Below are 57,671 nucleotides of genomic sequence, written 5' to 3'. Positions count from 1 at the left end.
GAGACGGTACCCCAGACTATTTGGATAACGACTCAGATGGTGATGGTATTTTGGACGGTGATGAAGGTGGTCCTGGTACAGACAGTGACAGTGATGGCACGCCAGATTATTTGGATTTGGATTCAGATAATGATGGTATTCCTGATTTATTAGAACACATGTTCCATGTCTATGACAGCGATGGCAATGGCCTATTAAGTACTGCAGAAATTGCGGCCAGTGGTTTGGATAGCAATATGGATGGGGCTATCAGCGTTACGGAACTGCCAGGCGGAGCGTTTGACGACGTTGATGGCGATGGCATGGCCAATTATCTAGACCTAGATGCTGATGGAGACGGTATTCCAGATTTGGATGAATCGGGTTTAACGGTTTATGATGACAATGCGGACAACTTGATCACAACAGCTGAAGGAAATGATATTGACGATGGCGCCGGAGATGACGTCAGCGGTGGAGCCAATGACGACAACAGTGTTTTAAACTTTGATGAAATCCCAGACAGCGATGGCGATGGTCTGCTCAATTTCTTAGACAGAGACTCAGATAACGACGGAGTCTATGACTTTGTTGAGAATGGCCGTTATGTGTGTGATAGCGATGACAATGGCTTTATCACTTCAACAGAAGTTACAGCTTGTGGTGCATTGACCGACGGTGATGGCGATGGTTTATTGCAATTGGATGAAGCAGCAGCGCCAAACAGTGACGCAGCAGCGCCAGGAGCGCACACCAGCGATACAGATCCAGACTACATTGACATAGACAGCGATGGTGATGGTATTGCCGATTGGATAGAAGCTTACAACAGTGACATTGATACCGATGTCAATGGCAGCATCAGCGACGCTGAGTACAGCGCAGCCAACGGTGGCGGTGATCTCTTGTTCAGTGAATTGGCAGACTCTGAAGATACGCCTGATGGCACGCCGGATATCTTTGATTTAGACAGTGATGGTGACACCATCTATGACATGCATGAAAGCGATGCTTCAGAAATGTATCCAAGCTATGACACCAGCTCTGTTGTTATTCTTTACAGTAATTTGTTTGACAGTGAAGCTGTGCCCGATGGGATTCCAGACTTTAGAGACCTTGACTCCGATGGCGACAGTTTCCTTGACGCTGATGAAGCCGGCGATGCTGATCTTAACACCATACCCGTGGCCATAGACGATCCTGCTCAGCCAGACTTTCAAAACTTCAACCGCCCAGAGTTGGTGCTTAGCAAATGTGCAATTGCCGGGACCCAAGACCCGGTGACTTTGGCTGGCAATGTCAATTATGCGGTGCACATTGAAAATATTGGCGATCGCACTGCCTATGACGTGGACAATTTGGTTGATGTGCTTCCACAAGGCCTTCAATATTCAGCCACAAGTGCCAGCGTCTTTTATTGTTCACAAGGTGCGGATACCGACAGCTGTGGCCATGATGTCAGTTCTGATCCTGACTGTGTGAATATCTCAGCAGCCATCACAGCCAGCGAAATCATAGAAAGCTCACCTTTTGGCGCTGATTCACGGCAAAACCTAGAGTTTGTGGTCCGCAACACCATGGGCATGAATGAAATTGCGCCTGATGCTTATTATGCCATAAGCATCCCCACGGCGGTCAGCTGTGAAAGCGCAGCAGACAATTCTGGTTTGGACTTCCCCATTGGCGTCCACCCAGATAATGATGGTATTGTCAATGGCTGCAGCGATCCTGTGATGCCTGGCGTGGCCAGCATCAGCAATTTGATTGCAGGCTTGGATTATTCAACCTACGCCGGCCTTGATCCCAACGAAACAGTCTACAGCAGTGCTGATTCCAACAGCGTGGCCTTGGATACTGATCACGATGGCGATGGCCAACTCACTGGAGATGAAGGTACGGCCGATGCTGACAGTGATGGTGTCCCCAATTATTTGGACACCGACTCAGATGACAACGGCGTCAGTGACAGTTTGGATAGCACCGGCGACGCCGACAGTGATGGTACGCCAGATTACATTGATGCCGATGATGACAACGATGGTCTGAGTGACAGTGAAGAACTCACCATTGGTGGCTCTGGTACAGACACGGATGGTGACGGTATGGATGATAGCATGGACCCAGACTCTGACGGTGACGGTTTCATTGACGGTGAAGATGGCGGCAACGGCGTTGATACCGATGGCGATGGCCAAGAAGACAGTCTGGACAATGACTCGGATAACGATGGCATCTTGGACATGATTGAAATTGGCTTGGGTGTATGTGACACCAACATGGACGGGCAACTCAGTGACATGGAAATCAGAGATGATATGAACTGTTTTGATACAAATGATGACGGCGCCATCAGTGAATCTGAATTACCAGGCGGTGTCTTGCCGGATGCTGACGGTGATGGAACTCCAGATTATCAAGATACGGATTCTGACAACGATGGCATCAGTGACCTAGAAGACAACTTCTTTGGTCAGTTGACGCCGGCGCAATTGGCCACGGTGGATGCCAATGATAACGGTCAAATTGAAAGTCCTGAACAAGCTGCGCTCTATGCATTGCTAGGCGATGGCGATGGTGTCTTAGAAGACAGCGACTTGTCAGATACAGACAACGACGGCACGCCCAACCACTTGGACATTGATTCAGATGGCGACGGGATTCCAGACTTGATTGAAGGCGCACGTTTTGTCTGTGATGCCAATGAAGATGCTAATTTGACCACAACTGAAGTTATGGCCTGTGTTGCAGCAAGCGATACCAACATGGATGGCCTCTTGCAAAACAATGAGTTGCCTCTGGGTGATCAAGACAATGATACCTTCTTCAACTATGTTGATATTGACGCTGATGGCGATGGCATTGGTGATATCATTGAGGGGCATGTATCTGACATTGATGGTAATGCCAATGGCAGCATCAGTCTAGCAGAATATCAAGCTGCTTATCCAAGCGGCATGATCATCAGTGATCTAGCGGATAGTGAAACCGTGCCAGACGCTACGCCAGATTACTTTGATCTGGATTCGGATAACGACAACATTTTGGATCTGCATGAGAGTGATGCCACAGAAACCTATCCCATGTACAATGCCGGTACGTTGGTTACGCTCTACGCCAACTTGTTTGACTCTGAGACGGTGCCGGACGGCATTCCAGACTTTAGAGACACAGACTCAGACAATGATACCATTCTTGATAGCAATGAAGCAGGCGATGCTATGAGCAACACCATACCTGTTGACACCGATATGGATGGTATTCCTAACTTCCAAGATACCGATGCCGATGATGATGGCTTGCTTGACATGGATGAAGCCACATTGATGTCTGACCCAACCTTGGCAGACACGGATATGGATGGCTGTACCGACAGCTGCGAGGTTTTTGGGACCAACCCACCAGCAGAAGCCAGCTGTCCGTTTATTGGTCATCCTAGTGCGCCGGGTACGGTGATGAGCCCTATTTCTGATCCAACCGATGCCGACACCGATGATGGTGGAACCAACGACTGCGATGAAGCTAATGAGCCCAGTGATCCAAGAAATCCAAACGATGATCCGTTTTTGGATGAAGATGCAGATAATGATGGTGTGACCAACGGTGATGAAGCCACAGCTGGAACCGATCCCAATGATCCAGACAGCGATGGCGATGGTTGTACCGATGGCTGTGAAATTTTTGGAACCACGGCCATGTGTCCATACGATGATCCAGAAAACAGTGCCTGGTTCCCAGGTATGGGCACCATCATGAGCCCAGTGACCAATCCTTTGGTGACCGACAGTGATGGCGATGGCTGCAACGATTGTTTGGAAGCCACTACCCTGTTTACCAATCCCAATGTAGCGGATACCGACAGTGATGGCGCCAACGATTGTCAAGAATACAATGCCGGCAGTGACCCCAATAACCCAGACACCGACGGCGATGGTTTGTTGGATGGAGCTGAGCTCAATACCTTCAACACCGATCCAACCAGCAATGATACTGATATGGACGGTTGTTTGGATGGTGTAGAGGTCAATACTTACGGCAGCAATCCTTTGGCGGACCCAGATTCAGATAACGATGGTTTAACGGATTGTGAAGAGGATGGTACCTACGGCACCGATAGAAATGATGCTGATACCGATAACGGCGGCATCAACGATGGCGATGAGGTTAATATTTTTAACAGCAATCCATTGGACCCAACAGATGATTGCCCAACAGTGCGTGATACTGATGGTGATGGTTTGACCGACTGTGAAGAAATTGATCTTGGTTTGGACCCCAGTGACCCCAATGACGCTACACCAAGAGGTTCAGGAACAGTGGGTTTCTTGGATTGGGGGCTCTGTAACTCGGGGGCTTCTAACCCAAGTATTGTCTTGTTGATGTTGCTAGCAGTATTGATGGCTTTATTGAGAAAAGTAGATAGAGCAAAGATGAGAAAAAATTTATTTTTGCTGATTGGACTTTGTATCTTTCTTGTGAGTCAACCGGCACAGGCCATCAACATTCATTATGTTACGCCCAAGATTCTTAATCCGGATGGTCATCAGGCTCTAAGCTCAACCACACTTGAACCGGGTAAATATGCGGTGGGGGCTTATTTTACTTGGACCAAAAATCCATTGGAATTTGGTCCAAGTGGAGATGGCGAACGTCTTGATGATATTGTTAAATGGATTTTCACGCAGGATGTATTGATGGGCTTTGGGGTGAGTGATCGTTTTAGCTTTCAAGTGCATGCACCCTTTCATGTTTACAACAATGTAGAAAACTTTTCTCAATTTACCAGTACAAAAGAATTTAATGTTGGAGATATTACTTTGCAAGGCTTGCTGCAGCTGCAAGGAAAAAACTGGAATGCTGTTGGCGGTACTTGGGGTTTTGGTTTTGTCCCTTTTGTCACCTTTCCGGTTGGAGAAGAAAATCGTTTTTTTGGTAATCAGGATATCACTGGCGGGGGTTATTTTGTTTTAGACCGTTGGGGAGGCATGAAACGTCACTATATTACCATGAACCTTGGCGGGCGCTACCGTCCCAACATAGAAAATATTGGAGCTTTAGAAATTGGCAGTGAAGTCATGGGTAAATTGGGTTACGTTTATCGCTTTTTAAATTCTGATGGCTGGCAAGTCTTTGCTGAGTTGTCTGGGTCTATGTCTCTTCATGAACCCAAAGAAGTCAATTCACCGGGTGAAATGTATTTGGGTCTACAAAAAATTTCAAAAAATCAACGCTGGAAGTGGACCATGGGAACATCACGAGGAGGCAACAATGGTTATGGTGCACCAGAAGTAAGATTGTATACCGGAATCAGTTACACCAACAAAAGTATTCCTAAAAAACCAACACCTCCAAAACCAAAACCCAAGCCAATACCTACCCCTACGCCTAAACCAACACCCAAACCCATTCAAAGGCAAACGGGTATGCTTAACTTGAAAATTGTTGATAAATACGGTGAAAAAATCAATACCCAGATTAAAGTGATGTCAGACAGTCAAAGCCAGCCATTGTTTGAAGGTGAAATCAGTGAATTGAATAAAACCGTAAACGAAGGTGTGGTCATGGTGATGGTGGGTGATGGTGAAAAACCTTTGCGTAAAATTTTTCAAATTAAACCCAATCAAGACAATAATTACAGCATCGTTTATGACCAAGGCAAAGGTGAAAAGTTAGATTTGAATGGAAAAATTTATTTTGCATCTGGACAATACCAGCTTAATGTCCAAGCCAAAGCGATTTTGCTGGATGCCTATGAGAAAATTCAAAAAGCCAAAGTCAATAAACTGTATGTTGAAGCACATACAGACAGCTTGGGCGATGCTGAGAAAAACCTTGAACTCTCAACAGAGCGCGCCAATGCAGTAAGACAATACTTGATTGAATTGGGTATGGACCCAAGAGCGGTGTCAGCCAAAGGCAAAGGTGAAACAGATCCTATTGCCAGCAACACAACAGCAGATGGCAGAGCCCTCAACCGAAGAGTTGAGTTTTTTGTACAGTAAAAGTACCCAAAGGTAGCCGGTACCTTTGGGTACTTTAATGAGAAGATTTATTGCGCAATAATGTGCGCTTAGCGTAACATTTTGTTATAAGACTAAGCATGAAACAGGTACAAAAACTTGAACGCTTTTTAGGTATTTGTGTTGAAGGCTTTCCGTTTATTGGTCTTAGCGTATTATTAACGGCCATTGTAAGCAACATCAGCTGTATCTTAACCTATATTATGTTTGCATTAACCGTGTGGGTTATCTGGTTTTTTAGAGATCCAACGCGAGTTGCTGCAATAAAAGACAATGAAAAAGAATCTACATTGCTGTGTCCGGCCGATGGTACCGTGATTAAAATAGAACCAGCGCAAGACTTGTTTGCTGGAGAAGAAATGCAAAAAATTTCTATTTTTATGTCGGTGTTCAATGTCCATGTTAATCGCAGTCCCATTGAAGGCACAATCCATAAAATGCAATACAGGCCAGGCAAATTTTTTGCCGCTAATTTGGATAAAAGTTCCACAGATAATGAACGTTTGGCCTTTGAAATGCAGACAAAACAATTTGGCCGTATTGTTTTTGCCCAAATTGCAGGCCTTGTGGCCAGAAGAATTGTTTGTGCTGTTAAAGAAGGTCAAAGTATGCAGCAAGGCGAACGCTTTGGCATGATTCGTTTTGGTTCACGCATGGATATCTACATCAAGCATGAAGCCAAAATCAAAGTCAAACTCGGTGATAAAGTCAAAGCTGGGCAAAGTATCTTGGCTAAAATTGATTAAAAAGGCAGATCAAAACTAAGCTGTGCGTTTAATAAAGGGGACAGCTACCTTTTTAATAAAAAGGTAGCTGTCCCTGTTTTATTTGACCCAGAAGATTCAATAAAAACGCTGGTCAAAAAAGAGTACTTGGTGTTTGATAAAGCTGATTATGAGAAAAGGCATTTACATTCTTCCCAATTTGTTCACCACAGGCAATTTGTTTTTTGGATTTTTATCCATTCTAAACAGTTGGCATTACAGTTTAGGCTATCAGCACAGCCTATTAAAAAGTGGTTTGTTCATCATGGTGGCCGGTGTTTTGGATATGCTCGATGGACAAGTGGCCCGTAAAACCAACACCGGATCGCGCTTTGGTGAAGAGTATGATTCTTTGTGTGATGTCGTTTCTTTTGGCGTAGCTCCTATGGCCATGGTTTTTGCTTGGGGCCATTACTTTGCAGAAGAATTGGCTGTTGTGGCCTGCTTTTTTCATCTGGCTTGTGGTGCCATTCGTTTAGCACGCTTTAATGTGCAAAATAAAAGTACAGAAAAAAGTTATTTTCAGGGTATCCCCATACCCATGGGCGGTATGTTTTTTGTGCTCAGTGCTCTGGTGTTTAAGCCCACGCAAGATATTTGGTTCATGCAAGGTCAAGGCTTTATGATTATGTGTATGTTTACCGTACCATTTTTGATGGTCAGTCAAATTCCTTATTTATCCAGTAAGTCTTTGAGTTTAAACCGCAGGCAGCCATTGTTTGTCTTAATCCCCTTTGTTTTTATTGCCATGGCTTTATGGCTTAAACCCATACTTACTTTGTATGTTCTAGTCCTAACCTATATTGCCTCAGGTCCTTTGGGGGTTGTTTTGCGCGCAAGCAAAAAACTGTTGAAGAGAAAACCAATAGTGAAAGATTAAAGTGAGGGTGAGATCTACTTTGAACATAGTTTGATCAAAACAAAATAGCTTTAATTTATGTCAACTACTCAGATAATCTAGAGCACTTGGATTTTATAAAATTTGTCAAAAGCAAAAAGAATGATTAAGCTTTTAAGCCTAATGAAAAAAGATATTACATTCATGTTTGTTTTGGTTTCGCTTATTCTCAACGCAGTTCATGCGCAAAGTAAAAGCTTTTCCACAGAGGGATTAAAAGAGTTGCACGTCAACAATCTATCGGGTGACTTAGTTATTACAGCAGGTAAAGTTAGTGAACTGGCGGTTGACTATGAAAAACTTAAATTTTCTGAGCATTGTCAACTGACCATGGAAAAAAAATCTGAGCGTCTGGTGATTGAAGTTAAAAAAATTAAAAAACGCTGGCGAGACGGCTGTAAAGTTAAATTCAATATCCAAGTCCCAAAAAAGTTGGATTTAAAACTAAACGTTGGTTCCGGCAACATAAGGGCTGATGGCGTACACGGAGAAGCCAAGATCAATGTGGGCAGTGGGGATTTAAACTATACGTCGTCTTGGATTGATGAACTGGATGTTCAATCAGGTAGCGGTGATATTGAGGTTAAAGGTATATCAGGACAAGCAAAGCTTATGACCGGCAGCGGTGAAATAAAGCTTGATTACGCTGAGCATGCAGTGCCGGAAATGCTTACTGTCCGCAGTGGCAGTGGGAGCATACAGGCCACTGGCTTAAAAAGCAGCGTTGATATTATTACCGGTAGCGGTAGTGTTGATTTATCCTTTAATCAAAGAATGCAAAACAAGGGTGAAGTATCCATAAAATCTGGTAGCGGCGATGCTCATGTTCATTTTCCAAAAAATGTATCAGAAATAAATATAGATCATAAAGCCGCCAGTGGCCGGGTTAAAACCAATATTGCACAAAAGACTACCGCTGCATGGACCATATACATGCGCAGCGCCAGTGGTGATTTAAATATTACGCAATAGAGTAAAACAATTAGATAGCGTTTGATATCAGTTTAAAGCCTAGAGTCACCCTAACGTATGGTGACAAGAGAGTTTTGTTTAAAAACAACAGGATCTTTTTTTGGCTTTAATAACTTGGCATAACCCACAGGGCCTAAAGTATAGCGCCCATTTTCAACTTTTAAATAAGCGCCTTCAGCCATGGCTAAGACGGGTGTGTCATTTTCTTCATGGTATTCACGCAAGCGGTCATCACGGCTTTCACCGCCGTAAGCTTGCAAGTTGTCTTGGTCTGGGCCGTAATACAGTTTGCCTTCAGTATAATGGGCATTGATTTGAAATGGAATTAAGCTTAATGCTCCAAAACCATTGGGGGGACACATGATAGGCATATCATTGGTGTTGGCAATGGTGGGACAGGCTACGTTAGTTCCAGCACTGATGCCTATGTATGGCATGCCGGACAATACTTTTTCACGTATGACTTCAATCAATTTATATTCCTGCAAACGGTACAGCAGTCTAAAAGTGTTTCCGCCACCGATATAAATGGCTTCGGCTTTCTCAATGGCTTTGCTTGGTGAGTCAAATTGATGAATCCCTACAAGTTCACAATCAAGATCATCATGGTACTGCTGCATTTTTTGTTCATAAAGATCATGATCAGCCAGGGCATAAGGAATAAAAACAACTTGTTTAGCTTTTTGACTGTGTTGCTTAACAGCCTCTTTCCAGGCATTCACTCGCTCTGGAATTTTGTTGGTGCCACCACTGCCTAATAGTAATGATTGATTCATACGATAGAAACTGCATTTTTTTTTTAAAGAGGTCAAGAATCATATTTGTATTTTATGAAAAACAACAAATGCATTAAAAAAAGCTATGATTTCAATAACAAAAACTAAAAAATAGTAAAAAAGCTTGCTTTTACTAGGTTTTTTTAAGAGACTTTCAAGACGTTATGCAAGGCTTGTTTTTGTTGTGCAGTACGACTTAAATAAATCAAGCTAAATGTTTAATAAAAAGAAGGAGTATACAAACAATGTCAAAATTGAAACTATTAATTGCGTCCTTCTTGTTAGCCGGCGCGAGCTTTGCTGACCAAGTAGATACGCATTTATTTAATTTTTCTAACACACTGGAAACAGTGAGTGTTCACGGTGCACTTAATCCAAACAGTGAGCTTGCCGAGCATGGTTCACGTTTTATTTTTCGTGTTGCTTATGATTATCAAAATGATCCACTGGCCATTTCATCAGGCGGTACCCAAGTAGATCAATTGATTGATGATATTCAAACCATCAATGCTGGCTTTGGTATCTTAATAAACCCAAGAATTTTACTAGGTGTTGATGTACCTGTTCACCATGTTAATCTAACTTCAGTTGGTGCAACAGCAACAGGAGCTTCTGACCAAGACAGTTGGACAGTAGGTGATGTTACAGTTCATGCCAAAGTAAGGTTAAGCGGTGATGATTCAAAAGTGGCTTTTGCTGTTATGCCTTATGCTACTTTACCAACAGGTGACATAGAGTACTTTGTGTCAGATGACAGTTATGCTTTTGGTGGTAGATTTTTGGTTGATACCAGAGTTGCGGACCGTGTTGGTTTATACGCTAATGCTGGTTACACTCATGCCAGTAACGCAAACTTTCAAAACATTGATAGAGATAACCGTATTGAGTGGGGTGCTGCAGCTAGCATAGACTTGGTACAAGACAAAGGTTCTTTAGATGTTTTAGGTTTAAACTTAGAAGGTTTAGGATCTGTCAATGTCATTGATTATGAAGATGATCAAAATCCAATTGTTGTTCGTGGTGGTTTGAGAGCTAAATTAGGCAAAGCTGTTCTATTTGGTGGTGCATCATGGGATGGTATTGGCGAGTCTGAAAGTCAAGACTTCAGTTACTATGGTGGTCTTAAGCTTGCTTTAGGTGGCGCAGCTCCAGTTGCAGCCCCAGAGCCAGCTCCTGCTCCAGAGCCAACACCTGAGCCAACTCCAGAGCCAAAGGTAATGAAAGAAGTTATCAAAGAAAAGCTTGAAGTGGTTAAAAAAGAGTTGAGTGTTGTTCGTGAGATCAACTTTGCCAGTGGTAGTGCTCAAATTAAACCAGAAAGTCATGCAATCTTAGACAGTGCTGCTGAGAAACTAACACCATTTATGGATCAGATTTCTACCATTACTGTTCATGGACACACTGACACCACTGGTGGAGCAGCCTTGAACAAATCTTTAAGTCAAAAACGTGCTGAAGCGGTAGCAGCATACCTTGCTGGAAAAGGTATTGAGGCTTCTAAACTAAAAGCCGTTGGTCATGGTGAAGAAAATCCAAAAGTCTTCCCTGAAAAAACTGCTGAAGACAGACGTTTAAACAGACGTGTTGAGTTTGTTGTTAAAGATACAGTGACTGTAGAGAAAAATTTGGATGTACAAAAAGAAGTCATGCCTGCTGATGAAGAAGGTAAATAAGCTCATTTTTTATCCAAAGAAAGCTTAAAAAAGGGACCCTGCGGGGTCCCTTTTTTATTGGGTTCTTTCAATGATTCAGACTTAAGTAATTTTGAGTTCATCCTACAAAAGGTAAAAGCTTGTTTTTAACAGTAGCAATTGACATAATAAATCATAAGTATTACCGATGAAGTTGTTTTAGGATGGTGTGTTTATTTTTAAGGAAAGGTTGTTCATGTCTAAAGTGGCTCAGTGTTTGAGTATTGTTATGGTTTCATTTTTGTTTAATGAAGTCTATGCTAAACCAATGGTTATTGCGCATCGAGGTGCAAAAAAAATATGGCCCGAGAATACCATTTACGCTTTTAAACAAGCTAAGAATGCAGGAGCAGAAGCTTTAGAGCTGGATGTACAAGTCAGTAAAGATCAAGTTCCAGTTGTCTATCACGCAAGAAATGTATCCAAGTGGACCAATGGGAATGGAAAAATTAGCGATCTTACGGTAAGTGAAATTAAAGCGCTAAATGCAGCGTACAAATTTGAAAAAAATAATGAGTTCCCTTTCCGATCAATGAATCTCAAAATTCCAACTTTGCAAGAGGTTTTAGAAGAGTTTCCAGATGATACAATGATTGTAGATATGAAATCTCTACCAGAAGAAGTGTTAGTGAATGCTTTGATTAAAACAATATCAGATACAGATTGGTCTCGTTTGGTTTTTTACTCAACCAATGCAAAACATTTGCAGCTACTCAAAGAAAAAAAGCCAGAAGCCATTACGTTTGAAAGCAGAGATGAAACAAGGGCTCGCCTTCTTAATCATGAAAACTCTAATCAATGTATAGACGAAGGCAAAGAGTCTTGGGTTGGGTTTGAGCTAGCCAGAAAAATGACGGTGCTCGAAAAATTTGCTCTAGGTTCCTCACAAACAGACCTTTGGTTCAAGCTTTGGGACAGAGGTGCAGTAAAGTGTACAAAAAAAATGACCCAAGGAGCAAAAGTTGTTTTGTTTGGTATTAATACACGTGAACAATACAAGCAAGCCATCAAGTTGAAAGTTGATGCTGTTTTTACCGATGACCCTAGTGCAATTTTAAGTCAATAAAAATAAAGTTTAATCTGACATACGGCCGATTTGCAAAATATGGCAAAAAAGGTGGAGGCACATTGAACTTGAACAGTTGTGCAGATGCAGGTAGGTTTGGCAAGGCATGATTCGTATTGAGAAAGTGAAATTGGAAAACGCGCGTCCTTATGATTTGTGTCAAATTCAGCCCCAGTCGCATTTGAATGTTATTGTTGGCCAAAATGGTACCGGCAAAACTACCGTTTTAGAAGCCATTTACATTGCTTTGACGGGAAAATCTTTTAAGACCAGTCGTTTAAAAGAGTTTATTCAAAAAGATAAAGACTACTGTAAAATACAGATCCATCTTAGTGAAGATGAGAGCCGTCAAGTCTTAATTAAAGCGCGCAGCAAAGAATTGTTAAAAAACGCCAACAAAGTTAGAAGTTTAAGTGATTTTTGCAAAGACATTGCCTGTATTTCTCTAATTCCAGAAGACATTGCTATGATTAACGGCTCATCACAATACAGAAGAAGTTACTTAGACCATATGCTGTTTTACCAAGATGCAGCTCACGCAAGTTGCTTACAAAACTATAAAAAAGCGCTCAGTCAAAAAAACAGTTTGCTCAAAGCTCAATTAAGTCTAAAAAATTATCTGGATCAAGTGGCCCCATGGCATCAACAAATGATTGAGTTGAATGATCAGATCAGGAAACACCGTTTGGCATTATTGGCGGACATTAAACCCTGGATAGAAGATTATTATACAAGTATCAGTGATGGTAAAGGTTTGTTGACGTTGCATTATCAAGCCAATGAAGATAACTTTGCTCAGAGTCTAGAGCAAAAAGCAGGTTTGGAGCATGCTTTAACCAGAACTTTATTGGGTTGTCACAAAGATGATGTTCATTTAATGTTAAATGAAAAAATTTTGTCCAGTTATGCCTCTCAAGGAGAAAAGTCCTCTGCTCTATTAGCACTTAAATTTGCAGAGCTTAGCTTTATCCAAAACATCCAACACAATATTATTCTATTGTTGGATGATATTGGCGGCACCTTGGATGAGCAGCGACGTAAAATTTTGTTGGATCGTTTAAATGAGCAAAAGTATCAAACCTTTATCACGACAGCGGATAAAAATATTGAAAGCTTAAGCCAAGCTTTGGGGGCAACGATCTATAAACAAGCGTCTGTTGAGTCCAGCTTTCCTGAATATTCAGTAAAATCACAGCTTTGGAAAAGTGAAAAATAAAATCAAGCGAAACAATATAACCTGTTGATTTCATAGTGTTTTTTGTGATAATTTTGATAAATTTATGCTGGCCATTGTTTACTAAGACGTGTATAACAAAAAAGTTTTGCAAAAATGGAAAGAGTTAAAAAGAACTCTTTTAAAGAAGAAAAAGGATTGATTTTGGCTAAAGATACATCAAGTTATTCAGCGTCTAGCATTAAAGTTTTAGAAGGTTTAGAAGCCGTAAGAAAAAGACCGGGCATGTACATTGGGGATACACACACCCGTGGTTTGCATCACTTGGTCTATGAAGTTGTTGATAACTCTATTGATGAGGCTTTGGCTGGATACTGTACAGAAGTTAATTTAACCATTCATGAAGATAATTCTATTACGGTCAAAGATAACGGCCGGGGTATTCCTGTGGGAATTCATGAAAAAGAGAAAATTCCTGCCGCTCAATTGGTACTGACCAAACTCCACGCTGGGGGTAAGTTTGATCACGGAACCTATAAAGTCTCCGGTGGTTTGCACGGTGTGGGGGTATCTTGTGTTAATGCTTTATCGGAAACTTTGGAGCTTGAAATTCACCGTGAAGGCAAAAAACATTTACAAAGTTACGAGCGCGGAATTCCCAAAACCAAATTAAAAGTAGCCGGGGATTCTAAAAAAACCGGAACCACCATAACATTTAAACCAGACGCAAAAATCTTTGAGGTCACCAAATACTCTTACGAGACTTTGGCCAGCCGTATGCGTGAATTGGCCTTTTTGAATTCCGGTATCACCATTACCATTGAGGATGAGCGCAGCGATAAAAAGCAAAAGTTTAAGTATGATGGCGGGGTTGAAGAGTTTGTTAAGCATTTGAACAAAAACAAAGAAACCTTTCATAAGCCAGTCAGCCTAAAAGGTAGCAAAGATAACATAGAGGTTGAGTTATCCATTCAGTACAACAATGGCTATGCAGAAAACGTTTTTACCTTTGTGAACAATGTGAACACCATTGAAGGCGGCACACATTTGGTGGGCTTTCGTTCAGCCTTAACACGCAGTATCAACAACTATGCAGCGGAAAACAATTTGCTCAAAGGTATAAAAGACAAACCTTCTGGAGATGATGTAAGAGAAGGTTTAACCGCGGTTATCTCAACCAAAGTGCCCGATCCTCAGTTTGAAGGTCAAACCAAAACCAAACTAGGGAACTCAGAAGTTAAAGGTATTGTAGAAACCATTGTCAATGAAGGCTTGACCAACTATTTGGCTGAACACCCAAGAGAAGCTAAAAAGATTATTTTAAAAGTTGTGGAAGCGGCGCGTGCACGTGAAGCTGCCCGTAAAGCAAGGGATTTGACCCGCCGTAAGAGCGCTTTAGAATTTTCATCTTTACCAGGAAAATTGGCTGACTGTCAGGAAAAAGATCCAGCTTTAAGTGAACTGTACATTGTTGAGGGTGATTCTGCGGGTGGTTCAGCCAAGCAAGGCCGTGAACGTAAAAGCCAAGCCATATTGCCGTTAAGAGGTAAAATTCTTAACGTAGAAAAAGCCCGCTTTGATAAAATGATTCAGTCCAATGAGATTCAAATTCTGATTCAAGTTTTGGGTACGGGTATTGGTAAAACAGACTTCAATATGGAAAAGCTGCGCTATCACAAAATTATTCTTATGACTGATGCGGATGTTGATGGTGCGCATATTCGAACCTTATTGTTAACCTTCTTTTATAGACAGATGCCGGATATTGTTGAACGCGGTTACTTGTATATTGCGCAACCTCCCCTTTTTAAAGTCAAAAAGAAAAACACAGAAAAATACCTTAAGGATGAAGCTGAGTTAAATCGGTATTTATTAGACTTGGTGGTTGAGGATGTAGAGCTGCATTTAACCACAAAAAAACAAAAGCTGACCAAGAAAAAACTGCAGGAATTTGTAACGCAATACCTAGAGTATCAAGACTTACTATTAAGAGTGAGTGCAAGAAACGAGTGGCGTGTAATTGATGCTTTGTTGATGCTAGGTTTGGCCAATACAGAAGCCTACAGCAATAAAAGTAATTTTGAAAAGCTGCAAAAAAACGTCAGCGCATATGTGCAGGAAAACTATCCACACATTATGCCAGTTGTCTATCAGCTTGAAGAAAAAGACGGTGAACAGATTTGTACGATTAGCAGTAAAGATAAAGGCAGCAAGCGAGATACGGTCCTTAGCACAGCATTTTTGAACAGTGAGCGTATGCAAAACCTGATTAAAAAAGCAAAGATTATAGAAGCCTATGTCGATGAAAGTTACGAACTCGTCACTAAAGACAAAACAGTAGAAAAATACAGTTTGTTTGACGTGGTAAAGTTCATTCTTGGTTTTGCCAGAAAAGGCTTGAACATTCAGCGTTACAAAGGTTTGGGTGAAATGAACCCTGATCAGTTGTGGGAAACCACCATGGACCCAGAAAAGCGTAACTTGCTTAAAGTGACCATTGAAGATGCGGTTGAAGCCGATGAAATTTTTACTGTACTGATGGGAGATGCTGTAGACCCACGTAGAAAATTCATTGAGCAAAATGCCTTAGCGGTTAGAAACCTGGATGTATAAAAGCAGGGCCTTGATTGGAAATTACAATTAACAATGAATACAGCAAAGAAAAAACAGTTTCTACCAGCTCAAACAACCCAAGGCTTGGGTTTGAAAAGGATCTCACGAAACTTATTTTTTGTTTCGAGCTTAAATTTTGAAAATAAAATGAAGGAAGGGCAATCGTCATGTCTTTAATTGCAGTTGATAGAGAAACACCAAAATCCATTGTGGAGGAAATGAAAGCCGCTTATTTGGATTATTCCATGAGCGTCATTGTGGGCCGGGCCTTGCCAGATATTCGTGATGGGCTTAAGCCAGTTCACAGACGTGTTTTGTATGGCATGTATGAAATGTCCAACTACCATAATAAGCCCTATAAAAAGTCGGCTCGTATTGTTGGGGATGTGATGGGTAAATACCACCCGCACGGTGATTCTGCTATTTATGATACCATTGTGCGTTTGGCGCAAGATTTTTCCATGCGTCATCCTTTGGTGGATGGACAAGGTAACTTTGGATCTGTCGATGGTGATGCCGCAGCAGCCATGCGTTACACTGAAATTCGTTTGGATAAAATTGCTGAAGAGTTTTTAGGAGATATAGATAAAGATACCGTTGAATTTGCACGCAACTACGATGATACCTTAAATGAGCCAAGAGTACTGCCGGCAAAAATCCCCAACCTTTTAGTGAATGGCGCCAGTGGTATTGCTGTGGGGATGGCCACCAATATTCCCCCGCATAACTTGGGAGAAATTTGTGATGCCCTCAATGCTTTGATTGCCAATCCAAAAATGGAGGATAAAGACTTATTTAAAATTGTCAAAGGCCCAGATTTTCCAACAGCTGGCTTAGTCTACGGTAAAGGTGGGATCAAAAAAGCCTATGAAACCGGCCGCGGTAAATTTAAAATCAGAGCAAAAACCACAATAGAAGCCATCAATAAAAAAGGCGATAAACAAGCCATTATTGTCAATGAGCTGCCTTACCAAGTCAACAAAGCTAAATTGCTTGAAGCCATAGCCCAGCAGGTGCGGGATAAAAAAATAGAAGGCATATCTGATTTAAGAGATGAGTCTGATCGTGATGGCATGCGTGTGGTGATTGAACTTAAACGTGATGCAACGCCGGCGGTGGTTTTAAACAAACTATACGCCAATACTCAAATGCAAACCTCTTTTGGTGTCATCATGTTGGCCTTGGTCAACAATAAGCCCAAAGTGGTGAGTTTGCGTGAAGCCTTAAGCTTGTTTATTGCGCATCGCAAACAAGTGGTAACACGAAGAACCTTATTTGAATTAAAAAAAGCTCAAGCCAAAGCTCATATTTTAGAAGGTTTAAAAATTGCTTTGGACAACTTAGATGCTGTCATTGCTTTGATCAGAAAATCTAAAGATCCAGTCATAGCCAAAGCGGGCTTATGTAAAAATTTTAAACTCAGTGAAAAACAAGCTACAGCTATTTTGGAAATGCGCTTGCAACGCTTGACCAACCTAGAGCGTGATAAGATCATTCAAGACTATAAAGATATTTTAAAGTTGATTGAAAAGCTTAAAACTATTTTAGCCGATGAACGTTTGGTTTATGAAATTGTGGGCAATGAGTTGGGTGAAATCAAAGAACAGTTTGCCAATCCCAGACGCAGTCAAATCAAAGCTGAGATTCAAGAGTTTGATGAAGAAGACTTGATTGAAGAAGAAGAAATGGTGGTCACCTTAACCCATGCTGGCTACATCAAGCGCAATCCGGTCAGTTTGTACAAAAGTCAGGGTCGAGGTGGTAAAGGTAAAGTGGGTACCGGCGTTAAAGATGAAGATTTTGTCACCGATGTCTTTGTGGCCAGTACGCATTCTTACATCATGGTCTTTTCTGACCGTGGTCGAGCTTACTGGTTAAAAGTACATGAGATTCCTCAAGCTGGAAGAACGGCAAAAGGAAGGCCTATTGTTAACTTGGTTCAACTTAAAGGCAGTGAAAAAATTACAGCCATTTTACCGGTCAGAGAGTTTACAGAAAATAAATTTATCATGATGGCCACGCGAAAGGGTAGCATTAAAAAAACGGACCTTATGCAATTTGCCAATCCCCGTTCAAGCGGTATCATTGCCTGCAATATCAGTGATGGAGATCGTTTGATTGGTGCAGAAATTACCGATGGTAAAAATGATGTCTTCTTGGCCACTAAAAATGGTTTGGCTATTCGCTTTGGTGAAAAAGATGTGCGTAGTATGGGCCGCCAAGCTGGAGGTGTTAGAGGGATAACGCTTAAGGGTGATGATGAAGTTGTAGGTATGAATGTTCTTACTGAAGAAAGTACCATTTTAACCACAACAGAAAAAGGTTATGGTAAGCGTACCGATACAAAAGAGTATAGATCACAGAGCAGATCAGGCAAAGGTATTATCACCATTAAGGTAACCGATAAAAATGGACCGGTTATTGGTATTTCACAAGTAAGTGATGAGGATGATGTCATGTTGATCAGCAACCAAGGTCAAATTATTAGAACCAAAGCCAGCGGTATCTCTGTGATGGGAAGGTCTACGCAGGGTGTACGTTTGATGAAAGTGAAAGCCGGTGAAAGCCTGGTCTCACAAGCAAAAATCATCAATGAGGAAGCTGCACAAGAAGACTTGCCTTTGGATGAGTAAGTTTTTACGTATGCTTGGATACAATAGATAAGTCTTACCAGTTACAGCAGTCTTTTTAGCAAAAGGTTCTTGCAGGAACAAATTCTTATCGATGGTCAAAACAAGGTTTTATGTCTTGAGTTATTGAGTTGAGTAATACTTTTTACCTAGCAGAGTACCCAAGGGATACTGGGCAATTAAGTGAGCAATTTAATATAAGCCTTGATGTTTCATGACCACTATGGTGGACATGACATGTATGGATAAAAGTCAAATTCTAGATCAAAGTTTCACAAGAGATGGCTCTGGATAATGATAAAGAGCCATCAAGTTGTTGAAAGGGAAATGAACTTATGTCTAGAAATCTTGTTGAATGACAGGTTAAAAAGATAGGCAAATTGCATTATTGAATTTGCTGGTTTTTTTATGGGCAGTGCAATTAATTTTTGTTATTCACGCTTTATAGATGAAAAAAACAATGTCCATACTATCCTTGATTGGTTTGCTTATATTAACGGGTTGCGCAGAGTATGCCTTTTATCAAGCAGAAAAACAGCGTCACAATAAGCGCTATTATCAGAGTGTGGCATCCTATTTAAAATTTGCTCATAAACATGCAGATCATAGAAAAGCAGCACAAGCAGTGTATAGAGCTGCAAAAATTCAACAAGATATTTTATTGGATATCAAACAAGCCCATGAAAACTTTAGTATGTTGGTGGATAAATTTCCGGTAGGCAACTATACCCTGTTGGCTCAAGAAGAAATTGCCCACATACAAAAAGATATTTTCAGACAATATGACCAAGCCATCATCGAATATGAAAAGTTACTGGATATTTCACCAGATTATCCCAACAAGTATCAGGTAAAAAAAGCTATGGCAGAATGCTACACCAAGCTAAACCAATATGAACAAGCAGATATAGAGTACATGGAGTTGATTAAAAACTTTCCCAACCAGGCCCAGAGCCAAGAAGTCTTCTTTGCAATTGCTAACAATGCTTATATTGGCAACAAGCCAAAAAAAGCCATTGAATATTATCATAAAGTCTTAGAGCAAACTCCTAAAGATCATAAAAAGGGTGAAGCATTATTCAACATTGCAGCCGCCTATGAAGACATGGATAATTTTGCCAAAGCCAAAAGCTTTTATTTGCAAGCCAAAAACTTTTATCCCAACCCAGAGATTATTGATATTCGCCTCAAAGCATTAAGAAAAAGACAAAGTAAAAAATTTAGAGCAAAATAAGCATTCAGGTGCACCTTAGTGCATGAATCATGATGAGCGTTAATAGAGTCGTTTAAAATAGAATTAGGACGCAAGAAAAAAATACTACTTTATCAGCTCAAACAGTTGACAGATAAAGCCTACCAAAAACTCCCGTAAGGTGCACTTTATAAGTCGCTATGCTCCTATGAAAGGTCTGTCGCTGTACATGGAGTATTTTTTCTTGCTTAAAGGTATTGTCCTAATTTTTACTGAAACATCCATAATAAAGTAAAAAAAGCAGATAGCCAAAGTTGTCTGCTTATAAGATTAAACTAAAAAGCAATAATCGTTTTTTTTGGATGGAGAATGTTTTGCTCCTGCAAGCAGTGGACACACATTAAAAATCAACAAAATAGTCAACAAACTTCTTTACATAGGCATACACTAAGCGTGTTAATAAAATAACAGCAACTTTAAAACAGATCTTTCGTTAATACTAAAAGCTGTGCTGTAGCTTTTATTAGCCATAAAGCTTGCTGGTTTACAGGCTATGTTTTTAGCCATTGACAAGTATATACAAAGTAATTACAATGAAAGCATGACATTAAAACTTATACAAATTGGTAATTCAAAAGGTATTCGTATTCCTAAAGCTTTGTTAGAGCAGTGTGAATTGCAAGATGAAGTTATTGTAGAGGTAAAAGATAAACGTATGGTTATTTATGCAGCTGGAAATAAAAGATCTGGTTGGAAAAAAGAGTTCAATCGCATGCATTCCATGCAAGATGATAGCTTGTTGGATGAAAATCATACACAGAGTGACTGGGATGAAAACGAATGGCAGTGGTAGGAAAACGCTTCGATGTGATTTTGGTCAACTTAGATCCTACAGTAGGCCATGAAATTAAAAAAACCAGACCGTGTTTAGTGATTTCACCTGATGAAATGAATCAATACATTCAAACTAGAGTCGTTGCTCCAATGACCACAAAAGGCCGTAGTTATCCAACAAGAATAGCGTGCAGCTTTAGCAATAAAAAAGGCCAGATTGTCTTGGATCAAATAAGAACCATAGATCAGAAACGCATGATTAAAAAATTAGGACGCATAGACTTAAGAGTACAAAAAAAAGTCAGCACCCTACTTGTAGAAATGTTTTCTTATTGAAAAAATATAACTTTAAAAAATCCCTTAGTTGTCACGCTGCCTGCTTTTGTTTATAGTCTGATCATGACCATGAAAAGACCGCTTTCTGAAGAACTTTTTATCACCGCCCAAAAAATAATGCCAGGTGGGGTTAACTCTCCCGTGCGTTCATTTGCATCTGTGGGTGGACACCCTTTTTATGTAGAAAAAGGCAAAGGCGCCAAAATCACCGACGCCGATGGTAACAGCTATATAGATTATGTCATGAGCTGGGGGCCTCTTATTTTTGGACATGCGCACCCTGACATATTGGCTAAAATAGAAAAAACATTACATAACGGTACATCATTTGGTGCTTGCAGTGGTTTTGAAATTGAGTTGGCTAAACTGGTTACCCAAAGTGTTCCCAGTGTAGAAAAAGTACGTTTTGTTAATTCAGGAACAGAAGCCTGTATGAGCGCCATACGCCTGGCTCGTGGCTATACAGGGCGTAAAAAAATCTTAAAATTTAATGGCTGCTACCACGGACATGCAGATGCATTTTTGGTTGAAGGTGGATCAGGTGTAGCAACCTTAGGTATTCCTGGCTCACCAGGTGTTCCACAAGAAACCGTTCAAGATACCATGAGTATCTCTTACAATGATCTTGACTTGCTAGAGAAAACCATAAAACAATCACCCAAAGATTATGCTGCCATAATTGTAGAGCCGATTGCCGGTAACATGGGCTTGGTTGAACCCAAACCCGGATTTTTACAAGCTATTAGAAAACTGTGTGATGATTATGGCATTGTTTGTATTTTTGATGAAGTGATGACCGGGTTTAGAGTTCATAAACATAGTGCTCAGGGTTTGTATGATATTAAGCCTGACTTGACGTGTTTGGGTAAAATTATTGGCGGTGGTATGCCGGTAGGTGCCTATGGCGGAAAAAAGAAAATCATGGATTATATTGCGCCCTTGGGTCCGGTTTATCAGGCGGGAACTTTGTCTGGTAACCCTGTGTGTATGGCAGCAGGGATTAAAACTTTAAAAATGCTTAAAGAAGAAAGTCCCTATGAAACTTTGGAGCACAGAAGCCGATACCTGCAAGAAGAGTTAGAAAAAGAAGCTCAGAAAGCTGGAGTTGCAGTCAAAGTCAATCGCGTCGGTTCCATGTTAACCTTGTTTTTTTCCGAGCATGATATCAATGATTTTGAAAGCAGCAAACAGAGCCATCAAGAAAAATTCAGCAAGTATTTTCAAGCCATGTTGGAGCAGGGTGTTTATTTGCCCCCCTCTGCCTTTGAGTGCTGGTTTATTTCTACAGCCCATGATGAAAGCATTTTGCAACAAACCATAGCTGCTCACAAAGAAGCGCTTCAAAAAATATAGGAACATGAAAAAGTGAAAGTACAAAAAATAATTTTAAAATGCGCTAAAAAGATTGGCTTTGTACTTTTCTTTTTGTCTTTGCTGTTCAATGCAATACATGCCAATGCGTCTGTGGCTTATTATCAAAGCAAAGGTATCTTTATTGATGGCTATGATCCAGTGGCTTATATCAAACAGAATAAAGCCATCAAAGGGCAAAAGAAATTTCAGCATCACCATGAAGGAACAGTTATTTATTTCAGCTCTAAAGCCAATCAGCAGGCATTTCTCAGCAATCCAGATGTATTTTTACCGCAATATAAAGGATGGTGCGCTTATGCCATGGCCGATAGTGGTGACTTGGTAGAGATAGATCCAAAAAGTTTTAAGGTCATCAATGGCAAGATATACCTGTTCTACAAAAGCTGGCTGAGCAACACTTTAAAAAAATGGAATAAAAAAGATGATGCCCGTCAAATTCAGCAAGCCAATAAAAATTGGCAACTAAAGCATGTAAGATAAAAAACTTCATGAATCAACAATTATTAAATAGATTGTTTCAGAGTAAGCGCAAAAAGCCCTGCTCCACGTTGACAAGGGAGATCTTGCGGCGTATGTTCCGTGTATGGAGTGTTGTCCACCAGAAGAAAAACAAAACAGTTGTCACCCTCAAAAGAACAAACGGTCTTGGTATTCTTTTTTTAGACTGATGTTGCTTTGTGCAAGTGTGCTGTACATAGGACATCTGCTCAACAGTGTGTACTTTAACATTGAGAATAAACATGCGCACCTTCTGCATGCTTTTTATGAACTGATGAATTTAATGTCCTGGGGTATTGCTTTGGGTATTGTGTTTGTGGGTTTATTGTCATTTGTTCCTAGAGAGTATGTGATTTCTGTTTTAGGCAAGCCAAGAACCAAAGTGGGTTTGATCCGTGCAACTTTGGCCGGATTACTTTTGGATTTATGCAACCACGGTATTTTGATGGTGGGGATGAAGCTTTATGAACGGGGAGCCAGTTTGGGTCAAACCATGGCTTTTTTAATTGCCAGCCCATGGAATTCTTTTTCTTTAACCTTAATTCTTTGGGCATTGATGGGCTTTAAATGGATGCTGGTGTTTGTGGTTTTGTCTGCGGTCATTGCGTTTGTGTCTGGAATGATTTTTGATTTATTGGAAAATAAAAAAATTTTGCCAGCCAATCCACATCAAGTTGAGTTGACTCCAGACTTTAAACTTTGGACGCAGCTAAAACGGGACTGGAGCACTTACCAGTTTCAATGGCTGGATATTTGGCATATGCTTAAAAACGGTTTTAAAGATTCCAGGATGATTATTCAGTGGATTATTTTTGGGGCGCTGCTTTCCAGCATCATAAAAACTTATGTACCCACAGATATTTTTACGCAGTATTTTGGTCCCAGCTTGCTGGGTTTGGGTGCTACCCTGCTGGCAACAACTGTGATTGAAGTCTGTTCAGAGGGAGCTGCTCCGGTAGCGGCAGATTTTATCAACAGAGCCGCAGCCCCGGGCAACAGTTTTACCTTTTTGATGGCCGGTGTTTCTACAGACTATACAGAGATTATGGCCTTAAAAGAAACCACGCACTCTTGGAAAATAGCACTATTTTTACCGCTTATCACTGTGCCCCAAATATTAATTTTGGGATATCTGCTCAATCAATAAAAAGACAGTTACTACAAAGCTACCCGTTTGTGCTTTTGAGATTTTCATTGACGAATAAGCGTATAATGAATATGCCAGAGCAACAATGAGTAAATTAAATCACGGTGTCGCCATTGTTTTTGCTGTTTGTACAGCAGGGTTGGCTTTTTTTGTTTCAGGCCAAATTGCAGCAATATCAGTCATTTTTGGTGCAGGTCTCATGTATTTGAATTTTTTATTATTGATTAAAATAGGTAAAATGATTTTTACGGCCAAGCAAAGTGGAGAACAAATCAAAGGGGGAGTACTGTTTGTTGCTAAACTATTGGTTTTATTTGGACTGGCATATGCCCTTACGGAGTTTGTAGACTTATTTTGGTTTGGTATTTCTTTGGCAGGAATGATCTTGACGGTTGCTTTTTTAACAGTTAAAGAGCAACAGTCTTTAGGTTCAGGTGAATCTATAGAAAAAACAGTAAACAAATATTAAAGGTAGAAATATGGAACATCATCCACATACTTGGTTTCATTTTATTCCAGGGGTTAATCACCATAATGTGCATATGATTACAACGAGTTTTGTTGTGCTTATGTTGGTTGCCGGCAGTTTAATTATATATCCGCGTCTCAAAGTAGCGCAAGCCAACCTCATTCCAGATAAAAAGTTCAACTTAAAAACTTTTTTTGAGCTTTTGGTTGAAGTTTTAGCCGGTTTAAGCAAAGACGTGATTGGTCCCAATCACTATAAATACCTGCCCTTTGTTGGCACCATTTTTATGTTCATTTTCTTTTCCAATCTTATTGGTATGATTCCGGGCTTTTTGCCCCCTACAGAAAATTGGGCAACCGGGGCAGCTGTGGCCATTATTTCATTTATTGCCTACAATTACTTTGGCTTTGCTGAGCAGGGGCCTGCGTATGTAAAACATTTTATGGCACCGCTATCCTTAAAAGGGGTTAAAAATATTTTTGCATTTGGTATTTTGTTCATTTTACTTGTTGGTTTTCAGGTGTTTTTTATAGGAGTTGAATTAATAGGTAATGTATTAAGGCCAATAACGTTATCGATAAGGTTGTTTGCAAACATCACAGCAGACCACCAGCTTTTAGGATCATTTATTGAGCTTTTTGAATGGGGACTTCCAATTCCATTCATGATTTTGGGAATCTTTGTGTCCTTCATGCAGGCCTTTATTTTCACGTTATTATCCATGGTTTATATCTCCATGGCGGTATCGCACGACCATTAGACTTGTGTGCAAAAAAAAGTTTGGCTGCGAAGGAAAACCCGCAGCTAGATGTGTTGGTGAAACAGCACATGAGACAATTTGCCAAACGCAAATCGTCGACTTGAAAGTCAAGCTTCAGGCTTTCACATAAAAATAAAAATGGGTTTTTATTTTTATGCAATCAACAAATGCTTTTAAAAGGCAATTGAAGCAGGGGTAAAAGCGATGACTTTTACGTCAAAAAATAAGGAGAAAAAAATGTCATTAAAACATGTTTTTGGTTTGGTTTTGGTGTTGGGTTTAGGTGCAGCATTTGCTGAAAATACTGAAGGTGCACAAGAAACAGTTGCTGCAGCTTCTAATGGTACCATGTGGTATGCAATTGCAGCAGCCTTTGGTATGGCCATTGCTTCTTTTGGTGGAGCTTCAGCTCAGTCCAGAGCAGTTGCAGCAGCATTAGAAGGTATTGCTCGCAACCCCGGTGCGCAAAATAAAGTGTTTATTCCAATGATTTTGGGTGTTGCCTTTATCGAGACAGTTGTTTTGTTTTCATATTTGATTGCAAGCGGCATTCTTAAAAAAATGTAATCATTCTAAAATAATAATAAAAAACCACTTTTATTTTGATTAATAAAAGTGGTTTTTTTATACGCTCTCAAGCTCTTGCATATTAAAGAAAATGCACTATATTGTTTCATCTGAACAAAAAACAGTTTCCCTCTAGGTACGGCGTACCTAGAGGGAAATTTATAATAAGGTAAGATATGGCAACGCAACGTGATTATTATGAAATTTTATCAGTTTCAAAAACGGCAACAGCAATAGAAATAAAAAAAGCTTATCGAGTTTTGGCTCGTCAATATCATCCTGATCTTAATCCAGATAATCAAGAGGCAGAAACCAAATTCAAAGAATGTTCTGAAGCCTATGAAGTGTTGAGGGACGAAAAAAAACGAGCGATATATGATCAGTATGGACATGCAGGTCTCAATCAGCAAGGGTTTTCTGGCTTTAACAATATGGATGATGTGTTTTCATCCTTTGGTGATATTTTTGATAGTTTTTTTGGGGGTGGCTTCTCATCAGGTTCCAGGCGCCAAGGCCCTAGACGTGGCAATGATTTACAAGTTCAATGCAGCATAAGCTTCAAAGAAGCTGTCTTTGGCTGTGAAAAAGAAATTGAAATAGAACGTGAAGTAACATGTCAAACATGCGATGGCCAAGGCCATGATAAAGAGCATGAGCCCGTCACCTGTGATCAATGTCAAGGCTATGGACAAGTCCAACAAAATCAAGGATTCATTTCTATTGCCCGTACCTGTCCTCAGTGTAGAGGCGCAGGAAGGATCATTACCCATCCATGCAAAGACTGTTCAGGCTCTGGTAGAGATGCAGAAAGAAAAACAGTTAATGTGGATATTCCTGCTGGCGTAGAAAATGGTATGCAAGTTCGTCTCAGTGGAGAAGGTGAAGCGGGTAGTCAAGGTGGCCCTAGCGGCGACTTGTTTGTCTTTTTAGACATTGCTGAGCATGATCTATTTAAACGACAAAACGAGCATCTTTACCGCAAACTTGATATTGGTATGGCGCAAGCTGCTCTAGGAACCACATGCACGGTAGAAACTTTAGATGGTCATGAAGATATCACCATCCCAAAAGCATCACAGCCCGGTGACTTAATTACCATTAAAGGTAAGGGCGTTCCTTATTTAAGACGCAAAGGGCGTGGTAACCTTTATGTACAGCTTAATGTTACAATACCAGAGCGTTTAAGCAGCAAACAAAAAGAATTACTAGAAGCATTTGCCAAAGAAAGCGGTGAAAAAATTGCTGATAGCAAAAGCATTAAAGATAAAATAAAAAAAACCTTTTCTTGATTGTGTTCAAGTGTAACGAATATTAAATATTGATTTTCATAGCTTGTTGATGTTTTACAAACAAAACATAGGCTTGATTTAATTCAATGTTGTGGCTTTTTAAAGCTTGTTGATAACGTTTGATTTGTGGCAAATACAGTTGTGTCTGTTGGTGTAAGTCTTTGTGTTCAAGTTCATCAGTCTTATAATCGATTAGCGTCCAGTGCTGCCCATCATGGAATAGAAGATCAATGTACAAAGACTCAAGACGCTGCTTCGCGTTTTTAATCAATAAAGGGTATTCTGCATGGCAGGTAGGTGCTTTTTTTGCCTGTTGAATCAAAGGATGGTTGAGACAATGTTGCACCAAAAGTAAAAGCTCTTTTTTATGGTTTTGATTGATTGCATGTTGATGTATGACGGTATCAAGATGTTGTGGATTAAAGTTTAAGTTGGCTAAGTCTTGCATAACTTTATGAAACACACTACCAAAATAACTTTTTTCAATTTTAGCTAAAGAAGCGTGTAAATTTTTTTCCTCATTATTTTCTTTTTTAGGCAAAGAAAAGTACTCATCCAGTGATCTGTGTAAATCTTTAATGGCTGACTGTGCTTGTTGATAGTTTTGCCAAACCGTATCTGCATCCAATGCAGCTATAGATGAAACATCAGGCTGTGTTGTTTTAGCTTTGTTATTCATGTCTAGCTTCGTGCTTGTTTTAAAAGGGCTTAAGAGTGTTTGTGTCTCTTGTAAAACAGGCTCTAACAAAGCATGATAGCTGTCTTTGTAGTTATTGCTGGAAAAACGACTCATGACTAAACGATCTTTAGCCCGTGTGCAGGCAACATACAAGAGCCGCTTTTTTTCTTGTAATATAGAACTGCGTTCATAGTTTAACATTTGAGTGTAGTTTTGAGTATGCATATTTTGACCGCTATGGCTATAGCCAAAGCTATAACGATGTAAGTGAGCATGGCTTAAAAAATTTGAAAAAGGCATAGATTTGCTGGCCAGTTGGGCCATGATGACCACAGGAAATTCTAGTCCCTTCGATTTATGCATGGTCATCAATTGAACGGCATTGATGTTTTGCGTGTTGATTGGGGCTTCGGGTTGATCATGGCTTTTGTCTTGATTGGACAAGCACCACTGGGTGAAGTCATACAAATGACCAGATACAGAGTTTTCATAATACTGAGTTAAAAGAATAAATTTTTCAATGTTTGCCTGTGCTTGAGCATGATGCTTTCTTAAGGCCAAGGCTGGGTACACAGAAAAATTTTTCAAAATAAAGCTTAAAACATCACTTAAACTGTATTGAACCGTTTTATGTAAGTCATGATAACATTTTTGTAAGCTTGATAACGCTTGTTTTAGTGGAGTATTTAAATGTTCTAACAATGTATCATTGATATCTAAGATACAGACACTCCTCTTTTGCTTATACAAAGAAAAAATATCTTGATCATGAATGGCAAGATAACAACTCTTTAAGGCAGCAACCAAAGCAATAGAATCTGTTGGGTTGGCTAGAGCATGTAAAATATAAATAAGGCCTTCAATTTCTGAGCGTTTAAAAAATGAGCGGCTACCCTGAGATAAAAATGGAATAGCATGCTTTCTTAAACTTTCTTCTAAGTAGTCCAGTCCAGTGCTGGTAGGATAAATTAAAGCAATATCTTTTGCTTGTGCAGGTCTATAAGATCCGGACGCCTTATCATAGATAAAGGGTTCTTTTTTTTGTAAAAGTTGATCAATATATTGAGCAATGCACTGAGCTTCTTCTTGTAATAATTGTTGAGTGTTAAGCTGAGCATGGTCTTCTTTGGGTTCCAATGTAACAATTGCCGGATCTTTTCCGCTATGCGAAGGCAAAGCTTGTAAAGCATGATAATGTTCTTTTAAAAGCTTAGAAAAACCAACATTAATCCATTCAATGATTTTTTCTGAGGATCTAAAATTTTGTACAATAGGCTTATGTTGTTGTTTATGTTTAAAATCTTCTGTGGCCTGGGCATAAGTTTCTAAACTTGCTCCACGGAAACGATAGATAGATTGTTTAGGGTCACCGACAATAAAAGTGCTGTGGTGCACATCACTTTGATGCAAGCCACAGAGCAACCAAATTAATTCTTTTTGTATAGGGTCAGTGTCTTGAAATTCATCAACAAAAAAACAACGGTACATACTTTGAAAATATTGCCGTACAGAGCTATCTTCTTTAACCAACTGTAAGGATAAAGTAATAAGGTCATCAAAATCAAGTAGGCTATCTTCTTTTTTTTGCTGGTCAACAAAACGAATAAAATCTTTAAGTAAAAACAAAGTATCGTTGGCTATGCAGTGCCCCAGTTGTGTTTGCATTTGTTCAAGTTGTTGTTTAAGGTGAGCAAAGCTTGTTTTAATATATTTTAAAGTTTTTTCATCCTTCCATTTTTTTTGTGAGCCATCTCTAGAAGAAATTTTTAATTGAAACATAATACTGTTGATGTGTTCAATAATATTTTGTTCACTTAAATACTGAAGTTTAATCACCATGCTTTCAATAGCTTGATAAGCCTTGTCTTCTTTATCATCACAGTAAGCATGAGACAGATCGGATAATTTTTTGTAGCTATTGAATAAAGAAACAATAAAGCTTTTTGTATCAGGCCAAGGTATGGTTTTTAAAAGAGTATGCTTGAAGAAAGCTCTATTATCGTAAGCTTGCATGCATAAAGTTTTAACTTTTCTTACATCAATATCATAGGCATTCAAGCGATATAAAACCTGACTGGAATCCGAAGAATTTAGATTTTTTTCTGAATTTAAATCACTCAAACAATGATTTAAAAAGAGGTTAAAGCAATGATCTAAAAAGGCGCGCTGCTGAAGGGGATCCAGCTGTGTAAAACCAGGGTCTAAACCGGCAGCAAAAGGTTTTTGATGAAGTAGGTTTGAACAAAATGCATGGATGGTAGAAATAGGTGCACTGTAAACGTCTTTGGCTAAATCTGGACGTTGTTTTTTGAGCAGCAAGTCATGAATTCTTTGTTTAAGTTCTAGAGCAGCTTTTTCAGTAAAGGTAATAGCAACACATTGACTCAAAGGAACAGCATGATTTAAAACAGTATTAACATAACGATGAGACAGTAACGTTGTTTTTCCAGTTCCTGCTCCAGCCTCAATTGATAGGTTTTTTTGAGTTTGCTCTGTGGCCAGTTGGCGAACAGCGTGGTCTAAAGGAGTGAAGGTATCTAATTGTTCCATAGGTCCTCCAGAATTGATTTTAGCTTTGAACTGTTTTGAATTTGCTGCGCACGCTTAAGGACATTGCTTTGGCAGATCATTTGATAATCACAAAATTGACAATGTTGGGCATTGTTGCCTGGGTTTTGAAAAAAAATACCGTGATCAATGCCTTGACCTAAAGAGAAAATCAACTGATAAAAATCGTCAAGATGCTGTTCCAAATATTCTCCACTTAAATATCTTTCATTAAAGTTTTGTTTTGGGTCAACGCTAACCATGCGGGCTTTCATATTTTTTAAAGGAATATGCTTAAACTGTTTTTGACAAAGCAATAAATAAATGGCCATTTGTATGGTCTTGCCTTGAGCAAAATCATTGTTTTTGGCAGAAACTTTTCCTGATTTGTAATCAATGACATGCAGGTAGTGTCCAGAAGAATCAATATCAATCCGATCAACCTTACCTCTAAAATAAAGTTTTTTCCCCTTGTACTCTATGCATAAGGGTTCATCACGAGAGTAAGTTTTATCTTCATCACCGCTTTTAAACGAACCAAAACGCATTTCCAAGGCTATAGGAACGTAGTCGGCATTGCGCATATGTTCATATGCAATAAAGCTTTTAATTCTTTGATACAGGTTAATATGTTCTAAGGGCCACAATTGTGGTTTTTTTAAACTGTAGGTTTGTTGCTTATGATTAAGGTGATCAAAAATTTCTTTGAGCCAAATGGTTTTTTGTTCTAGGTCACTCTTTTTTTGTTTTAAGCAACGCTTATAAAATAAAAAAAGAACATGATGCAAGAGCTCACCTTTTTCCATAGGATGTAAACCATAGATATCTTGTGGCCAATGATCAGTGTGTAAAGCTAAAACATCATGTAAAAAATATTGATAAGGACAGGTTGCATAGCGTTGTAAGGCTGTAACGGAATAGTTTTCTCGTGGTTTATCTGAAATGTTCAAGTGCCCACTGTAGGCATCAAATGTTGTTTCTGGGTTAAGATAAGATTGCATCCAGTGAATATTTTGTTTAAGCCAAGGGCTTTTTTGAGAAAAGTTTTCTATTTGATCTTTATGCATAGATTGTAAATCTAAACTTAAATTGTTTTTTTCATATTCAAGAACAGAGGAAAAGTTTTCATTCGTTAAATGTGCGTTGACCACGGGATAATCAATATAATCAAATACTACGCTTTGTTGTAAGGCTTGATCTTTAAGGTGGTCATGTTGACTATGAAAAAGATCAACCTTTGAGCATGAGGCAACGAGTTGTTTGAATATTGCAATATCTTTTTCATAGTGATCAATGATAGGAGCAGTATCTAGATCTGGCTTTTCTATACTGAGTAAGTTTAAAGCTTGATCTGGCTTGGGAAAAGTTTGTTGGTTCAGACCTAAAATAAAAACATGGTCAAAACTAAAAAAAGCAGCGTAGTCAATAGGAGCCAAATATACACCACTTTCGTGCATTTTTTTTCCAGATTCACCTGAAGAAGGCATCAATAAAAATTGTTTTAAAGCAAACAGTAAAAGGTTAGGTTTAAACTGAGTATTGAGGCTTTCAAGTGTATTAAAATATTTCTGCAAATCAAACAAGAGTGAGTGCTCAAGCTCACGCGACAAACAGTTTTCATCAATAAAGTGATTTAAAAAAACAACAAGCTGCTTGATATAACCACTGTATGAAGAATTATTTATAAAAAGATCATGGATGCCTTTTAAAATTTGTTTTAAATAAGAAAATTGCTCTAGCTTACTGTTTTGAAGAAGCTCCTGATTAAAAATTCGATTTTTTTTCAGTAAAGAGATCACTTCATTTTTAATAAGTAATTTCTTCTTTCCAGGAAAATCAAGAATTAATTTAATAATATCGTCTTGCTCTTGTTTACTTTGATGATAATCGATTAATAGACTTAAGACTTTGCCCATTTGCGATTTAGCTATAGATTTGTTGATGGGGCAATAATAAGGGATGCCTTGTTGCTTAAATAATGTTTTACAAATATTGAGATAGTGTTGGTTGGGCACCAAAACACTTACGGTGTTTAGCTGCTTAGGTTCAGTATAGATATATTTGACGAGAAGCGTTGTTAATTTTTCTAACTCATTCTTTTCATTAAGACAGGCATGTATGGTGATAGGTTTTTTTTCAACACTGGAATTTTTATCATTGAGGTCTTGCATGCTCAGGTGTGAAAATAAATTTTGAGCAGGTGAGTCACTCAAGAGCCATAAAGATTTTTTTTTAAATTTTATGTTTGATAATAAATTAAATTGAACGGGTGAAAAGTCATAAAAACCATAAACCAAAAGTGTATGTGGAATAGTGTGATTAGGGTTGTTGCTTAAGCAAGAAGAAACATACTTTAAAAAAGAATCTTGTGTATTATAGTGTTGAGAAAAATTTTCCTGATATTTTTTATACAAAGCCTGCAAATCTTCATGTTGGTTAGGCCAAGTAGAGATGTTATTTTTGTCTAAGTAAGCATAGCTTGTGTTTAGAGTGTTGATAAAGGCGGCTTTACTTTTTAAAAAATTCAAGTTTGAATTGGGTACATCGTAATTAAAAAAATCATAGCATAATTCATACAGTTTCAGTTGGCTTAAGCTTTTATCCAAAATAGGTTTGCCAACCTCAATATCTAAAGTAGATAAAACCATTTTTGCTAGGTCAAAAAAAGTAATAAAGTAAATAGGGTAAGTGAGTAAACCTTTTTGGCTTAAATGATGTTTTAAGTGATTGGCAAGAAGGTTTGAGTGAACCAGCACATAGGTTTTGTTGTCGCTAGAAGATTTCTTGTTTTTTTCTAAAAGATAAGTGTATAGATTTTGCTTCAGTTGAGTGCTTTTAAAGTGATGATAAACACTAAACTGATCAGAATCAACTTCTTCATTAGATCCAGCTTGATCAAAAAGTAAACCTTGTTGCATAAAATAAAGTTAAGAGAGAGTGTTGATCAAAGCATCAATGGCTTCATGAATATCAGGGTCTTCATGGTTGAGTTTGGCAATACGCAGTTTTGCACAGGCCAAGGTTTTTGCAGCTGTGTTTTGTTCTGATGCCTGGTTTTGTATTTGAGCAAGAACATCAAGCAGAGTACCTTCATCTTCAATATCAAGTAGAGTTATAAGATCATCCCAAACTCTGGGTAGACCATGACTTTCAATATACAATAAAGCTTGTTTTTGAAACTCACGTCCTTTTGCCTGGGCTAAGCTCTTCCAAGCTTTGCTTTGAGCAGGGTTTTTTTTAGGTTTAAACAATTCGTCTAGAGCTTTTTTAGCCTGACTTTGTTTTTGTTTTTCTTGGTGGCTGTTTGTTTTTTTATGTTCGTGATCAGAAGAACGGTAAGGGTTTTTACCATCTTTTTTTGCATCAATATCTCGCCAAGAAGCTTTGTTGTCACGGTTCATTTGCTTTTCTTTTTTATCAAAATAACTGCTCATGCTATCAATGTATTGAAAGTTGAACTTAAAGTAAAGAGCTATAATTTTACCTTAAAAGCTCCATAACACCTTTTTAAAGGTGCTTTACTGTAACTCAATAAGTTGAGAAAAATAAACATCGGATATATCCAATAAGCAATCTTGCTCTTCAATAATAAGCGTGAAGTCGCTTGGAACTTGGCAGCCAGCAGGCAGCTGATTAAGTTGTAAATTTTCAAGCAAAGCTTTATTTATCAATGGTGTAGTATCCAAGTTACTCTCTAAATCAAGCTTACCTGGATTGCTTGCAATGGGGGTGCTGTGGTCATCAAAATTAACCAAACTGAGATAGTCAGCAATATTAACAAAACTGCTTTGATCAAAGGGGTTGTTGTGTTCTTTGTGCAAAAGCTGAGGCTTTAAAAAATGGGAGTCTCCTGCCGGAGAGAAGTAGTAATTTTGCAACAGTGACCGATTCATTGGAATATCAGCAAATAGTCCATCTTTAGAGCTTTGACCGATAAACTTTCCAAAAGACTGTTCACCAATAATCATGGCAGCTTGGTGGTCTTTCATGGCAGCGGCAAAGATTTCGGATGTGCTTGCTGAACGGCGATTGAGCAAAAGGATAATGTTGGGAGGATTGTTTATAAAGTAATTGCTTCTCAGATCTTGTTCAGTAGTAAGGGTATGATAGATAAAGTCTTTTCCTTGCCATGATGCACGCATAGATTGAGAAGTTTTGTCTGCGGTTTTTCCAACAGTTGATAAAGCATTACTGATGAGTGTTTTTTTAGGAAAGAAATACTCAGCCAAATGTGTTGCCAAGTGAAGGTATCCACCTTGATTTTCTCTTAAGTCAATAACTATATTTTTTGGATACGTCCCAAATTCATCAATGTAATATTGAATATCATTTGTAAAAATATGTTTTAAATCTTCTTTTAATTGCTCTGAGCGAAAAGATCTTATTTTGATCACGAAGCTTGGCATAGAATAATGTGCACTGGGGTAAGTATAACTGTATGCATATAAAGAGGGTAAAGACTCAAGAGGCAAAGCATAAAGTTCATATTCACGGCTATCTGGCTTGTAAAGTTTTACCCAAAGTTTATCGGCATCTTCATTTTTAGACAGCTCTTGCAAAGTTTTAGACAGTGTTTGTTGGTTGATGTTGAGGCAGTTTTCTTCTGATTCAGAAAAACAAAGCGCAACAATGTACTTGCCAACCAAATCTTTTCGGTATTGATTTAAAACGCTTCTTGGGTGAACCGCCTGAATAAATAAATAGTTGGGCTTACGAACTTTAGAGTCACCGTCTGTATTGGTAGCTAAAGCGTAAGAATAGTCAGGGCGATTCAATAAAACCAGTCCCAGGATTTTTTGTTGAACAGAGGAGTCTTTGCCATAACTTAATTTAGATAAACCGCCATCAGAAAAATTTAAGAAGTATTGATAAACAATTAAATAGGTTTCAATCAATTTGGCATTATTGTCTTCACTTAAATTTAAATTAAAAGAAGCTTTGTTTGATAAAGCATCAATTAAGGCACACTGTTCTTTTTCTGTAGAAGGAAGCTCAACCAAAAGGTTGTTTTCTTCAAGCTCAATCCATGCATTAAAGTCAATTTCAGTTTTATCGGGATAGCTTTGTAAAAAAGACAAAGCATGTTGTAACAAAGTATTTTTGTCATTATGATTTCTAAGAATATGTTGATCTAAGGTTTCATTAAGTAAGCTATGAAAACGACCACACATCTGTTCCCGTTTAGTCGTAAAAAGCCCGGCCTGTTTTTCTGGAGCAATAACATCGAGTATTGTTTTTTCAGGAGTTGATCCATGTTTATCTGAATCTTTAGGGGAGTGTTTTTTTGAACAGCCGCTGTGAAAAAAAGCCAAAAAAGTAATGACACAGATAAAAAAGTATGTTTGATAAGATCTAAACATTGATATCAGACCTATACAAAATTAAGCGACGCAATGCAAAGAAGAAAAGCAGCGTTGAAAACTAAAGTTTTTTAATTGTAAAAAACACTTGTTTTCTTTACATTTTTTTTTGTGATTGGTAGACATGTCACAACTAAGAACAAAGTTCTTTGTTGAAGTTTAATTAAACGGAGGAAAATATAAATGAAAAAACTATTGGTATTAGGCTTAGCCCTATTGACAACTGTTGCTTTTGCAAAAGACAACGCTAACAAATTCGCTATCGGTTATCAAACTGGTTTAGCAGAAGGTATTACTGGTGGTGCTGACACTGGTTTAGGTAACTGGTCAGTAAAGTACGGCGTTTCTTCAAACGTAACAGTACAAGCTATTGTTGGTTTCAACGCATTGGAAGATGCTCCTGAAGCTCTAAACTTAGGTGCACGCGTACTTTATGACGTAGTTGAGCAAGAAAACTCAGACTTCTACGTAGGTGCAGGTGCAGTGTACAGCACAGGTGACAACATTGTTACTGGTGGCGACGCAACTGCAATCAGAATCTCTGTTCCTCTAGGTGTAGAGTGGAGCTTTGCAGGTCTTCCAGAAATCGGATTCAGTGCTGAAGCTGGTTTAGCGATTGACTTAGATACAGAAGCTGAAACAAGCCAACTAACAACTGTTGGTGGTGGTTTTGGTGTAGGTATCCACTACTACTTCTAAGCTGAATTATTAGCTTAATAAATAAAAAAGCCGTGTTCGCAAGAGCACGGCTTTTTTTTTATGGAAAGACATTAAATAGCTGGTTATCTTTAGAGTGCTTTAAAAAAGATTTAGGACAAATTATTTTTTATGCACACTCGACTAATCAGGCTATAAAGCCCATAAGGTCTTCGCTTTTAATAAAAAAAATCTTCTTTCATGCACAAATACTTTATTCAATGACTATAAACATGTTTGAAGAAATATTTATCCTAAATTAGTTCAAGGCAAGCTTTGAACTAGAGAGCGTGTATCAAGCCCTACATTTTCAATAGCAATGTATCGTTTGTTAATGATTTAGAATATTTTTTGCACTTAAAAAAACATCATCCAACATGGCTTGGGTTAGTTTTTTAGTGAAGGTGTTTTGTTGGCTGGGGTGATAACTGCACACTATAGTATAGGGCTCTGCTTTTAGCTGTAAACCATGTTTGTATTTTAATTTGGGTGAAGGAAGCTTTGCAAGAGAATGGTGTTTCAGTGTTTTTAATAAAGCATCATAAGCGTACTGCCCCAAGCAAACAATCAGTTTTAAATGGTTTAAAGCTTGAAGCTCTTGAGTTAAAAAGTGCAAACAATTATCGCGTTCATTTGTTTTGGGTTTATTCTCTGGCGGTGCGCAGTGAACGACATTGCTGATCCAAGTATTGATTAATTGTAAGCCGTCATCTTTGTGTCTTGAAGATGCTTGATTGCATAAACCTGCTTTGTGCATAGACCTAAATAACCAATCACCTGAACTGTCACCAGTAATTAAACGACCCGTCCTGTTGGCACCATGCGCACCAGGGGCCAAGCCTAAAACAAGTATTTGCGCCTTAGGATCACCAAAAGAAGGAACTGGTTTAGACCAATAAGCTTCATTTTTATATGCTGCGCGTTTGTGGCTTTTAATATGCTTTTGCCAATCCAGCAAGCGTGGGCATTGCTGGCAGTTGATGATGGCTTTGTTGATTTGATCAAGCGCTTGCATAAACAAAAAATTTATAACATAGCAGAATATTTTTTAAAATAATGTGCAGGCAACTTAACTCGTTTATTCGCAAACATTTTATCAGGCACCAAGAGCTTCAGCTACCTTTTATACCTTTTAGTAGAGTAAGCAATACAGTGGAACAGTTTTTTGAATAAAAAGTTGTTTTATGCTTGCACTAGATACAAAATAATAAATGATTTACGACTGAATCTTTAAGAGAGCTGTTAGAACCAGGCATTGATGCAAAGCATAAAATTCTTGCATTTACTTAGAAAGTATCGTATGAGTGGGTTTTCAAAGTCAGGGGGTTGGACTTGGGTTTTTTGATAATTATTTGAAATCAAAAGACTTTTTCAATTAGATTTGAGAAAAATATAAAAAAATGGTAATAGTGGCAAAAAATTTTCAAAGGATGCACAATGATACAAACACAAGTGAAAGAGAACAGCATGGTGACCCAAAACAGTAAAAAACAACCGTCAGAGTTTACAGTTCAACCTCAAGCAGCCGACGTTATTAAAAATAGCAGTCGTGAAGAACTAAGAATGATGGCAAAACAAGAAGAAAAAACCACGGAATATTATAGTGCAGCTTATGTTGCCAAGTTTAAAGCCAGAAGTGCTGCCTTTACCCGTACAACAGTCGATAAACAAGTGACTGCCGAAGATAGAAAAGTTATTCAAGAGATTCAAGAATATCTAAAAACCACCAGCGTGATTGAAGTAGACAGACAACTTTGTCAAGGTGACAATGCTTATGCTTGTCGTTTATGGGTCACTAAAAAATATGCCCGTTTAGCGCACATGTTTCACGCAAGTTTGGGTAAAATTACCAAAAATTTTGATCAGCCAGATATGTTTGTGGTTGATGTTCCGGAGTATCCAGGAGAGAGACGTATTTTGGTTGATCCTGATGCATGTGTTACCTATGTACTGGGCTCTGACTATTATGGAGAAATCAAAAAAGCCTTTTTAAGAATGGCCATGTACGATGGTAAACAAAAGGGTGGTTTGGGTTTGCACGCTGGATCAAAAGAAGTGTGGGCTAAAAATGTAAAAACAGGCGAAATTGATCGTTCAGGCATTTTGTTCTTTGGTTTATCAGGCACGGGTAAAACCAGCTTAACTTGTCATGACTTTAATCTTGATACCGATGCTGGTGAAAAAGTAAGGGTCAGACAAGATGATGTTGTGATTTTGCAAAGTAACGGTTCAGCCAAAGGCACAGAAATTGAAGGGTTTTACATCAAAACAGAAGGTTTAAGTCCTGTTGATCAAGAAGCATTGTATCAAGCAGCCACTTGCAAAGAAGCCATTTTTGAAAATGTGTGGGTAGATGATGCTGGCAATGTTGATTTTGATAACTGTGAGATTTCTCAAAATGGCCGTGCTGTAGTACCGGTATCCAAAGTGATCAACACCGATGGTGATATTGATATGCCTTTGGCCAATAAGATCTTTTTTATCACTCGCAATCCGTTGAGTCCGCCTATTTCAAAATTAAGCCAAGAGCAAGCAGCTGTTGCATTTATGTTGGGTGAGTCCATTAAAACTTCAGCGGCAGACCCTAATGCTAAAGGTGAAGCTGTACGTGAAGTGGGTACCAATCCTTTTATTGTCGGTTCCAAAGATGAAGAAGGCAATCGTTTTTATGAGATTTTAAAGAACAACCCCAGAATTGAGTGCTACTTGCTTAATACGGGTAAATTTGGCAGCCAAGAAAAATCAGAAAAAATTAAGATTATGGATACCATTGCCATGCTAACAGCAGTGTGCAGAGACGCCATTGAATGGGCTAAAGATGAGACTTTAGATGTAGAGATTCCAGTCAATATTGAAGGCATTGACATGAATCGTTTTGCTGCAGAAAATTTTTGGAGCAAAGAAGAGTTTTCTACAGCGCTTAAGGAATTAAGAGAGGCACGCAAAGAATGGTTGGATCAGTTTCCAGCATTGGAAGCATCTATCAGCAATGCTTTATATTAAAAGAATCCCCAACTAAAGAACAATAAAAAAAGCCCACAAAGTTTTCGCTTTGAGGGCTTTTTTACTTGGCCAAGTATGACTAAAACAGGTAAAAAGCGAAGAAAATGAAACATTTAGCAAAAATAAGCCTTGTACTTTTTGTCTATTGTATCAGTGGAGACACTTTTGCACAGACACAAAGCAAATCAGATCAAGGCGCAAAGAAAATTACTTTGAATACGGCCATTGAATCGGCGATGCAAAACGCACCACAGCTAGAAATTTCTGAGCAGGAGTTGGCCATGCGACAAGCGCAACATAATAGAGCCAAGTCCAACATGATTTTACCTGAATTTGAAATCAATATCCTGACCGGGGTTGTTCCTGATTTACCAGAAGGCTTTGGGCCTGAAAATGACTTTCCGGATTACAATGCCAATCTTAAAGGTTTGGGACCGTTTATTCGCAGCAAGTTAACCTTTATTCAGCCAGTTTATCTGTTCAATCGTTTGAATAACCTAAAAAAAGCTGCCCGCAACGGTGTTTTATCGGCTGAAGAAGGCTTAAAAGCCAAACAAAATGAAATTATAGAACAAGTGCAAACGGTTTATTGGACGCATGTTTATTTGCAAAATTTAAAAGACTTTATTGCAGAACTTTTGGATCGAGCCAATCAAGCCAAGGATAGAGTTATTGAGCGTCTTGATAGCGGCTCAGGGGAAGTAACTGATATTGATTTAATGCGCATTAAAGTATTCATTAATGAAACCAAACGACGAGCTGCAGATGCTCAAAGAGGGTTGGATGTTGCTGAATATTCACTAAAATTGTTAATGGGACTTGATAGCCAACAAAAAATTAAAATTGTAGACAGTAAACTTCCCAAACCAAAACTAGACTTACAAAGCAGTGAGTATTATTTAGCTCGGGCAAAAGTGGCACGACCAGAAATGCAGCAGCTTGAAAAAGCAGTTTTGGCTCAAAAACATTTAATGTTGTCTAAAAAAGCTGAGTTTTTCCCCAATATTTTTATTGCTGGACAATGGGAGTTGTCGGATGCACCGGGTAGAGCAGCCTTTTCTAACCCCTATATTAACGATGGCTTCAACAGAAATATTTTTGGCGCTAGTTTTGGTATCCGGCAAAACTTATCGTTTCATAATATTGCAACAGAATACAAGGAAGAAAAAATAAAACTTAAACTCGCACAAAGTCGCGCAAACCTAGCCTTACAAGGTATAGAGCTAGAGATAAGAGACAAATATCTTAATCTAAAGGCTAAAAAACAAGCTTATGATAGTTCAACACAAGCCTTAAAATCTGCCAGAAGTTGGGTTTTATCCACCACTTTAAATTTTGGAGCGGGTCTTATGGATGCAAGAGAGCTGTTGGAGTCTTTTGTAGGCTATGCCAGTGTCAAAACCAGCTTTTTTGATGTACTCTACAATTATCATAAAGCACGCTTTGCTTTAAGGCGGGCTATTGGTGAAGATTTATTGATTGAAAAAAACAATTGATTTGCTCTTGCATGCTTGGCAAAAGAGCTTATCTTGTCTAGAATCAAACGAGCAATTGGTGATAGCGCTTAAACAGCGAGGAGAATAAGATGAAATATTTAATGGTTTTGGTTTTAACGGGCTTGATGGCCTCCTGTGCAAATAAAGGCAATGCAGTTAAGGCGAGCAATGAACAGGTTAAACAAGCAAATGCAGAAATAAAAGCTTTGGACAAAAATAAGCAAGAAAAAAATGTTGCAAGCACCAAGGATGTAAAAAGTATTCAGAAGCCCCTGGCAGCGGAAAGTAAAAATGAACGGATTAGAATTAAATCCGAGCAAAAAAATATAGAGCAAGATCAACCCTTGGCAGTGATTGCCAACTACACAAAAAAACTACGCAGTTTTGTAGATCAACCCAATTCTAAAAATAGAGAAGATGGTATTGCGCAACAAGTAAGAGAATTTTTTAATTTTCAAGAGTTAGCCAAAAGAAGCTTGGGTCGACACTGGAACACACAAAGCAGTAAAAACCGACAACAGTTTTCTGACTTATTCATTCAGCTGGTGGAAAGCTCTTATTTGAAACGCTCACGTGATATTATTGGCGATTATGAAGTCACATTCAAGAATCAAAAAATAAAAGGTGATAATGCCAGCGTCACATCAACGGTTTCACAAGAAGATGCTAACATTGATATTCGTTATGACTTGTTGCAGCAAAATAAACAGTGGATGATTTACAACATCACATTAGATGATGTCAACTTGGTTAGAACCTATCAAAGCCAATTCAATAAAATCATAAAAGATAAAGGTTTTTCTCATCTTATCAGTTTGATGAAGAAACGGGTTGAAAACCAAGACAAAGACGATATTGCCATCTAAAAACTTACTCAACATAGGGTATAGATAGACTTCTTGCCCAGAAGAAAAATAGAGCTTTATTCTCTGACGCATCTGTGTATGATGACGTACAGATAATTCTTATAATTTTTCAAAGGCGATCATGAAAAAAACACCCAAATACCTGTCTGATGAGCAAATTCAAAACTGGAAGCCCTACTCCCACCCACCCAAGGATGGCGTTTATAAACGTCAAACCAAGCAGCGTATGCAGGATTATGGCCAATGGCATGATTATCAAATGGCAGGACGACGCTGGCCTATTGGCTGTGTGTCTTTAGAAATTACCCAGCGCTGCAATTTAGACTGTACCTTGTGTTATCTCTCTGATGCTTCTGAAGCGGTTAAAGATATTCCCCTTGCAGAAGTGTACAAACGTTTAGATGATATTTATGAACATTTTGGTCCTGAAACGGATATTCAAATCTCAGGTGGAGACCCTACCTTAAGAAAAAGAGAGGAACTGATTGCTATAGTAGAGTATGCAGCGCAATATCGGTTCAAAACTTCACTGTTTACCAACGGCATTCTGGCCAAAAGAGATTTGTTGCTGGACTTAAAGCAAGCCGGATTGGTGGATGTTGCTTTTCATGTTGATTTAACTCAGGAGCGTAAAGGGTTTAATACAGAAATTGAGTTGAATCGTATTCGTGAAAAGTACATTGAAGCTGCGCATGGCACAGGTTTAAATATTTTCTTTAACACCACTGTGTATGAAGGCAATTTTCATGAAATTCCTGATTTGGTGCGTTTTTTTAATGCGCATGCTGATAAAGTAGATTTAGCCTCCTTTCAATTACAGGCGGATACTGGACGTGGGGTTCTTAGAGAACGTGACTTTATGATCACACCAGAAACAGTTAGTGAAAAAATCAATGCGGGTGCAGGTTGCAAAATTAATTTTGACGTTGCCAATATTGGTCATCATGACTGTAATCGTTATGGCATTGCCTTGGTTGCCGGTAATAAAGCATTTAATTTTTTGGAAAAAACCAAATTATTTAAAACCATCATTCAGCAATCAGCAGAGTTTAATATTGATCGTGAAGAAAAATCCAACACCGGAAATTATTTTGCCAAGCTTGTATTAACAAATCCATCGCTATGGCTGCCATTGACGGCGTATGTGTTGAGAAAATTATGGGCCATGAAAGGTGCCTTACTTCAGTCAAAAGGAAAAGTGCAAAAGATGACCTATTTTATTCATAACTTCATGGATGAAAAACACTTGGATGAAGAGCGTTGTGAAAGCTGTGTATTTATGGTCGCAACCCCCCAGGGTCCAATTTCAATGTGTGTGCACAATGCAAAGCGAGATGACTTTATTTTGCAAAACCTCACCGTTAAAAAGGGTGAGCAAGAAGCAGTATGGAATCCATTGACAGGGACAACGGTAGACAACAACAAACAAAATCCAAATAAAAATCAATTGGATCTGAATGAATTGCCTGTGAAACGTCTTAAAGGTCGTTATCGACAAAAGAAAATTAATGGTGAAGATAGCGAAGTGCTGCCCGTAGTATGAAAAAAAATACTCAACAAAGTATAATGCTTGTCACCCTTCTTTTAAGCTTATCAGCATGCGTGCGCAAGATACCGAGCCTTCAAAACAAAACTGATTATGGTCATACTCAAGCCATCAATGCTTACAGCAGGGTTTTAAAAGAACATGTCAATGAGCAAGGGCAAGTCAATTTCAAGGATTTGGCCCAACAGCAGGATGATTTAAACCTCTATGTGTCTTATATAGCGCACACCCCTTTTTCTGAATTTACTACACAAAATGCATTGTTGGCGCACATGATCAATACGTATAATGCCATGTCCATGTACAATGTTTTAGAGAGCTTTATTCCCAGAACCAACCAGGGTTTTGGTAAAATACGCTTTTTCTTTTTAACCAAGCTGCACATTGCCAAAAAAAAGATGTCTTTGTACACGCTGGAAAACACATACATCCGTAAAAAATTTGATGAACGGATTCATTTTGCACTCAACTGCATGTCTGTTTCTTGTCCCATCTTACCCAAAAAACCATTTACTGCTGATCATATTGAACAAGAACTCAATGAAGCCAGACAGATTTTTTTTAGTGAAAAACGCAATTTACAGATCAACTCAGAAAATAAGACGGTCTATGTTTCAGAAATTTTGAGCTTTTACAAAGATGACTTTATTAATAAACAAACACCGACATTGATAGATTACATTAATCAACACACTGAGCACACTATTCCCAAGGAGTATAAAGTCAAATTCATTTCATACGATTGGACCATTCATGGCCAACAGTAGATTTATTTTTTTTATGGTTTCATTGAGTTTTGGCTTTTTTCAGCTTGAGGCCAAAGAAACGCAACTTTTCCCAGAAACGCTGACGATTGAGCAGCAAAGCTTGATAAAAATAGGCCAAGGTAAACGAAAATATTATTGGGCCAGTGTCTATGAAGCAGCGCTTTATGGTCATAAACAGCTCAAGCCCGTAAGTACGAGTAAACTTTTAAAACAAGCTTATCCAGTATTGATTCGTTTAAAGTACAATCATAAAGTTGATTTAAAAGCGACGCAAGAAGCTTGGCTTAAGTCCATAGAAAGTAATTGCCAAACCTTTTGTGATGGTATCAAAGACAGTCAAAAAAAATTTATCATGCAAGTTCAAGCCATAGAAAAAAGTGAGGTGCACGACTATCAGTTTTTAAAAACGGGTTTAAAAATTTTTAAAAATAAAAAATTGTGGATCGATATGGATGACCCTATTTTTAGTCAAGTGATTCTGCTCACCTTTATTGGTGAAAACCCTCCCACCAAACAGTTAAAAAAAGCTTTGTTGGGAGATTAAATGCAGATTGTTTTATGGATCATTCGTTATCTTTTTGTCCTTATTTATTTAACCACCTCTTTGGGTAAGCTTTTAGATAACCGTGGTTTTGCGCAAGCCATAATAGCCTATCAATTACCAGGTTTAGAGCAGATGAACGGTTTTGTTCTCAGTTTTGCACTGGCGTTTAGTTTGTTTGAACTGCTTTTGGCTTATGCACTGGCAACGCAAAAAAAATTGCTTCATACTGCTTATGCTGTAGTGGCTGTTCAGGCCATGTATCTTGTTTTGGCGCTTGTTACCCTATATCGTGGTATAGCGATTGATAACTGCGGCTGTTTTGGTGTGTTTTTACAGAGACCTTTAACCATGGCTACAGTTTATGAAGATTTGGTGCTTTTGATCATGGCAATTGTCCAAGCTTTGTTTATCAAGATATACCGTTAGTTAGGCCGCTTGGCTATATGCCGTCAATTTTTGCAAGCTGTATAAAACACAAACAACTCGTGTTCTGCCGCATGAGTGTGTATAGGCCTGTGGATAAGTCTGTGTAAAAGTCCAAAAGTATTGAAAATTAAAGGCAAGAATAAAAAATGATTAATTTTATTTACTTTTCTAAATACCTGAATTTATTAATTTTAAAAAGGTCAAATTTTTGTTTTTATTTTTTTAAAAATTTTTAAACGTTTAAGACTTATCCACAGCTGTGGATAAAGTGTTGATATAATGTATGGCAATGTATGGTATTTATACTAGAAAAATTAGACATGTTTTTCATGTAAAACCATGAATCGTGTAAAGTTATTCTCGGTATTGATGGGTGGACAGCAAAGAACAAGTACAATAAAAATAATCATCGCGCTTTCCCTATAAAAAAGTATCGATTATAACTGCCATCAAGACTCAATAAAGCATGCATATTGAAGAGATCAAGAATGGACCTTCATGGTGCAACAGGGCTGTTTAATGAATAAAAAAATAACATGTGAACCGATCTCAATCAGTCCATAGAATGGAGTTCAAAAAATTTTTCGCAAAGTTAAGTATTTTGACTGGCCATATAAAAGCTTAATTCTTTCTGAGCAATATCAGGTAGATCAGAAAACTGAACACCAATGAGCATTTCTTTGTCACTGGCTTGCGTAATACGAGTTATTTTTGCTTTTAGACTCAAAGCTGTGGCACTGCCAGGCAATATAAATTTTAAAATCACCGACTCATTGGGGGAAATATCGCTATGATTTTGGAAGTGAACCAAAAGGGCCATCCCCTGCAGTGAAAAATTTTGCGCATAACCAAAAGCTATAGGATCAATACCTTCACAATCAACGCGCATGGAGACCGGGATTCTGGGGGCTTTACGTTTTTCAATCATGGATAAGAATGTGCATAACATTATTTGGATGGGCAAAGCAATTTTATAGTGTTTTGTTCGCAGGGGGTGAGCTGACAAAAACCACGTTTTTTGTCAGTGAGGGGGAAGCGTTTCCCCCTAAGAAAACAGAGGATCAATACCTTCACAATCAACGCGCATGGAGACCGGGATTCTGGGGGCTTTACGTTTTTCAATCATTGAGCTTGCCTGAATATTAAGAAAAAAAGAGCTTAATTATCAGCACTTGTTTGATGATCATCACCTGCCAATAAAAAAGGGTTTAGATCACCTAAAAAAGGAGCATTGATTATCTGTGCCATGTCATCCGTGTTTAAATTGTATTGATTGCGTGTGTGCACTAAATGTTGCTGACCATGAATGCACAGGCCAAACAATAACGCTGCCAGTGGAATAACGTAAAACAGTTTGGCCAAGCTATAACGCTGGGTTTTTTGGCTTAAGTTTTTGATTTGCCATTGGGTTTTTTCTGGATCAGGAACATGGTTTTGATTGCTGTAGCTGTTGTTTAGGTCTTCTAAAAAAGAGGTTTTTTTAATCAGGGTCTCACGCTCTTCATTATTGCTATTGAGTTTTTCTTGAGTTTTAAGATAAACAATTTGATTGGCATTAAAGTTTTCTTTTTGGGTATTGAGGCTGCTCATTTCAAGCTCAAGCTCAGCAATTGTGTTTTGAAGCTCTTGGACTTTTTCTTGATAAAGTGAAGGGCTACTGTCTGATTCTTCTGCTTGCTTTTGGGCATTTTCAAAGAAGGTTAAGCGTTGTTGATTATAGTTTAATTCATTTTCAATGGCTTGCATTTGACTTTGCCAGGTCTGGATTATTTTTTTATCCTCTTCAGACAACTTTTCATCCAAGTCAATGAGCTTGAGTTCAAGATCCACATTGCTTTGCCGCAGTTGCTGAATTTTGGAGACCTTTTGTTCTAAGAGGTCAGAAAACGCGGCCTTACTCAAAAAACCATAACGGCGATTATTTTGAATTTGTTTCAGATACTTTTTTTGCTTAGACTTCAAGGTACTGTCTAGGGTACAAAAATAAGTATTTTGGGCTGAGCTTTTTTTGCATTGCGTGCTTTGTGGCAAGAATTGTTTCTTTAAGGCAATAAAACGTTCTTCATCAAGGTTTTCGCTATTGACTTGTGAAACAGAAACATAAAAACGTAGCCAAAAGCGCTGGGGTAAAACGTACAAAATGGCGCTGCTGAGCAATAAACACAACACAATCAACCAATACGGTTTGGGATATGCATCTAAAAGGGCCACAGTTTATCTTTACGAGCTTTTTGTAGATTTAGCAACAATATGAACCATGCCAAGACAATGATATACAGCATGAGTTGAGGAAAACGTACATAAAAAGAACGTGATGTATAGATTGGGATCTGGGCCTGTAAACTTCCGCGTTTGAACAAGTCAAGGTGCTGGTATTGTTTGCCAGTGGCATCAAACCAAGTTGAGATACCGGTATTGGCGGCTCTGACTAGGCTACGCCGGGTTTCTATGGCTCTAAATTTAGCAAAAATTTTGTGTTGATAGGGACCAGAGCTTTCATTGAACCAGGCATCGTTGGTGAGGTTAATGAGAATATCCGCTCCCTGGATCACAGCATGACGTGATAAGTATGAAAATAAACTTTCATAACAGATCAAGGTACCAAAGTTTGCTTGAGGAAGCTTTATAATGACTTGTTCAGATCCAGAGATAAAACTACCGGCGGCGGCAGGTATTAATTTTTCTATGAAACTAAAAGGAAAAGGAACATATTCCCCAAAAGGAACCAAGTGAAACTTATCACTGCGGGCTAAAAGGCGGTTGTCTTTATTGACCGCAAATACTGAGTTTTGGAAATACCGTTTTTTGTTTTTGTAAGTGTATGAAGGTGCCCCAAATAACAAGTAGCTGTTTTCCAAATAATCCGCACTAAATTTAAGATTTTTTTGTCGTTCTTGATTGTAGACTTGGGTTACAGCAGCTTCTGGCCAAACAATAATCTCTGCTCCACGAGCTACATGTTCTTTGGACAGTGAGTTGTAAACCTCCATGGCCATGGTTTTTCCTTGGGTTGTCCACTTTAAGCTTTGAGGAATATTGCCCTGAATCCAAGCCATATTCAGTGTTTTAACCTTTAAAGATTGAACCTGGTGAATTTGAGCCAAGCCTGCAAGCCACAGTATTGAGGGTAAAAGAATCGTTACAAGCCCCAAACGTAAAGATCGATCAAGCACGGCCTGAAAGAGATAAAATTGAAATACATACAAAGCCACCGTTAAACCCAAGACACCCAAAACCGAGCTGATTTGACAAAGGGCAGATAAGGCATGCAAGCCATAGCCGGGCATCACCCAGGGAAACCCACCAAAGGGTGTCACTTGTCTGAGCCACTCCATGCTAGAAAAACAAAGAATACCCAGTAAGACTTTTTGTCTTTTGGATATTGTCCAAGATGAACAGTAAGCATATGCAGTTGCAGCCAAAGCAGGATATAGAGCAACAATTGCAGAAGCCATAATAAGCGCAATTTGTGCTTGCCATAAAGGCATACCGGCATGCTCATGCATAGAAATCCTGATCCAATTGAGAACAAAACAGTAAGCAATAAAGGTTAGGAAAAAAGCAGTTTTAAAAGCCGCTTTGGGTTTTTTATTGTGTATGCTGGCTAAAAAAAATAAAAAATAAAAAGTCACACAAAAAGCATTGAGCCAGGGTGGGCTGATCAACTGACCGTCATAGGTGGCCGGAAATGAAAAAACCCATAACACAATGCATGTAGCGTAGATAAGGTAAGGTTTATAATTGCAGAAAAGATTGAAGTTCATTTTATTGAGAAGATATAGCAGTTTGCTTGAGTTTTTGCACCAGTTCATCTTGCAATGCAAACATAATTTTTTCTTCTTCCGCTTCAGCATGATCGTAGCCTAAGAGATGCAAAAAGCCATGTGTGAGCAAAAGTCTTATTTCATCCGCTAAAGTTACAGATTTTTCTACAGCTTGCTTTTGGGCTATGGGCACACAAATGATGATATCACCTAAACAATGGTATTCACCAAAACTTTCATCTTGCTCAAAAGACAGCACATCGGTGGGCTTGTTTTTTTGTCTATAGTCCAAATTCAGCTGTTGGATGGTAGATTCAGCAACAAAAGCAACAGAAACTTCACTGGCTTGTTGCTGTTGCCATGTGAGCAAGTGTTTCAAATCATGTTGGGCTTGCTGTTCAAAAATTTCCCAATCCGGGTGCTCGCTAGAGCTTAAAACATTATGTTGATTGTGCACATTAAGCTTTTATGTGTTTAGCTCGTAAGCTTCAACTATTTTTTGCACCAAGGGGTTACGCACCACATCTTTTCTGTCTAGTTTGGCAAAACCAATACCAGGAACATTTTTTAAAATATCTAAAGCTTCAACCAAACCAGAAGCATCCCCTCTGGGTAAATCGATTTGGGTAACGTCACCGGTAATCACAGCTTTACTGCCAAAACCTAAGCGGGTTAAAAACATTTTCATTTGAGCTGCAGTGGTGTTTTGCGCTTCGTCCAAAATCACAAAAGCATTGTTGAGGGTCCGGCCACGCATAAAAGCCAAAGGGGCCACTTCTATAATACCACGCTCAATCAAGGAAAAAGCCCGTTCGGTTTCTACCATGTCATGCAAGGCATCCAGCAAAGGCCGTAAGTATGGGTTGACTTTTTCAGCCAAGTCACCGGGTAAAAAGCCCAGTTTTTCTCCGGCTTCAACCGCGGGGCGAGTTAAAATAATTTTTTTAACCAAACGTTTTTGTAGGGCTGCAACCGCCATGGCCATGGCCAAATAGGTTTTACCGGTACCTGCTGGACCCCAGGCAAAAACAATATCGGATTTTTGTAAGGTATCAATGTATGTTTTTTGATTTTCAGTTTTGGGGGTAATGGCCTGGTTGAGTTTGTTTTGTCCCAGAGAATGGTCATAATAATCCTTGATTTGCGTATCTTGACCATGTTGAGCACCACGAATCAGCATATCAATATCTTTTTGGGATAACTTTTTTTGCTTAACCAAAACTGCTTGCAGCTGGCTAAGGGTATCAATGGATTTTTTGATGTTCTGTGGATTGCCTTGAAAATGCAATTGTGTTCCACGCGGCAAAATATCAACATTGAAGGTTTTTTCAATGAGTTTTAAGTTGCCATCATTTTCTCCAAACAAGCTTTGTGCGTACTCAGGATGCGACAGTTCAAAAACGTGATCGGGGTTATTGGATGCGTGTTTGATCAATTTAGGCTTTTTCAAATAAAACTCCTTTGTTGGATATAATCCTGATGACCCAAAATAGGGATAAGTTCTTGTGTACGGAATAAGACATACAGATATGTAATGCTTAATAAGATAATCTTATTGTATCATATTCAGCAAAAATACAGGGAAAAAATATGCAGTCGTGTTTATTTTCTATTCATCTAAAAAGTATACAAATCCATACAAGTATCGATGACAAAACAATAAAAAAGAGATTGAATTAAAATGAAAGATATAATATGTCGGTCTTGGTTCTGCTTTTAATGGGGATTGATATCATTTAACTTTAAATTATAAAAAAGCGGTGGATGTAATTTTCATGGGTGCTGGACAGCAGCCGGCCAATGTGAATTTTGATGATGCATCAAAAAACGCGAGTCAAAAAAGCTTGAGTGTAAGTAAACAATACAATAAATATAAGGGGATAAAATGTTAGTTCAAAAAAGTGCAAAAATTATTTTTACAACGATAAGCATAATTTTAATATCAAGTGCTGTATATGCACAAAATTCACTCATTGCAACGGAAGAGGTTTGTGGAAATGTTCTAAAAGATACCATTAAAGTTGAAATTTTTGCTATTCAACCAGGTATTGAAATTAGTGAGCCCAATCCATACACTTATGAGGGCTTTCTTATTGCAATTCCAGACCTTGGGTTGTACAACATTTCAAAACAACATATTTATAGTGATGAAGAAAATGATGATTGCGTAAAAGAACATGATCAAAATTATAGCAATATACTCAAGAAACTGGAAGAGGCAGCAAAAACCGAACAGTATGTATGTTTGCAGAATGTTTTTTTTCTACCTCAAGAAAATGAAGAAACAAATAAACCGTACTATACACAATATTTTGATAAACAAGGTTTTTTGTTGCATGGCACCTACCTCATCACAATAGGAAGCACTTTGATAAAACCCTAAAGATTTTTGCTTGTTAGAAAAAACTCTATGAGGACTTGATAAGTAATTGTAAGAAAAACAATTGATTTATGTTATAGGACAAACATGAAGTTTTCGCAGTTTTTTTGTCCTACCCAAAAGGAAGTTCCAGCAGAAGCAGAAATTGTCAGTCACCAACTGATGCTAAGAGCCGGCATGATTCGTCAGCTTGCCGCCGGCATTTATGATGTCTTGCCCTTGGGTTTAAAAGTGTTTCGTAAAGTTGAGCAAATCGTGCGTGAAGAAATGAACGCTGCCGGCGCCATGGAAGTCTCTTTACCGGCTATTCACCCTAAAGAGTTGTGGGAAGAAAGTGGCCGTTGGGAAAGCACGGGTAAAGAGCTGTTAAGAATCAAGGATAGAAAAGACAGAGAGTACTGTTTTGCACCCACACACGAAGAAGCCATCACTGATTTAGTTCGCCGTGAGATTCAGTCTTACAAGCAGCTGCCAGTGAATTTATACCAAATTCAAAGCAAGTTTAGAGATGAAGTCAGACCACGCTTTGGTGTGATGCGCTCGCGTGAATTTACCATGAAAGATGCTTACAGTTTTGATGTCAGCTCTGAAGCAGCGGATGAAAGTTATCAAAAAATGTTTAAGGCCTATCAAAACATTTTTACCCGATGTGGTGTGCGTTTTAAAGCCGTAGAAGCTGACTCAGGTAACATTGGTGGGCAGCTCTCACAAGAATTCATGGTCATGGCCAAGACTGGCGAAGATGCGGTTTTGGTGTGCAGCAGCTGTGACTATGCGGCCAACAGTGAGAAGGCCGATGCTTACATTGATCAAGTCGTGAATAATCCAGATCAGATCAAGCAAGAAGATGTACACACGCCCAATATGAAAAAAACCAAAGAGGTGGCAGACTTTTTAAATATTGAACTCAACACCGTTTTAAAAACTTTGATTGTGGAAGTGGATTCCAAGTTCTATGCCGTGGTCTTGCCAGGAGATAGAGATCTCAATGAAATTGCCTTACTCCGTTATCTTAAGGGTCAACACATGCGTTTGCCTGAAGAAGAAAAAGTAAAGCAATTGGTGGGTGTTTATCCAGGTTCTATTGGTCCTCAAAACATTAAGGCAGATGCATTGGAAGCAGTGATTGTTGATAAATTTATTGTTGAGGGTCAGGCCTACACCAGTGGCGGTAACAAAGAAGGTTATCACACCAGAGGTGTTGTTGCGGGACAAGATTTTAATTTGGATCAGCATGTTTTACTGAGTGAAGTCAAAGCCGGTGACGCTTGTCCAAAATGCAAAACTCCCATTAACATTGAACGGGGCATTGAAGTGGGTCATGTGTTTAAGCTGGGCACGAAGTACAGTGAAACACTAGGCGCCAACTTTTTAGATGAAAATGGCAAACAGCAGCCCATGGTCATGGGCTGCTATGGTATTGGTATTGCCAGAACAGCGGCCGCGGCGATAGAACAAAATCATGATGAATTTGGCATTGTTTGGCCAAAAGCTTTGGCTCCCTTTGATATTTATTTAATCAGTACAGATCATAAACCAGGGGATGTTCAAGAAACAGCCGATACTGTGTATGAGCAACTCAAATCTTTGGGCTATGACGTCTTGTACGATGATCGTAAAATGGGCACGGGTGGAAAATTTAAAGATGCCGATTTATTGGGCATCCCGGTACAGATCACGGTGGGTGCCAAAGCTTTGGCTGAAGGCAAAGTTGAAATCAAACAGCGAACAGAACAAGGAAAAAAACTGGTCAACCCAGATCAGTTGAAAGACTTGTTGCATGGTATTTTTAAACAGGCTTAGTTTATTTCAGGGACAGCTACCTTTTTAATAAAAAGGTAGCTGTCCCCTTTTTTTAGGTATTTTTAAAATCCAGTAAAATTATTTTTATGAACATTCGGCTGATTGGGCTAAAGCCCTCAAGGCCTTCATGTTGCATAAAAATAATTTTGATTATCAATATAGTGTCGGGAACCTTTTGGTAAAGAACGAGCAAGCACTGCGATAGCGCTTGCGAGCGCAAAGGGTGCCGTGGGCGGCATAAGTTATACTAGCTCTTCGTAAGGCAATGCCTTACTCTTCACAAGTATAGCTTTATGAATATGTCGGAAACCGCGTTTTCGACAAGAGGGGAAAAGCGTTTTTCCCTCTCAGAAAACGGCTTAAAACGGTGCGCCAGCTTGTATCCAGGCCAATACCGTTTGATAGTTGCTGCTACCTGTTCCTCCCCAGGCACTGGGGCCACCTGCGTGGGTACTGCCGGTGGATTGAGGATAGGTTAAAAGAAAACTGCTTTGCGCAGCGCCGGTATCAACATAAAGGGTATTGCCATTGTTTCCCAATAAAAAATCATACAAATATTGAGCAGTATCTTCATTGGGACCACTGGGGGCGCCATCGCCAATTTGTAAATTTAAGCCAGGGGGATTAGATCCAGAAGCTTGCACTGCACCATTGCCATGACAGCCTGAGCTGGTACATGAAGCAGAAGTAAAGGCAGGTAAAATATCATTTTCAAATGTGGGTGTGACCGGACCAGTGGGAGTAGGCGTGACAAGGTTGGGATCAATAAAATCATTGGCATCCAAATCATTCAAGGCGATATCAAAACAGCTTTGAAAAAATAAAGTGGCAGAAATCAAGCTTGAACAGAGAAAAACTTTAATAAAATGTTTCATCAAGGTCTTCATTATAAAGGGTTACTGTGACAAAATCCAGATACAAAACTGCAGTTTTTAGTATTTATGTGAAGAATAGTGTTCTATTCACCCTTGTTAGAGTGGTGTATACCGCCTGTTGTTTGTACTTCTCCATTGGCGTCAATATAAATACTTCTTGAAATCGTCCATACTTTACCATGACTTCTTGGATTACCCAGGTCCTGTTCATAAATTTCTGGAAAGGTAAAGTTACCATCGGCATAGTCACCATCTGTATCAGCAACGGCAAAAACAGTGATGGTTTTATTTAAATGATCAACATTGTATGCATCCATAACTGTGGCATCTTGTGCTGCAAAGAAAGAAAAATGCAGTGGGTCAGGAATCCGAATAACGCTGATTTCTTCTGTTTGTTCAACGCTAACTGGGTTAGAAGGGATGCTGTAATCGTCATTTGATAAAGGCTGGTTTTGGGCAATATCATTGTTGTTGTTTTGTTCAGCGTCGTTATTCAAATCTTGATTATTTTCATTTGCGTCAGAAACATCTTGATTGCTATCATTATCATCAGAGTCATTGTTAGCATAATCATTGTCATTATTCCCATTGTTGCCACTGTTCCCGTTATTACCATTGTTTCCATTGTTATTGTTACATCCTTGACTACTGTTTCCAGAGTTTTGTCCGCTGCTGCATTCACCAGCGGGGGAAGAGCCATTGCCATTGTTACTGCTGCTGTTGCCGGTATTGTTATTGTTATCAGAGTTTAAATGATGGTCAGGGTCATCATTGCCAGAGTTATTGTTGGCATAATCATTATCATTATTCCCATTGTTACCACTATTTCCGTTATTGCCGTTATTGCCGTTATTACCGTTATTACCATTATTATTGTTACATCCCTGACTACTGTTTCCAGAGTTTTGTCCTGCACTGCATTCACCAGCGGGAGAAGAGCCATTGCCATTGTTGCTGCTGCTGTTGCCGGTATTGTTATTGTTATCAGAGTTTAAATGATGGTCTGGATCACTACTGCCACTGGAGTTGTTATCGTTGTTCGAGTTATTACCATTACCATTACCATTACCGTTACCGTTACCGTTACCGTTAACAAAATTACCCCAACCTGCTTGCGCGATAGGCACAATTAAATTACTCAATTCATTTTTAAAATTGTAACTTGATGCAACTTCATTAGAATCAGTTATGCCTAATGCTTCCCAGCTGCCATAACGTTGATAGTGTTGAGATTCATCGCAAGATCCATCAAAAATATGTTGTCTTTTTGTACTGTAGATATAAATGTACTCTTTTTTCCCTGAGGGTGGTTTTGCATTGATATCGTTGCAGACTTGTCCTTGAGGACAGGTAGAGGATGCAATTTTAGAGAATCTATTTTGTGGTTTACAAAAACTTGAACTGGGACTGTAAAGTGAAGGCGGTGCAGAAGCAAAAGTAACTTGAGCATCGTGGATTTTTCTGATGTAAACCATGGCTTCGGCTGAACGTATTTCCTGCATCATTTTGATGTAAGAAAAAGCTGTGACAACGCTAAGTATGCCAAGAATGACAACAGACACCATGAGTTCAACCAAGGTAAATCCTTTTTTATTGTTGCGGTACATGCATATATTATACAAAAAAGGGTGCCTAAAAAACAACGGAACATATATATTTTTATTGACACAAAAAATGTAAACTAAAGTTGTTTGGTTTTTTGCAATAAAAGTTGCACCATAAAACTTAAGTTTTATGGTGTATAAAACAAATAAAGAGAAGGTTTATTATTAGACAAAATATTTTTTGCTACGACTTTATTTTCAAGGGTTTTAACTGTAAAGTTTTCAAAACCTTTGTCAAAAGATCTCTCTAACATGGTTTGTAAAATATTTCTTAGTTCACTGTAAGATTTTGATTTTAATTCCATCTCTGAAACAAAAAGAGTTAGACGTCTTCCCTCAATGCTATGTTTGGATACTTTTAACTCAGTGCTGATCTGTTCTACGCTGGAACCAATAAACATTTGCCATACAAAGGTTGAAATTGGTTTGAAAAAAACAATACCGGAAACAATTAAAAAAATAGAAAACAGAAACATCAATCTAGAATTGGATTTTTTAGAGGGTGTCGTATGTGCTTTTGTTTTTTTAGGTTTTTCTTGTTTATCTTTTTTTCTATAAAATAAACTTTTTGATTCTTTAAGCTTTTTTGAAAAAGAATTAACTTGGCTTTCTAAGTTTTCCATTTCTTGGCTGTAGAACTGTACACGCTCAGTGCCAAAGTTGTTTTGCTTAACAAAAGAGTCTATTTTTTCCTTTAGAACAATGAACTCTTGGTCAAGATCATCAAGTTTCAAGGATTGATCAGAACTTTCAAAACGTTTTTCTAAAGCCATAAATCCCAGTTTGGCCAAATTGATGAAGGCTAAAGGAACATCGGCACCATCATTTTTAAAATGGATATCTATCAGGGATTGTCTATGATGATCAGGGAGGTTATCAATATAATCAAATGACTTTGAGACCCATGCCGGGCTGGCGCCAGGGTCAGAAAAGTAAAATTTTAAGATGTATTTTCCACTGTTAATTAATTGCATACTTAATCTTGTCAGCATAGCATGAAGGTATAAAAATGTTAATTTATGTTCCTAGCTTCTGTGAGATTCTTTTGGGTGTTAAGGTCTAAAACAAGGCAGAGCTTTTCAATTGACCTCACGATCAATTTAGGGGATACAGGCACAGCATATGAAAACAGTATTTACAGGCTTGTTGGGTCCTGCGTATGCTAAAATTTTTTTAGAGCAGGTTTATCAACCGGGTCAACAACATATTTTAGTACTGCCTGATGAAACCACCCTACAAAATATTTTTGAGGATCTTCGTTTTTTTTCTCAGTACCAGAAAAAAAACCAAAAAATTCAAATTTTGGCTTACCCTGCCAAAGAAAGCTTGTTTAAATCCAGACATTTTTTAGAAGATCAACGCGACATGCAGGATAGAATTAAGGTGCTGCATGCCTTATTGCAAAAAAAAGCAGATATTGTCCTTGTGCCTGTCAATGCATTATCGCAAATAACCCTTCCCATTCCTGTACTAAAGTCAAGCAGCTTAAGCTTGTCTGTTGGAGAAGAGGTCGATAGACAAGTATTGATAGAGAACCTGATATCAGCAGGCTATGATCAAGTATCGCAAATTGATGGTAAAGGACAATTTTCTGTGCGTGGCGCTATTGTAGATGTTTTTTTGAGTCAAGCGCAACAACCGCACAGAATAGAGTTTTTTGGCGATGAAATTGAAAGCATTCGTAGTTTTGATCTGTTTAATCAAACGTCAATTGATCAGGAGAGTAAGATTAACCTTACTCCTTCTTCTGAAATTTTATTATCCAAAGCAGTATGCCAAACAGCTAGAAAAAATATTAAAGCTTATGTGGATGCTAGAGAAATTCCGGCGTCTAAAAGAACCAATATTTTATTGGCACTGGACGAGCAGCGTTATCTGCCCATTTACCATGACTTGTTACCGGTGTTTTATCCAGAGCGGCACAGTATTTTAGATTATATCAAAGAAGATGCCCAGGCTGTTTGGGTAAGCATAGATCCCATGGTTTTAAACCGGAACCAAAAAAAGTTGATGGACAGACTTGAGGAAAAAGGTGCGCAACAAGATCAAGAAGAGGTGCGGTGTTATCCGCAAGAACATTTTATTGAAGCAGAAAAAAATTTTAAGTTATGGGGTGAGCAATCAAGAGTTGTTTTACAAGATATTCAAAGCAACAGTGAAAGCACAACGCTGAATAAAACAATTAAAAAAAATATTGCCGGTTTGATAGAGCTCCGTCAAGCCCTTAAAATTGAACATAAAAAGCAAGAGCCTTTAAAGCCTTTGCTAA

General features: G+C 38.7%; 44 protein-coding genes (2 of these 44 running past the window's edge). 30 read left to right on the top strand and 14 right to left on the bottom strand.

What is annotated here, in order from left to right; genetic code table 11:
• The 4 genes from MRY82_10325 to MRY82_10310 form a co-directional block, all read left to right on the top strand.
• Window positions 1-5,978, top strand: the 3' portion of a protein-coding gene (locus MRY82_10325; GenBank protein MCI5073316.1) for an OmpA family protein. It extends 4,009 nt beyond the left edge of the window; only the last 5,978 of its 9,987 coding nucleotides appear in the window; its start codon lies off the left edge, out of view; the stop codon is at window positions 5,976-5,978.
• 98 nt (window positions 5,979-6,076) lie between these two features.
• Window positions 6,077-6,742, top strand: coding sequence for a phosphatidylserine decarboxylase family protein (locus tag MRY82_10320; GenBank protein MCI5073315.1), 666 nt, complete (start codon window positions 6,077-6,079; stop codon window positions 6,740-6,742).
• 148 nt (window positions 6,743-6,890) lie between these two features.
• Window positions 6,891-7,640, top strand: coding sequence for a CDP-diacylglycerol--serine O-phosphatidyltransferase (gene pssA / locus MRY82_10315; GenBank protein ID MCI5073314.1), 750 nt, complete (start codon window positions 6,891-6,893; stop codon window positions 7,638-7,640).
• 141 nt (window positions 7,641-7,781) lie between these two features.
• Window positions 7,782-8,630, top strand: coding sequence for a DUF4097 domain-containing protein (locus MRY82_10310; protein ID MCI5073313.1), 849 nt, complete (start codon window positions 7,782-7,784; stop codon window positions 8,628-8,630).
• Between the two features lie 50 nt (window positions 8,631-8,680).
• Here MRY82_10310 and pepE read toward each other — a convergent pair whose 3' ends face one another.
• Window positions 8,681-9,406, bottom strand: a complete 726-nt coding sequence (gene pepE, locus MRY82_10305) for a dipeptidase PepE (GenBank protein ID MCI5073312.1) — start codon at window positions 9,404-9,406, stop codon at window positions 8,681-8,683.
• 245 nt (window positions 9,407-9,651) lie between these two features.
• Here pepE and MRY82_10300 point away from each other — a divergent pair, with 245 nt between their 5' ends.
• From MRY82_10300 to dnaJ, 15 genes are all read left to right on the top strand, one after another.
• Window positions 9,652-11,079 carry an OmpA family protein gene (locus MRY82_10300; GenBank protein ID MCI5073311.1) on the top strand — a complete coding sequence of 476 codons (1,428 nt, stop codon included), beginning with the start codon at window positions 9,652-9,654 and terminating at the stop codon, window positions 11,077-11,079.
• 214 nt (window positions 11,080-11,293) lie between these two features.
• A complete protein-coding gene (locus tag MRY82_10295) occupies window positions 11,294-12,163 on the top strand; it encodes a hypothetical protein (protein MCI5073310.1) in 870 nt (289 codons plus the stop codon).
• Between the two features lie 106 nt (window positions 12,164-12,269).
• On the top strand, window positions 12,270-13,379 hold the full coding sequence (gene recF, locus MRY82_10290; GenBank protein MCI5073309.1) for a DNA replication and repair protein RecF: 1,110 nt from the start codon (window positions 12,270-12,272) through the stop codon (window positions 13,377-13,379).
• Window positions 13,380-13,493: 114 nt separating this feature from the next.
• Window positions 13,494-15,950: a DNA topoisomerase (ATP-hydrolyzing) subunit B gene (gyrB, locus tag MRY82_10285; GenBank protein MCI5073308.1), complete on the top strand. Its 2,457-nt coding sequence runs from the start codon at window positions 13,494-13,496 to the stop codon at window positions 15,948-15,950.
• A gap of 167 nt (window positions 15,951-16,117) precedes the next feature.
• The gene (gene gyrA, locus MRY82_10280) at window positions 16,118-18,583 is read left to right on the top strand and encodes a DNA gyrase subunit A (protein ID MCI5073307.1); all 2,466 of its coding nucleotides are present in this window, start codon (window positions 16,118-16,120) and stop codon (window positions 18,581-18,583) included.
• Window positions 18,584-19,040: 457 nt separating this feature from the next.
• On the top strand, window positions 19,041-19,814 hold the full coding sequence (locus MRY82_10275; protein MCI5073306.1) for a tetratricopeptide repeat protein: 774 nt from the start codon (window positions 19,041-19,043) through the stop codon (window positions 19,812-19,814).
• Window positions 19,815-20,325: 511 nt separating this feature from the next.
• Entirely contained in the window at window positions 20,326-20,625 is a 300-nt protein-coding gene (locus tag MRY82_10270; GenBank protein MCI5073305.1) for an AbrB/MazE/SpoVT family DNA-binding domain-containing protein, read from the top strand.
• Window positions 20,613-20,942, top strand: a complete 330-nt coding sequence (locus MRY82_10265; GenBank protein ID MCI5073304.1) for a type II toxin-antitoxin system PemK/MazF family toxin — start codon at window positions 20,613-20,615, stop codon at window positions 20,940-20,942. Before MRY82_10270 ends, MRY82_10265 begins: the two co-directional genes overlap by 13 nt.
• Window positions 20,943-21,011: 69 nt before the next feature.
• Window positions 21,012-22,295, top strand: coding sequence for a glutamate-1-semialdehyde 2,1-aminomutase (hemL, locus tag MRY82_10260; GenBank protein MCI5073303.1), 1,284 nt, complete (start codon window positions 21,012-21,014; stop codon window positions 22,293-22,295).
• 12 nt (window positions 22,296-22,307) lie between these two features.
• Window positions 22,308-22,796 carry a YHS domain protein gene (locus MRY82_10255; GenBank protein MCI5073302.1) on the top strand — a complete coding sequence of 163 codons (489 nt, stop codon included), beginning with the start codon at window positions 22,308-22,310 and terminating at the stop codon, window positions 22,794-22,796.
• Window positions 22,797-22,899: 103 nt separating this feature from the next.
• Complete coding sequence (locus MRY82_10250) at window positions 22,900-23,961, top strand: permease (protein ID MCI5073301.1); 1,062 nt, start codon at window positions 22,900-22,902, stop codon at window positions 23,959-23,961.
• Window positions 23,962-24,046: 85 nt separating this feature from the next.
• Entirely contained in the window at window positions 24,047-24,430 is a 384-nt protein-coding gene (locus MRY82_10245) for a hypothetical protein (GenBank protein MCI5073300.1), read from the top strand.
• 10 nt (window positions 24,431-24,440) lie between these two features.
• On the top strand, window positions 24,441-25,190 hold the full coding sequence (atpB, locus tag MRY82_10240; protein MCI5073299.1) for a F0F1 ATP synthase subunit A: 750 nt from the start codon (window positions 24,441-24,443) through the stop codon (window positions 25,188-25,190).
• A gap of 237 nt (window positions 25,191-25,427) precedes the next feature.
• On the top strand, window positions 25,428-25,757 hold the full coding sequence (locus MRY82_10235; protein MCI5073298.1) for an ATP synthase F0 subunit C: 330 nt from the start codon (window positions 25,428-25,430) through the stop codon (window positions 25,755-25,757).
• Window positions 25,758-25,933: 176 nt separating this feature from the next.
• Entirely contained in the window at window positions 25,934-27,046 is a 1,113-nt protein-coding gene (dnaJ, locus tag MRY82_10230; protein ID MCI5073297.1) for a molecular chaperone DnaJ, read from the top strand.
• A gap of 22 nt (window positions 27,047-27,068) precedes the next feature.
• On the opposite strand, the gene MRY82_10225 is transcribed toward dnaJ, so the two are convergent.
• The 4 genes from MRY82_10225 to MRY82_10210 form a co-directional block, all read right to left on the bottom strand.
• Window positions 27,069-30,275, bottom strand: coding sequence for a UvrD-helicase domain-containing protein (locus MRY82_10225; protein MCI5073296.1), 3,207 nt, complete (start codon window positions 30,273-30,275; stop codon window positions 27,069-27,071).
• A complete protein-coding gene (locus MRY82_10220; protein ID MCI5073295.1) occupies window positions 30,263-33,190 on the bottom strand; it encodes a PD-(D/E)XK nuclease family protein in 2,928 nt (975 codons plus the stop codon). The genes MRY82_10225 and MRY82_10220 overlap by 13 nt, the downstream gene beginning before the upstream one ends.
• Window positions 33,191-33,199: 9 nt before the next feature.
• A complete protein-coding gene (locus MRY82_10215) occupies window positions 33,200-33,706 on the bottom strand; it encodes a hypothetical protein (GenBank protein MCI5073294.1) in 507 nt (168 codons plus the stop codon).
• Window positions 33,707-33,790: 84 nt separating this feature from the next.
• Entirely contained in the window at window positions 33,791-35,632 is a 1,842-nt protein-coding gene (locus tag MRY82_10210; protein MCI5073293.1) for a S41 family peptidase, read from the bottom strand.
• Between the two features lie 183 nt (window positions 35,633-35,815).
• Here MRY82_10210 and MRY82_10205 point away from each other — a divergent pair, with 183 nt between their 5' ends.
• The gene (locus MRY82_10205; GenBank protein ID MCI5073292.1) at window positions 35,816-36,331 is read left to right on the top strand and encodes a hypothetical protein; all 516 of its coding nucleotides are present in this window, start codon (window positions 35,816-35,818) and stop codon (window positions 36,329-36,331) included.
• Window positions 36,332-36,659: 328 nt separating this feature from the next.
• Here MRY82_10205 and MRY82_10200 read toward each other — a convergent pair whose 3' ends face one another.
• Complete coding sequence (locus MRY82_10200) at window positions 36,660-37,343, bottom strand: uracil-DNA glycosylase (GenBank protein MCI5073291.1); 684 nt, start codon at window positions 37,341-37,343, stop codon at window positions 36,660-36,662.
• 422 nt (window positions 37,344-37,765) lie between these two features.
• On the opposite strand from MRY82_10200, the gene MRY82_10195 reads away from it, so the two are divergent.
• From MRY82_10195 to MRY82_10165, 7 genes are all read left to right on the top strand, one after another.
• On the top strand, window positions 37,766-39,331 hold the full coding sequence (locus tag MRY82_10195) for a phosphoenolpyruvate carboxykinase (GenBank protein ID MCI5073290.1): 1,566 nt from the start codon (window positions 37,766-37,768) through the stop codon (window positions 39,329-39,331).
• A gap of 104 nt (window positions 39,332-39,435) precedes the next feature.
• Window positions 39,436-40,827 (top strand): TolC family protein, encoded by a 1,392-nt coding sequence (locus MRY82_10190; GenBank protein MCI5073289.1) that lies wholly within the window; start codon window positions 39,436-39,438, stop codon window positions 40,825-40,827.
• An 89-nt stretch (window positions 40,828-40,916) separates the two neighbouring features.
• Window positions 40,917-41,693 (top strand): ABC transporter substrate-binding protein, encoded by a 777-nt coding sequence (locus tag MRY82_10185; protein MCI5073288.1) that lies wholly within the window; start codon window positions 40,917-40,919, stop codon window positions 41,691-41,693.
• Window positions 41,694-41,814: 121 nt separating this feature from the next.
• Window positions 41,815-43,236, top strand: coding sequence for a radical SAM protein (locus tag MRY82_10180; GenBank protein MCI5073287.1), 1,422 nt, complete (start codon window positions 41,815-41,817; stop codon window positions 43,234-43,236).
• Window positions 43,233-44,006, top strand: a complete 774-nt coding sequence (locus tag MRY82_10175; protein MCI5073286.1) for a DUF547 domain-containing protein — start codon at window positions 43,233-43,235, stop codon at window positions 44,004-44,006. The genes MRY82_10180 and MRY82_10175 overlap by 4 nt, the downstream gene beginning before the upstream one ends.
• Window positions 43,993-44,550: a chalcone isomerase family protein gene (locus MRY82_10170; protein ID MCI5073285.1), complete on the top strand. Its 558-nt coding sequence runs from the start codon at window positions 43,993-43,995 to the stop codon at window positions 44,548-44,550. Before MRY82_10175 ends, MRY82_10170 begins: the two co-directional genes overlap by 14 nt.
• A complete protein-coding gene (locus MRY82_10165; GenBank protein MCI5073284.1) occupies window positions 44,551-44,976 on the top strand; it encodes a hypothetical protein in 426 nt (141 codons plus the stop codon).
• 592 nt (window positions 44,977-45,568) lie between these two features.
• Here MRY82_10165 and MRY82_10160 read toward each other — a convergent pair.
• From MRY82_10160 to MRY82_10140, 5 genes are all read right to left on the bottom strand, one after another.
• On the bottom strand, window positions 45,569-45,904 hold the full coding sequence (locus MRY82_10160; GenBank protein ID MCI5073283.1) for a PilZ domain-containing protein: 336 nt from the start codon (window positions 45,902-45,904) through the stop codon (window positions 45,569-45,571).
• 230 nt (window positions 45,905-46,134) lie between these two features.
• Window positions 46,135-47,187 carry a hypothetical protein gene (locus tag MRY82_10155; protein ID MCI5073282.1) on the bottom strand — a complete coding sequence of 351 codons (1,053 nt, stop codon included), beginning with the start codon at window positions 47,185-47,187 and terminating at the stop codon, window positions 46,135-46,137.
• Entirely contained in the window at window positions 47,175-48,683 is a 1,509-nt protein-coding gene (gene lnt / locus MRY82_10150; GenBank protein ID MCI5073281.1) for an apolipoprotein N-acyltransferase, read from the bottom strand. Before lnt ends, MRY82_10155 begins: the two co-directional genes overlap by 13 nt.
• A gap of 58 nt (window positions 48,684-48,741) precedes the next feature.
• Complete coding sequence (ybeY, locus tag MRY82_10145; protein ID MCI5073280.1) at window positions 48,742-49,197, bottom strand: rRNA maturation RNase YbeY; 456 nt, start codon at window positions 49,195-49,197, stop codon at window positions 48,742-48,744.
• A 9-nt stretch (window positions 49,198-49,206) separates the two neighbouring features.
• Window positions 49,207-50,190 carry a PhoH family protein gene (locus MRY82_10140; GenBank protein MCI5073279.1) on the bottom strand — a complete coding sequence of 328 codons (984 nt, stop codon included), beginning with the start codon at window positions 50,188-50,190 and terminating at the stop codon, window positions 49,207-49,209.
• A 435-nt stretch (window positions 50,191-50,625) separates the two neighbouring features.
• On the opposite strand from MRY82_10140, the gene MRY82_10135 reads away from it, so the two are divergent.
• Together MRY82_10135 and MRY82_10130 are read left to right on the top strand one after the other, a co-directional pair.
• Window positions 50,626-51,123: a hypothetical protein gene (locus MRY82_10135; protein ID MCI5073278.1), complete on the top strand. Its 498-nt coding sequence runs from the start codon at window positions 50,626-50,628 to the stop codon at window positions 51,121-51,123.
• A gap of 84 nt (window positions 51,124-51,207) precedes the next feature.
• Window positions 51,208-52,923, top strand: a complete 1,716-nt coding sequence (locus MRY82_10130) for a proline--tRNA ligase (GenBank protein MCI5073277.1) — start codon at window positions 51,208-51,210, stop codon at window positions 52,921-52,923.
• Window positions 52,924-53,282: 359 nt separating this feature from the next.
• On the opposite strand, the gene MRY82_10125 is transcribed toward MRY82_10130, so the two are convergent.
• The 3 genes from MRY82_10125 to MRY82_10115 all read right to left on the bottom strand — a co-directional run bounded on the left by MRY82_10125 (window position 53,283) and on the right by MRY82_10115 (window position 56,376).
• Window positions 53,283-53,798: a hypothetical protein gene (locus MRY82_10125; GenBank protein MCI5073276.1), complete on the bottom strand. Its 516-nt coding sequence runs from the start codon at window positions 53,796-53,798 to the stop codon at window positions 53,283-53,285.
• An 83-nt stretch (window positions 53,799-53,881) separates the two neighbouring features.
• Entirely contained in the window at window positions 53,882-55,405 is a 1,524-nt protein-coding gene (locus MRY82_10120; protein MCI5073275.1) for a type II secretion system GspH family protein, read from the bottom strand.
• Between the two features lie 125 nt (window positions 55,406-55,530).
• Window positions 55,531-56,376 carry a hypothetical protein gene (locus MRY82_10115; GenBank protein MCI5073274.1) on the bottom strand — a complete coding sequence of 282 codons (846 nt, stop codon included), beginning with the start codon at window positions 56,374-56,376 and terminating at the stop codon, window positions 55,531-55,533.
• Between the two features lie 148 nt (window positions 56,377-56,524).
• On the opposite strand from MRY82_10115, the gene mfd reads away from it, so the two are divergent.
• Window positions 56,525-57,671 carry the 5' portion of a transcription-repair coupling factor gene (mfd, locus tag MRY82_10110; protein MCI5073273.1) on the top strand. It continues 2,300 nt past the right edge of the window, so the window shows 1,147 of its 3,447 coding nt (coding positions 1-1,147); the start codon lies at window positions 56,525-56,527; the stop codon falls past the right edge of the window.

This window comes from bacterium, assembly GCA_022763185.1.
Lineage (GTDB): Bacteria > Bdellovibrionota_G > JALEGL01 > JALEGL01 > JALEGL01 > JALEGL01.
This window is presented reverse-complemented; position numbering and strand designations above follow the sequence as displayed.

Coding starts and splice junctions, on each gene's coding strand:
- MRY82_10320 (MCI5073315.1), top strand. CDS start 6,077: ATGAAACAGGTACAAAAACTTGAACGCTTTTTAGGTATTTGTGTTGAA.
- pssA (MCI5073314.1), top strand. CDS start 6,891: ATGAGAAAAGGCATTTACATTCTTCCCAATTTGTTCACCACAGGCAAT.
- MRY82_10310 (MCI5073313.1), top strand. CDS start 7,782: ATGAAAAAAGATATTACATTCATGTTTGTTTTGGTTTCGCTTATTCTC.
- pepE (MCI5073312.1), bottom strand. CDS start 9,406: ATGAATCAATCATTACTATTAGGCAGTGGTGGCACCAACAAAATTCCA.
- MRY82_10300 (MCI5073311.1), top strand. CDS start 9,652: ATGTCAAAATTGAAACTATTAATTGCGTCCTTCTTGTTAGCCGGCGCG.
- MRY82_10295 (MCI5073310.1), top strand. CDS start 11,294: ATGTCTAAAGTGGCTCAGTGTTTGAGTATTGTTATGGTTTCATTTTTG.
- recF (MCI5073309.1), top strand. CDS start 12,270: ATGATTCGTATTGAGAAAGTGAAATTGGAAAACGCGCGTCCTTATGAT.
- gyrB (MCI5073308.1), top strand. CDS start 13,494: ATGGAAAGAGTTAAAAAGAACTCTTTTAAAGAAGAAAAAGGATTGATT.
- gyrA (MCI5073307.1), top strand. CDS start 16,118: ATGTCTTTAATTGCAGTTGATAGAGAAACACCAAAATCCATTGTGGAG.
- MRY82_10275 (MCI5073306.1), top strand. CDS start 19,041: ATGTCCATACTATCCTTGATTGGTTTGCTTATATTAACGGGTTGCGCA.
- MRY82_10270 (MCI5073305.1), top strand. CDS start 20,326: ATGTTTTTAGCCATTGACAAGTATATACAAAGTAATTACAATGAAAGC.
- MRY82_10265 (MCI5073304.1), top strand. CDS start 20,613: ATGGCAGTGGTAGGAAAACGCTTCGATGTGATTTTGGTCAACTTAGAT.
- hemL (MCI5073303.1), top strand. CDS start 21,012: ATGAAAAGACCGCTTTCTGAAGAACTTTTTATCACCGCCCAAAAAATA.
- MRY82_10250 (MCI5073301.1), top strand. CDS start 22,900: ATGGAGTGTTGTCCACCAGAAGAAAAACAAAACAGTTGTCACCCTCAA.
- MRY82_10245 (MCI5073300.1), top strand. CDS start 24,047: ATGAGTAAATTAAATCACGGTGTCGCCATTGTTTTTGCTGTTTGTACA.
- atpB (MCI5073299.1), top strand. CDS start 24,441: ATGGAACATCATCCACATACTTGGTTTCATTTTATTCCAGGGGTTAAT.
- MRY82_10235 (MCI5073298.1), top strand. CDS start 25,428: ATGTCATTAAAACATGTTTTTGGTTTGGTTTTGGTGTTGGGTTTAGGT.
- dnaJ (MCI5073297.1), top strand. CDS start 25,934: ATGGCAACGCAACGTGATTATTATGAAATTTTATCAGTTTCAAAAACG.
- MRY82_10225 (MCI5073296.1), bottom strand. CDS start 30,275: ATGGAACAATTAGATACCTTCACTCCTTTAGACCACGCTGTTCGCCAA.
- MRY82_10220 (MCI5073295.1), bottom strand. CDS start 33,190: ATGCAACAAGGTTTACTTTTTGATCAAGCTGGATCTAATGAAGAAGTT.
- MRY82_10215 (MCI5073294.1), bottom strand. CDS start 33,706: ATGAGCAGTTATTTTGATAAAAAAGAAAAGCAAATGAACCGTGACAAC.
- MRY82_10210 (MCI5073293.1), bottom strand. CDS start 35,632: ATGTTTAGATCTTATCAAACATACTTTTTTATCTGTGTCATTACTTTT.
- MRY82_10205 (MCI5073292.1), top strand. CDS start 35,816: ATGAAAAAACTATTGGTATTAGGCTTAGCCCTATTGACAACTGTTGCT.
- MRY82_10200 (MCI5073291.1), bottom strand. CDS start 37,343: ATGCAAGCGCTTGATCAAATCAACAAAGCCATCATCAACTGCCAGCAA.
- MRY82_10195 (MCI5073290.1), top strand. CDS start 37,766: ATGATACAAACACAAGTGAAAGAGAACAGCATGGTGACCCAAAACAGT.
- MRY82_10190 (MCI5073289.1), top strand. CDS start 39,436: ATGAAACATTTAGCAAAAATAAGCCTTGTACTTTTTGTCTATTGTATC.
- MRY82_10185 (MCI5073288.1), top strand. CDS start 40,917: ATGAAATATTTAATGGTTTTGGTTTTAACGGGCTTGATGGCCTCCTGT.
- MRY82_10180 (MCI5073287.1), top strand. CDS start 41,815: ATGAAAAAAACACCCAAATACCTGTCTGATGAGCAAATTCAAAACTGG.
- MRY82_10175 (MCI5073286.1), top strand. CDS start 43,233: ATGAAAAAAAATACTCAACAAAGTATAATGCTTGTCACCCTTCTTTTA.
- MRY82_10170 (MCI5073285.1), top strand. CDS start 43,993: ATGGCCAACAGTAGATTTATTTTTTTTATGGTTTCATTGAGTTTTGGC.
- MRY82_10165 (MCI5073284.1), top strand. CDS start 44,551: ATGCAGATTGTTTTATGGATCATTCGTTATCTTTTTGTCCTTATTTAT.
- MRY82_10160 (MCI5073283.1), bottom strand. CDS start 45,904: ATGATTGAAAAACGTAAAGCCCCCAGAATCCCGGTCTCCATGCGCGTT.
- MRY82_10135 (MCI5073278.1), top strand. CDS start 50,626: ATGTTAGTTCAAAAAAGTGCAAAAATTATTTTTACAACGATAAGCATA.
- MRY82_10130 (MCI5073277.1), top strand. CDS start 51,208: ATGAAGTTTTCGCAGTTTTTTTGTCCTACCCAAAAGGAAGTTCCAGCA.
- MRY82_10125 (MCI5073276.1), bottom strand. CDS start 53,798: ATGAAACATTTTATTAAAGTTTTTCTCTGTTCAAGCTTGATTTCTGCC.
- MRY82_10120 (MCI5073275.1), bottom strand. CDS start 55,405: ATGTACCGCAACAATAAAAAAGGATTTACCTTGGTTGAACTCATGGTG.
- MRY82_10115 (MCI5073274.1), bottom strand. CDS start 56,376: ATGCAATTAATTAACAGTGGAAAATACATCTTAAAATTTTACTTTTCT.